We start from the raw sequence: 56,964 nt of genomic DNA, 5'->3' as shown, positions 1-56,964 counted from the left end.
CCCCGGGGTCCTTGGGGTCGCTGGTGTGCCGCACGGTGATCCGCGTCCGCTCGCCCCGGTCGAGCGGCTCCTCGGGGGTGACGACGAGGTCCTCGCCGGCCGTGGCGAAGCCGGCGGGTTCGCCGTCGACCTCGACCGACTCGACCTTCCCGTGGGCGAAGTCGAGGTTGACCCGGTCCAGGTCGGCGGTCGTCCGGGCGTCGATGGTGGTGACGGCCCGCAGGGGCTCGCTGTTGCTTCCGGCGTACGTGAAGGACAGGTCGTACGCGGTCACGTCGTACCCGGGGTTGCCCAGGTGCGGGAAGAGGCGGTCGCCGACGCCGAGCGGGGCGGGCGGGGCGCTCGCGGCGACCAGGCAGACGGAGACGGCCGAGGCAAGCAGCGCCGCGGCCCGGAGCCGGCGGCGGTTTCGCGTGCGGGTGCGGGGACGGGCAGCCCGGAAGTGAGGGGTGTGCGGCATCCCCCACGGCTATCAGCGCGCGTGTGCGCCGCGGCGACGGCGCGCGCCCGGAGCACCCGAATGGACACGCCGCTCCGGTGCGTCCGCCCGGGCCGCTCCGGCCTCAGGCGCCCGTCGGCTGCGGCTGGGCCCTGCTCACGTCGTAGACACCGGCCACGTCGCGCATCGCGCGCATCAGGGAGGGCAGCCGGGCGGCGTCGGGCAGCAGCACGGTGTAGGTGTGGCGGACGCGCTGCCGGTCGGGGGGCTCGACGGTTGCGGAGACGATCTCGGCGCCCTCGAGGGCCATGGCCTCGGTGAGGTCGGCCAGCAGGTGCGGCCGGCCGAACGATTCGGCGAGCAGCGTGACCCGGCACTCGCTGGTCTCGCCCCAGTGCACGCCGACCTCCGGGCGTCCCCCGCTCTTCATGCGCGCCACCACGGCGCACTCCGCGCGGTGCACGGTCACCACTCCCCCGCGCACGGCGAAGCCGGTGATCTCGTCGGGCGGTACGGGGGTGCAGCAGCGGGCCAGCCGTACGGTCGCGCCGGGCCGGTCGACGAGCACGTCGGCGGGCTCGGGGCGGGTCGCCGGTCCGCCGGCCGTCGGGCGGGGGGCGGGCTCGTCCGCCACCGGCGCCGGGGCGGCCGCCCGGCCGTGGGCGGCGTCCTCGGTGTCGGCGGGCGCCGGCCGGGCCGCGAGCCGGCGCTGGATGGCGATCCGGGCGGCGGGGGTGTGGGCGTGCTCCAGCCATTCCCGGGAGGGCTCGGAGGCGGGGTCCTGCCCCATCAGGAGCTGCACGGTGTCGCCGTCGCGGAGCACGGTGCTCATGGTCGCGAGGCGGCCGTTGACGTAGGCGCCCATGGCCGCGTGCGCGTCCTCGCCGTACTGGGCGTACGCAGCGTCCACGCAGGTCGCGCCCTCGGGCAGGCCGAGGGTGCCGCCGTCGGGGCGGAAGACGGTGATCTCGCGGTCCTGGGCGAGGTCCTCGCGCAGGGTGGACCAGAAGGTGTCGGGGTCGGGGGCGCCCCGCTGCCAGTCGAGCAGCCGGGACAGCCAGCCGGGCCGGGTGGGGTCGGCGCGCTCGCCGTCGCCCGCGCCCTGTTCCTCCGGCGGTGTGGCGTAGGGGTTGCCGAGCGCGACGACACCTGCCTCGGCGACCTTGTGCATCTGGTGGGTGCGGATGAGGACCTCGACGACCTGTCCGTCCTGTGCGCGGGCCACGGCGGTGTGCAGCGACTGGTACAGGTTGAACTTGGGTACGGCGATGAAGTCCTTGAACTCGGAGACGACGGGCGTCATGCACGTGTGCAGTTCGCCGAGGACGGCGTAACAGTCGGCGTCCTCCTGGACGAGGACCAGCAGGCGGCCGAAGTCGGCGCCGGAGAGCGGGCCGCGTTTGCGGGAGACGCGGTGCACGGAGACGAAGTGCCGGGGCCGGATGAGGACCTCGGCGGTGATGCCGGCGTCGCGGAGCACCTTGCGCACCTCGTCGGCGACGGCGGCGAGCGGGTCGTCCGCGCGGGCCGCGTTCTCGGCGATCAGCTCACGCGTGTGCGCGTGCTCCTCGGGGTGCAGCACCGCGAAGACGAGGTCCTCGAGCTCCGACTTGAGCGCCTGGACGCCGAGCCGTTCGGCGAGCGGGATGAGGACGTCCCGGGTGACCCTGGCGATGCGCTCCTGTTTCTCCTGGCGCATGACGCCGAGGGTGCGCATGTTGTGCAGCCGGTCGGCGAGTTTGATCGACATCACGCGGACGTCGTTGCCGGTGGCGACGAGCATCTTGCGGAAGGTCTCGGGCTCGGCGGCGGCGCCGTAGTCGACCTTCTCCAGTTTGGTGACGCCGTCGACGAGGTAGCGGACCTCGGCGCCGAACTGTGCGCCGACCTGGTCCAGTGTCACGTCCGTGTCCTCGACGGTGTCGTGGAGCAGGGAGGCGGTCAGGGTCGTGGTCTCCGCGCCGAGTTCGGCGAGGATCAGGGTCACGGCGAGCGGGTGGGTGATGTACGGCTCGCCGCTCTTGCGCATCTGGCCGCGGTGCGAGGACTCGGCCAGCAGGTAGGCGCGGCGCAGGGGGTCCAGGTCGGCGTCGGGATGGTGGGCGCGGTGGGCCTCGACGACGTGGCCGATCGCGTCGGGCAGCCGGCCGCGCGAGGCGGAGCCGAGGAGCGCGGCGCGGCCGAGGCGGCGCAGGTCGATCCGGGGCCTGGCCTTCCTGCGGGGCGCCGCCGGGGTGCCGGCGCCGGTGGCCGGCGGCGTCACAGGGCCTGGGCTCGCGGGATTCACGGCCTCCGCATTCATGGGCACCTCCGGCTGCACGGACCGGCGGACGGGGTGCCCCAGGGCGGACACGGCTCAGGGGATGGCATCGATCCCCCGTCCGGGCCGGTGCTTGATGCTATCGAGCCGATCACGTACCGCCGACCGCCTCTCGCCGAGCGTGAAACGGATCACCCATTCGAGCGAAGGCCCGAGGGTTTACGTTTTCGCACTGAGTGTCTTGGACCGGGCTGTGGTTCAGGTCAGGACCTCCTCCAGCCACGTCGCGTCGATGCCGCCCTCGGCCACGATCACCGCGGGGCCGGTCATCTCGATCTCGCCGTCGGGCCGTTCGGTGATCACCAGGGTGCCGCCGGGCACGTCGACGGTGTACGTCACCGGGGTGCCGGTGACCGCCGGGTCGGCACCGTCCCTGCGGGCGGTGGCGACGGCGACGGCACAGGCGCCGGTGCCGCAGCTACGGGTCTCCCCGGAGCCGCGCTCGTGCACGCGCATCGCCACGTGACGGGGGCCCCGGTCGACCACGAACTCGACGTTCACCCCGTCCGGGTAGGCCTCGGCCGGCCGGTACGGCGGCGGGTCGTACAGGGTGCCCGCGTGCGCCAGGTCGGCGACGAAGGCCACGGCGTGCGGATTGCCCATGTTCACGTTCCGCGCGGGCCAGCTGCGCTCCCCGACACTCACCTCGACGTCGCCCACGGGCAGCAGCGCCCGGCCCATGCCGACGGTGACGTCACCGTTCTTGGCCAGGTGCACCCGCTTCACGCCCCCTCGGGTGGCGACGGCGAGGTCGCCCTCGGTGACGTGGCCGGCGTGCTGGAGGTAGCGCGCGAAGACCCGCACGCCGTTGCCGCACATCTCGGCGACCGAACCGTCGCCGTTGCGGTAGTCCATGAACCACTCCGCCTCGGCCGCCATGTCCTTGGCCTCGGGGTGCTCCGCGGACCGCACCACGTGCAGCAGTCCGTCACCGCCGATGCCCGCGCGGCGGTCGCACAGGGCGGCGACGGCGGCGGGCGGCAGGTCGACGGCGTTCTCCGGGTCCGGGACGATCACGAAGTCGTTCTCGGTGCCGTGACCCTTGAGGAAGGCGATCCGCGTGCTCATCCCTCGATCGTACGGCTTACCCGCGGCACGACGACGGGCGCTCCGGTGTCCGGGACGGCAGCGCCCGAGCGCACGGGTCCGTACGCGCTCCGGGGGCCGTCCGCCGGCGTGCGGCGCGGGCCCTGAGGCGGGTGGTGTCAGCCGCGCAGGCGGGCGACCCGCCACACGGCCAGGACGACGACGGCGGCGACCGTCAGGACGTACCCGAGGATCACCCGCCAGTCGGCGCGGCGTCCCGAGCCGCGCTGCGGCAGGCCCGGCCAGGTGTGGCCGACCCGGCGGGCGGCCATCATGCCCCAGCCGGCCGCGCAGGAGCAGATCAGCAGCCCGAGCATGGCGATCACGGCCCCGCTGTCGCCGAAGTCGAAGGCGAGCGGGAAGGCGAACATCAGGGAGCCGAGGGCGGCCAGGCACACGATGGGGGCGAGCTGCCAGATCCGCAGCCGCCGCTGCGGACGCAGTTCGACCTCGACCTCGTCCCCGTACATCTCTTCGGGCAGGGGGCCGTCCTCGGCCACGCCGTCCGGCGCCTCGTCGGGACCGTCGGGGCTCAGGCGCGCTCCGTCCGGCTCCGCGTCGCCGTGGTCGGCGCTGCCGTGCTCGGTGCTCGGTGCGGTGTCACGAGGGCCGGCCTCCATCGCCACGCGCCCTCCCAACTAGGACTCACTCGGTCGATCGAAGCTCGATGATGGCACGGCGCCGATGGCCGCGATGACGGCCGGGGCGTCCCGATGCCATCACGTGATCAGGCTGTAACCGGTCGTTCGACCAACGACAGCGCGAGCCGCGGAAGTTCCCCGCGGTCCGCCACGGCCCCACTCAGCCAGTGCACCCGCGGGTCGCGCCTGAACCACGAATCCTGTCGGCGCGCGAAGCGCTTGGTGGCACGGACGGTCTCGGCCCGTGCCTCGTCCGTCGTGCACTCGCCGGCGAGCGCGGCGAGCACCTGCTGGTAGCCCAGGGCGCGCGACGCCGTACGCCCTTCGCGCAGCCCTCGCGCCTCCAGCGCCCGCACCTCGTCCACCAGACCGGCCTCCCACATCCGGTCGACGCGGCGCGCGATGCGCTCGTCCAGTTCGGGGCGGGCCACGTCGACGCCGATCTGCACGGTGTCGTAGACCGAGTCGTGGCCGGGGAGGTTGGCGGTGAACGGCTTGCCGGTGATCTCGATCACTTCCAGGGCCCGCACGATGCGGCGCCCGTTGCTCGGCAGGATCGCCTGCGCGGCCCCGGGGTCGGCGGCCGCGAGCCGGGCGTGCAGCGCACCGGGGCCGCGCAGCGCGAGCTCCTCCTCCAGCCGGGCCCTGACCTCGGGGTCGGTGCCGGGGAACTCGAGGTTGTCGACGGCGCCGCGGACGTACAGCCCCGAGCCGCCGACCAGGACGGGCCAGCGTCCCTCGGCCAGCAGCGCGTCGATCCGCTCCCGGGCGAGGCGCTGGTACTCGGCGACCGAGGCCGTGACGGTCACGTCCCAGATGTCGAGCAGGTGGTGCGGGACGCCGCCCCGCTCCTCGGGCGTCAGCTTGGCGGTGCCGATGTCCATCCCTCGGTAGAGCTGCATGGAGTCGGCGTTGACGACCTCGCCGCCGAGCCGCTGGGCCAGGAAGACGCCCAGATCGGACTTTCCGGCCGCGGTGGGACCGACGACGGCGATGACGCGGGGTGCGGGGGGTGCGCTGCTCACCGCCCCAGTCTCCCAAACCTCGCGGCCGGCCCTCGAACGAGTTACGTGACAGTGCGCAGCCGGGCTCGTTGCCCGTTGCGGGGTTCTCACCCCCGGTGCACCGGGGCCGTCGGTCCCGATCGCGCGAACGGACGCACCGGATGCCGCGGGATGCCGCCCGCACGAGTAACGTATGGAGTTGATATGGGCGTTTTTGAACGGATTTTTCGGAGGTCGAAGACCACGGAGGAGGCATCGGCCGCCGAGAGGCCGGCCGAGGCTCCGGCTTCCGGGAGCGCGACGGACGGGAAGCCGGACGACGCGAACGTTCCGGCCGCCACCGGGGAATCGGCGGCGGACACGGACACCGCGGAGGCCGCCGACTCCGAGAGCGTCGGCATTCCCAAGCAGCAGTCCGCGGAGGAGGCCGTCGACAACGAGGCCGACAAGGGCGCCCGCACCTGACCGCCCCGTGAGGGAAGGCGAACCATGGGTCTGCTGGACAACATGAAGGCCAAGCTGGGACCGGCGAAGGGCAAGGTCTCCGACCTCGCGCAGCAGCACGGGGGCAAGATCGACCGCGGTCTCGACAGGATGGCGAAGACCGTCGACGAGAAGACCAAGGGCAAGTACAGCGACCGGATCCAAGCGGGCACGGGCAAGGCCAAGGGCGCCATGGACCGACTCGCCCGCAAGGACGGTGACGCGGACACCGGCGGCACCCCGCCCGGGAGCACGCCTCCGGCCGGGCCACCGCCCGCGGGGCCGCCGCCGGCCTCCTGACCGTCCGCACGGGCGGACCCGGCGGCATGCCGGCCGGCACACGGACGGCCGCGGAACCGATCGGCTCCGCGGCCGTCCGCCGTCGTGTTCCCGGCCGGCCGCACCCGCCGCGCGGCCGGGGGCCTAGGACCAGGCGGCCGCCACGTATCCCACTCCGTACGGCGCGTCCTCGTACAGCAGCGCGCCGGTGAGGGCGGTGCCCTCGGCCGCGCCCGCGAGGACCTGCCAGGGCGCCCGCCCGGACACCTTCAGCTCGCGGGCCAGTGCGGCGTCCAGGGCCGCGAGTGCGGCCACGTCCGCCGTCCCCAGGGCACGCCCGGCCGCCGCGTCGAAGGGGGCCGCCCGCTCGTCCAGGTACCCGGGGGCCTTGAGGGTGCGGCAGGCGCTGGCGTCGCCGAGCACCAGCAGCGCGACCCGCGCCGCCCGCGCGGCGACGTCCCGGCCGACGGCCGCGCACCGCTCCGGGGGCAGGTGCTCGCCGACGCCGAGTCCCTCGACGGGGGCGTCGGCCCATCCGGTCCGGCGCAGCAGCCAGGCGCCCACGGCGAGGCCGTACGGCAGCTCGGGCGCGGGAGGCCGACCGGCGTCCGGAGTTTCGTCCGCGCCGAGGCACACGTCCAGGTCCACGCCGAAGCCCCGGAACGAGCCGCGTGTGCCCGCCGGGTAGGTCTCGGGCCCGGCGTCCCGCGTGGGGCCGACGACCACGAGCCGGTCGGGCCGGGCGGCGGCGAGCACGCCCAGCGCGTCCGTGCACGCGGCGCGCGCGGCGTCCAGCTCGGGTGCGGCACCCGCGGCGACCTCCGGCACGAGGAGCGGCGGGCAGGGGCAGACTGCGGCGGCGACAAGCATGATCGGCAGCGTAGCCCCGCGCCCCTGCGCGGGGCACCGCGCCCTGCGGTCAGTCGCAGCCGCAGCCGCTCGCCACGGCGGGCTGGGGCTCGGGCACGCCGATCCCGGGCAGGCCCAGCATGACGCCGACGGGCTTGGCCTGCTCGGCGGCGTTGCGCTTCTCCCAGGCGTCACCCGCACGCGTGCGGCGCACGCCGAGCACCGCGCCCTCGGCAAGGAGGTGGTGCGGGGCGGCGTAGGTGATCTCGACGGTCACCACGTCGCCGGGGCGGACTTCCTGCTCGGGCTTCGTGAAGTGCACGAGGCGGTTGTCGGGGGCACGGCCGGAGAGGCGGTGGGTGGTGCCGTCCTTGCGGCCCTCGCCCTCGGCGACCATCAGCTCCAGCGTGCGGCCGACCTGCTTCTTGTTCTCCTCCCAGGAGATCTCCTCCTGGAGGGCGACGAGGCGCTCGTACCGCTCCTGCACGACCTCCTTGGGGATCTGGTCGTCCATCTCGGCGGCCGGGGTGCCGGGGCGCTTGGAGTACTGGAAGGTGTACGCCTGGGCGAACCGGGCCTCGCGCACCACGTGCAGGGTCTGCTGGAAGTCCTCCTCGGTCTCGCCGGGGAAGCCCACGATGATGTCGGTGGTGATCGCCGCGTGCGGGATGGCGGCCCGCACCTTCTCGATGATCCCCAGGTAGCGGTCCTGCCGGTAGGAGCGGCGCATCGCCTTCAGCACCGGGTCCGAGCCGGACTGGAGCGGCATGTGCAGCTGCGGCATCGCGTTCGGCGTCTCGGCCATGGCGGCGATGACGTCGTCGGTGAAGTCACGCGGATGCGGGGAGGTGAAGCGGACGCGCTCCAGACCCTCGATGTTCCCGCAGGCGCGCAGCAGCTTGCTGAAGGCCTCGCGGTCGCCGATGTCGGAGCCGTACGCGTTCACGTTCTGGCCGAGCAGGGTGATCTCCGAGACACCCTCGGCGACCAGGGCCTCGACCTCGGCGAGGATGTCGCCGGGACGGCGGTCCTTCTCCTTGCCGCGCAGCGCCGGGACGATGCAGAAGGTGCAGGTGTTGTTGCAGCCGACGGAGATGGAGACCCAGGCCGCGTAGGCGCTCTCGCGCCGGGTGGGCAGCGTGGACGGGAACGCCTCCAGGGACTCGGCGATCTCGACCTGCGCCTCCTCCTGCACGCGGGCGCGCTCGAGCAGGACGGGCAGCTTGCCGATGTTGTGCGTGCCGAAGACGACGTCCACCCAGGGGGCGCGCTTCACGATGGTGTCGCGGTCCTTCTGCGCCAGGCAGCCGCCGACCGCGATCTGCATCCCGGGCCGGCTCGCCTTCTTCGGGGCGAGGTGTCCGAGGTTGCCGTACAGCTTGTTGTCGGCGTTCTCCCGCACGGCGCAGGTGTTGAAGACGACGACGTCCGCCTCGCCGTCGGAACCCTCGGGGGCGCGGACGTAGCCCGCGTCCTCCAGCAGCCCGGACAATCGCTCGGAGTCGTGGACGTTCATCTGGCACCCGTAGGTGCGTACTTCGTAGGTGCGCGTGCCGCCCACTGACTGGCTCCGGTCGATGCTGCTCATGGCACTAAGGGTAGGCGGTCCGCGACGGTGGCCCGGGCCGCCTGTGGACAACCGGGGTCAGGGCTGGTCAGGGCTGGTCAGGGCTCGATGAGGCCCGCGCGGATCGCGTAGCGGGTGAGTTCCAGGCGGTCGCGGACGCCCAGCTTCTGCAGCAGGTTCGCGCGGTGGCGTTCGACGGTCTTGGCGCTGATGAACAGCAGCTCGCCGATCTCCTTGGAGGTGTGGCCCTCGGCGACGAGCTTGAGGATCTCCTCCTCGCGTTCGGTGATGGGCCGCTCGGGCAGGCCTCCGCCGCTGTGCAGGCGGTCGAGGTAGGAGCGGACGAGGGCCCGCTCCGCGCCCGGGTAGATGAACGGCTCGTCGCGCACGGCCGCCCGGCATGCCTCGACCAGGTCGCGGTCGGCGACGGACTTGAGGACGTATCCGCAGGCCCCGGCCTTGAGGGCCTCGAAGAAGTACTGCTCGTTGTCGTACATGGTCAGGATGAGGATGCGCAGCCGCGGCAGGCGGCGGGAGAGTTCGCGGGCCGCCTGGAGGCCGGTCATGCGGGGCATGGCGACGTCCAGGACGGCGAGGTCGACCTCGGTGGCCCGCGCCGCCGCGACGGCCTCGGCGCCGTCCCCGGCCTCCGCGACGACCGTGAGGTCCGGTTCGCCGTCCAGGATGAGGCGCACTCCGCGGCGGACGAGGGTGTGGTCGTCGGCGAGCAGGACGCGGATGGGGGGCCGTGCGGACATCAGGTGCGGTCTCCGGTGCGGTCTTCGGCGCGGTCCGCTCCCGGGTCCGCGGTGGGGTCTTCGGCGCGGTCCGCGACCGGGTCCCCGGGCCGGCCGGCGGCCGGAGCGGGCGGGTCCCCGGCCGGAACCGGGACGCGTAGACGTACGTCGGTGCCCCCTCCGGGGGCGGGTTCGAAGTGGATCTCGGCTCCGATCAGCAGGGCCCGTTCGCGCATGCCCCGGATGCCGGCGCCCTCGGCGGTCGTGCCGAGACCGGTGCCGTTGTCACGGACGAGCAGTTCGATACCGCCGGGCAGCGGGCGCAGGGTGAGGCCGGCGCGGTCGGCGGCGGCGTGACGGGCGGTGTTGGTGAGGCCCTCCTGGGCGACCCGGTAGATCACGAGTTCCGCCTCCGGGGTGAGCGGGGGCAGGTCACCGGGGACGTGGTGGGCGACGGTGAGCCCGTGGTGGGTGAACTCGGCGGCGAGCGCGCGCAGGGCGCTGGCCAGACCGAGCTCCTCCAGGACGCCGGGGCGCAGCCGGCGCGCGATGCGGCGGATCTCGTCCAGACCGGCGCGGGTGGCCTCCTGGGCGAGAGTCACCTCCTCACGCAGCTCGCCCGGTACCCGGTCGGCGACCCGCTTGAGCTGGAGGAGGACGGCGGTGAGGGTCTGTCCGACCTCGTCGTGCAGTTCCCGGGCGATGCGGTGGCGCTCGCGTTCCTGGGCCTGCAGGGCGCGCCCGGCGCCGGCGGCGCGTTCGGCCTGGAGCCGGTCGAGCATCGTGTTGTACGTGGCGATCAGCTCGGCGGCCTCGGCCGGTCCGGCGACCTCCGGGCGGGTGCCGGGCACGAGCAGGTCGGCGGTGCTCATGGCACGGCCCAGCCGGTGCAGCGGGGTGAGTCCCAGCCGCAGGACGACGGCGTTGCCGGCCAGCAGGGCAGTGAGGCCGCCGAGCAGGATCAGGGCCTCGTGCGGCAGGACGGGCGTCGAGACGGTGACCGGTCCCAGCAGCAGCGCGGTGGCCGCGACCAGGCCCGCCGCGTTGAGAGAGAAGATCCGCCAGAACAGCGACACGGTCCGCTTTCCGCTCCTCCCGGCCCTCGCACGCAACACGGCCGGAACCAGTCTCGCCGTCCGGGACCGGCCGCGTATATCCGTCACGACACCCATACCGCCACCGTACGTGCGGGTGACAGCATGGCGAGGTCGCGAGCACGTCGGGTACGTGCGGAAAAGCGCAGCAAGACATGCAGGACGAATGAGGGGAAGACTCGTGTCCGCTCCACGCCTGAGGGCGACGCCGCTACCGGGTATCGGGGTGCAGTACGACCTGGTGACCCGTGAACACCGCCATCTGTCGGTGGTGGCGCACCGCGACGGCGCCCGCACTGTGAACGTGTACCGGGCCGACGATCCCGACTCCTGCGCCCACTCGCTCCGGCTCACCGGGCAGGAGGCGGGTGCGCTGATCGACACGCTGAAGCCGTCCCACCACAGCGCGAGCCTGCTGTACACGACCGATCTGGGGCTGGTCGCCGAGCGGATCGAGGTGTCCGCGACGTCCCGCTGGAACGGGCGGGTCCTGGGCGACACCCGGATGCGCACCGACACGGGCGCGTCGATCGTGGCCGTGCTGCGGCGGGCCGAGGCGATTCCGTCGCCGGCACCGGACTTCCGGCTGTCTGGTGGTGACATCCTGATCGTCATCGGCACCCGTGAGGGCGTCGACTCCGCCGCGGCGATACTCGGGCAGGAGTGAGCCTGTGCACTCCGCGGTTCTGCTGATCGAGTTCGGTTCCATCATCCTGGGGCTCGGGCTGCTCGGCCGGTTCGCCGGCCGCTACCGCCTGTCCCCCATCCCGCTGTACCTGCTGGCCGGCCTCGCCTTCGGGGAGGGCGGGCTGCTGCCCCTCGGCGCGAGCGAGGAGTTCGTGGCGACCGGCGCCGAGATCGGCGTCATCCTGCTGCTGCTGATGCTCGGCCTGGAGTACACGGCCGGTGACCTGGTCACCAATCTCAAGTCGCACTATCCCGCCGGTCTCGTCGACTGCGCGTTCAACGCGGTGCCCGGCGCGGTGGCCGCGCTGCTGCTGGGCTGGGGTCCGGTGGCCGCCGTTGTCCTGGCCGGCGTCACCTGGATCTCGTCGTCCGGCGTCATCGCGAAGGTCCTCGGCGACCTGGGCCGGGTCGGCAACCGAGAGACGCCGGTGATCCTGAGCGTGCTGGTCCTGGAGGACCTGGCGATGGCGGTGTACCTGCCGATCGTCACCGCGCTGGTGGCCGGCGCCGGGCTGATGACGGGCAGCATCACGCTGGCCGTCGCGCTCGCCGCCGCCGGGCTGGTCCTGTTCGTCGCTGTCCGCTACGGCCGGCTGATCTCCCGGTTCGTCTCCAGCGACGACCCGGAGAAGCTGCTGCTGGTGGTGCTGGGCCTGACGATCCTGGTCGCCGGCGTCGCCCAGCAGCTCCAGGTGTCGGCCGCGGTCGGGGCCTTCCTGGTGGGCATCGCGCTGTCCGGCGAGGTCGCGGAGGGCGCGCACACGCTGCTGAGCCCGCTGCGGGATCTGTTCGCCGCCGTCTTCTTCGTCTTCTTCGGACTGCATACCGACCCGGCCAGCATCCCGCCGGTACTGCTGCCGGCGCTGGCGCTGGCGCTGCTGACCGCCGTGACGAAGATCGCGACCGGGTACTGGGCGGCGCGGCGCGCCGGAATATCCGTCAAGGGCCGATGGCGCACGGGCGGCGCGCTGGTGGCCCGCGGCGAGTTCTCCATCGTCATCGCCGGACTGGCGGTGTCCGCCGGGATCGAGCCGTCCCTGGGCCCGCTGGCCACGGCGTACGTCCTCATCCTGGTCGTCCTCGGGCCCCTCACCGCCCGCTTCACCGAGCCGCTGGCGTCGCGCCTGTTCCGCCGCCGGAACGATCCCGACCGGCCCGCGGAGGTGACCGGGGAGACGCCGCGGGCCAGGGAGGCCGAGGCGTCGGTGGGCGACTGACCCGGCCGGCGTCAGGCGTCCGGCGTCACGTCCGGCGCCCCGGGCCGCCACCCCTGCCGGCGCAGTACGCCCGCCACGTCCGGGGCCTCGTAGTGGTCGCCCTTGAGCACCTTGCCGTCGGCTCTGCGGCTCACCCGGCCGTCGGGGCCCCGCTTGGTCATGTTGGAGCGGTGGACCTCGGCGATCACCGCGTCGAGGTCGATGCCGTGGACCAGGGCCGTGCCGTAGGCGACGTAGACCACGTCGGCCAGCTCGTGCGCGAGCCGGTCGAGCGGGCCGGTCACCGACACCTCGGCGACCTCCGCGGCCTCCTCGGCGAGCAGGGCGCCCCGCTGGGCGGCCAGGGCGGGCTCGACCTCCGTCGGCGTGCTGCGGGTGTCCAGGCCGAGGGCCAGGTGGAACGCGCGGACCAGGTCGGCGGGCGTGGAGCTGCTCATACCGACGACTGTAGCGAGCGGCGCCGGCACCGCCCCACGCCCGTGCGGCCCCGGGTGTGAGCCCGGCCCTGGTCAGCGGGGATGCGGACTGGCAGGATCGCGCGCATGTCCACGATGTTCTCCCGTGCCGGCGGCCGCCGGGCCCTCACCGGCGCGGCCGCCGGTGTCGTCGCCCTGGGGCTGCTGCTCTGGTGGCTGCTGCCCCTGGGCGAGAAGCCGCCGAGCGGGACGATCACGTTCAGCACGGGCACGCGCGCCGGGGTCTACCAGAAGTACGGCGAGCTGCTGCGCACCGAGCTGCGCAAGGACATGCCGGGTCTGAAGGTGCGGCTGATGACCAGTGCGGGCTCCCAGGAGAACGTCGAGCGGGTCGCGTCCGGGGAGGCCGACTTCACCATCGCCGCGGCCGACGCGGTGGAGACCTACAAGATCGCCGACCGGGCCGGCGCCGAGCAGCTGCGCGGTGTCACCCGGCTCTACGACGACTACGTACAGCTCGTCGTCCCGAACGGCTCGGACATCCGGTCCGTCGCCGATCTGCGGGGCAAGCGGGTGGCCGTCGGCCCGCTGAACTCGGGTGTGCGCCTGATCGCCACCCGGCTGCTGCGGGCCGTCGGCATCGATCCGGAGCGGGACATCACGCCCCGGCCGGACGGCATCGACACCGGTCCGGGCCGGCTGGGTCACGAGATCGACGCGTTCTTCTGGTCGGGCGGGCTGCCGACGGACGGCCTCAGGCAGATAGCCGAAACGTCCGCCTTCCGCTTCGTACCGATAGGCGACGATCTCGTCGCCAAGCTGCACGCGTCCGGCGGCGCGACCCGCTACTACCGCTCCACCAACATCCCGGAGTCGGCGTACCCCACGGTCCAGAACGGTGCCGTGGTGCCGACGATGGCGGTGTCCAACCTGCTGATCACGCGCGCGGACATGGATCCGCGGCTCACCGAATGGCTGACCAGGGCGGTCCTCGACAGCCGTGACGGCATCGGGGCGCACGTGCACTCCGCCCAACTGGTGGACCTGCGGACGGCGATCTACACGGACCCGCTGGAGCTGCACGAGGGCGCCCGGCGGTACTACCGGTCGGTGAAGCCCTAGGGCCGGCCTGGCCCCTTGCGCGCTCCCGACCTCGGCACCGTGACCGTCACGGTCAGTCCGTGCGGTTCGTGGGGGGCGAAGGAGATCTCGCCGTCGCCCGCCGCGAGCAGCGCCCTGCAGATGGACAGGCCGAGGCCCGAGCCCTTGATGTTCTGGTGCCGGCCGCTGCGCCAGAAGCGGTCGCCGACGCGGGCGAGCTCCTCGTCGGTCAGACCGGGCCCGTTGTCGGTGACCTCGACGGTGGTGGTGCTGCCGGTGGAGGTGACCGTGACGCCGACGGTCTCGCCGGCCGGCGTGAACTTCACCGCGTTGTCGATGACCGCGTCCAGTGCGCTGGACAGCGTCACCGGGTCGGCCCAGCCCGTGGTCGGCGGGCAGTCCCCCTCCAGCCGTACGCCCTTGGCCTCGGCTGTCGGTGACCAGGCGGCCAGCCGCTCGGCCGTCAGCGCGCCGATGTCGGTGACCTTGAGGTCGGCCTCGCTATGCTCGGCCAGCGCCAGGTCGAGCAGGTCGTCCAGGACGCGGGCGAGGCGCTTGCCCTCGGCCTGGACGGAGGCGATCTCCTCGTTGCCCTCGGGCAGTTCGAGTGCGAGCAGTTCGATGCGCAGCAGCAGCGCGGACAGGGGGTTGCGCAACTGGTGCGAGGCGTCCGCGACGAAGGCGCGCTGCTGCTCCAGCACGTCCTCGACGTGGTCGGCCATCTCGTTGAAGGACCTGGCCAGACGCCTGAGCTCGGGTGGTCCCCCGGAGGGCGCGACCCGGGACTTCAGCCGTCCGGTGGCGATGTCGTGGGTGGTGGCGTCGAGTACGCGCACCGGCCTGAGCACCCAGCCGGTCAGCCGGAGCGCGGCGCCCACGGCGAGCAGCATGGCGGCGATCTCGCCGGCCCCGATGACGAGCCAGCCGCGCAGGGTCCGGGAGCGCATCGCGTCGGTGGGCGAGTCGGTGACCACGACGGCGACGACGTCTCCGTCGCGGATGACCGGCGAGGCCACCACGAGCCGGCCGTCCTCCCAGGGCCACACCTGCTGCGGATCGTGGCTGCGGCGGCTGAGGAGCGCCTCGTCGAAGGCGTCGCGCACCTCGCCGGCCTGCGGGAGGAACCAGGTCGTCGGCGCGTTGGCCATGGGGATCTGGTTGCGGTAGAAGACGCCCGCCCGGATGTCGTAGACCTCGTAGTAGCTGGTGAGCTCGGTCTGCAGGGTCTCCTGGCGCTCGTCCGTCGTGGTCAGGCGGGAGCCGCCCGGGGCGGACTCGGTGACGAACTGGGCGAGCGCCGCGAAGCGTGCCGTGTCGTCGATGCGGTCGACGACGACGCGCTGCTGTTCGGCGCGGGCGACGCTTACGGCGAGCGGGACACCGAGGGCGAGCAGCACGGCCGCCATCAGGACGATGAGCAGCGGAAGCAGGCGTGTGCGCACCCGGCCCCGCTACGCGGTGGGGGCGACGAGGCGGTAACCGACGCCGCGCACGGTCTCGATGAGTGCCGGCATGCGCAGCTTGGACCGCAGGGAGGCGACGTGCACCTCCAGGGTGCGCCCGGTCCCCTCCCAGCTGGTGCGCCAGACCTCGCTGATGATCTGCTCCCGGCGGAAGACCACGCCGGGACGCTGCGCGAGCAGGGCGAGGAGGTCGAACTCCTTGCGGGTGAGCTGGACGGCCGCCCCGTCGACGCTGACCTGGCGGGTCGGCAGTTCGATGTGCACGGCGCCCAGGCGCACCACGGCCTCGGCGGTGCCCGGAACGTCCTCGTGGGCGGTGCGCCGGCTGACGGCGTGGATGCGGGCGAGCAGCTCGCCGGTGTCGTACGGCTTGACCACGTAGTCGTCGGCGCCGAGGTTGAGGCCGTGGATGCGGGAGCGGACGTCGGAGCGGGCGGTGACCATGATCACGGGGGTGGCGGTGCGCTTGCGGATCTTGCCGCAGACCTCGTAGCCGTCCTGGTCGGGCAGGCCGAGGTCGAGCAGGACGACGCCGAAGCAGTCGCCCTCGGGGACGAGCGCCTGGAGCGCCTCCTCGCCGTTGCGCGCATGGGTGACGTCGAAGCCGTGCCGGGCAAGGACCGCGGACAGCGCGGCCGCGACGTGGTTGTCGTCCTCGACGAGCAGCAGTCTCATCCGGGCCTCCTTCGGTTCATCGGCCGTACGATCGGGGCGGGTACAACAGGGCGGGTACGTCGGAACGGGTGGACGGCGTGTGCGCGACGTGTGCACGCGCGCGCGTGCCCAGTGCAGTGACGCCGATGGAGGGCCGCGGCGTCAAGAGGCTTCCGGCCGCAGTCGCCCGAAGTTATCCGGCCGATATGTGCCCTGGTCGCCCGAGCTACGACGGGTGTCCGATTGCTATCGGATCGTGATGCTCAGATTCCCCTCAGATGTAGAGACGCAGGTCGTTCGGCGTTACTACTGTCCTCCGAAACCGAGGAGGACGGAGCCCGAAAGCGATGACCGAAGTATCGGTGGCCAAGGAAGACGTGGCCGCGACCGGCGAACTGGTCGTGCTGAGCAATGTCAACAAGCACTTCGGCGCGCTGCACGTGCTCCAGGACATCGACCTGACGATCACCCGCGGCGAGGTCGTCGTGGTCATCGGGCCCTCCGGGTCCGGTAAGTCCACACTGTGCCGCACCATCAACCGCCTGGAGACCATCGACTCGGGCGCGATCACGATCGACGGCAAGCCGCTGCCCGCCGAGGGCAGGGAGCTGGCCCGGCTGCGCGCCGACGTCGGCATGGTCTTCCAGTCGTTCAACCTGTTCGCGCACAAGACCGTGCTCGAGAACGTCACGCTGGGCCAGGTCAAGGTCCGCAAGGTCGACGCCGAGAAGGCCGAGGAGAAGGCCCGGGCCCTGCTCGACCGGGTCGGCGTGGGCGCCCAGGCGGACAAGTACCCGGCCCAGCTCTCCGGCGGTCAGCAGCAGCGTGTCGCCATCGCGCGCGCCCTGGCCATGGACCCGAAGGTCATGCTCTTCGACGAGCCGACGTCGGCTCTCGACCCCGAGATGATCAACGAGGTCCTCGAGGTCATGCGGCAGCTCGCCCAGGACGGCATGACCATGATCGTGGTCACGCACGAGATGGGGTTCGCCCGGTCCGCCGCCAACCGCGTGGTGTTCATGGCGGACGGCCGCATCGTCGAAGAGGCCGCGCCGGAGCAGTTCTTCAGCAACCCGCGCAGCGACCGTGCCAAGGACTTCCTGTCGAAGATCCTCCATCACTGACGCTCCTGGCCCGGCGCCGGCGAACCGCGTCGCCGTTCGTCTCGCCACCCGCCCCTGATGGCCCGCATCTGATCGTTTGATCCTCTGATCGTCCGATCGCAGTTCGATCACAGCCAAAGGATGTTCACCATGAAGCTCCGCAAGGTCACCGCCGCCTCGGCCGCCGTCCTCGCCCTCGCCCTGTCCGCCACCGCGTGCGGCGGCGACGACAGCGACGACAACGGTTCCGGTGGTGGCAAGAAGATCACCATCGGCATCAAGTTCGACCAGCCGGGCCTCGGCCAGAAGACCCCGGACGGCTACGCCGGCTTCGACGTCGACGTCGCCACGTACGTCGCGAAGAAGCTCGGCTACACCGAGGACCAGATCGAGTGGAAGGAGTCGAAGAGCGCCGACCGCGAGACCATGCTGCAGCGCGGTGACGTCGACTTCATCGCCGCCACCTACTCGATCACGCCGGAGCGCCAGGAGAAGGTCGACTTCGCCGGCCCCTACCTGCTCGCCCACCAGGACGTGCTGCTCCGCGCCGACGACGACAAGATCAAGGCGCCGCAGGACCTCAACGACGCCAAGCTCTGCTCGGTCACCGGCTCGACCTCGGCCCAGAACGTCAAGAAGAAGCTGGCCCCCGATGCCCAGCTGCAGAACCTGCCGACGTACTCCGCCTGCCTGAACGGTCTCCAGACCGGCGCCCTCGACGCGCTGACCACGGACGACTCGATCCTCGCCGGCTACGCCTCCCAGTCGCAGTTCAAGGGCAAGTTCAAGCTCGGCGCCTTCAAGATGACCAACGAGAACTACGGCATCGGCGTCAAGAAGGGCAGCGACCTCAAGGACAAGATCAACAAGGCCCTCGAGGAGATGGTGGCCGACAAGTCCTGGCAGAAGGCCGTGGACACCAACCTCGGCCCGGCCAACTACAAGAACGAGCCCGCGCCGAAGATCGGCGACATCAAGAGCTGAAGCAGCGCCTGACAGGGTGCGCCGCCCTCCGGAAGGGGCGGCGCACCGGGGCGGGCTTCCCTACACGCGAAAGCGCGGGAGATCGTGTTCGACTTTCTTGAGGATTACGACCTGCTGGGAGCCTTCTGGACGACGGTGCAGCTCGCTGCGCTCTCGGCCGTCGGCTCCCTGATCTGGGGCACCGTACTGGCCGCCATGCGGGTGGGCCCGGTGCCGCTGATGCGCGGCTTCGGGACCGCGTACGTGAACATCGTGCGGAACATTCCCCTGACCGTCATCATCCTGTTCGCGTCACTGGGCCTGAACCAGACCCTGGGCATCAGCCTCGGCTCCGACGACATCGAGACGATCAACTTCCGGCTCGCGGTCCTCGGCCTGATCCTCTACACCTCGTCCTTCGTGTGCGAGGCGCTGCGCTCCGGCATCAACACGGTGCCGGTGGGGCAGGCGGAGGCGGCGCGGGCGATCGGTCTGAGCTTCGGCCAGGTGCTCCGGCTCGTGGTGCTGCCGCAGGCGTTCCGCTCGTCCGTCGTTCCCCTGGCGAACGTCCTGATCGCCCTCATCAAGAACACCACGGTGGCCGCCGCCATCGGTGTCGCCGAGGCGGCGCTTCTGATGAAGGAGATGATCGAGAACGAGGCGCAGCTGCTGCTGATCTCCGCGGTCATCGCCGTCGGGTTCGTGATTCTGACGCTGCCGACCGGCCTGATCCTGGGCTGGGTGGGCAAGAAGGTGGCGGTGAAGCGATGAGCTCCGTTCTCTACGACGCCCAGGGCCCCCGCGCCAAGCGGCGCAACATCCTGTTCAACGTCCTCTTCCTCGTCGTCTTCGGGGCGCTGATCTGGTGGGTGTTCAGCACACTCTCCGACAAGGGCCAGCTCGACGGGGAGAAGTGGAAGCCGTTCTTCTCGGGCACCGAGGCCTGGTCCACGTACATCTGGCCCGGTCTGGAGAACACGCTGAAGGCCGCCGCGCTCGCGGTGGTGATCGCGCTGCCGCTCGGTGCGGTCCTCGGCATCGCCCGGCTGTCCGACCACGCCTGGGTGCGGGTTCCGGCCGCCGTCGTGGTCGAGTTCTTCCGGTCCATCCCCGTGCTGGTCCTGATGATCTTCGGCCTCGCCCTGTTCGCCGAGTACACCAGCGTCAGCGCGGACGACCGTCCGCTGTACGCGGTCGTCACGGGTCTCGTGCTGTACAACGCCTCCGTCCTCGCCGAGATCGTCCGGTCGGGCATCCTGGCCCTGCCCAAGGGCCAGGCCGAGGGCGCGATGGCGATCGGCCTGCGCAAGGGCCAGGTGATGCGGCTGATCCTGCTGCCGCAGGCGGTCACCGCGATGCTGCCGGCCATCGTCAGCCAGCTGGTCGTGATCGTGAAGGACACCGCCCTCGGTGGCGCCGTCCTGACCTTCTCCGAGCTGCTGTCCTCCGCCAACACGATGAGTGCCTACTACGGCGCCAACACCATCGCGAGCTTCACCGTGGTGGCCCTCATCTACATCGCGCTCAACTTCGCGCTCACCAGCTTCGCGAGCTGGCTGGAGCGGCGACTGCGGCGGGCGAAGAAGTCGACCGGGGCCGTGCTCAAGGTGGACGACGCGGGCACGCCCGGAACGCCGGCGGCCGGGGGCGGCGTGGCCAAGACCTGACCCCTGGTCAGAATGTGCGACCATGACGGAGGCAGTGGCAAGATCGCCACTGCCTCCGTTCGCTTGACGCAAGCAGTGGCAATGGGTTGCATACGTTCTGTGACCGTGCACCCTGCTCCAACTTCCTGTTCACCCACGTCCCCCGGGACGCCGTCACAGGCAGGGGGCACTGCACCGTGGATCCGGTGATCATCGCCGGAGCGGGGCCCGTCGGGCTCGCGCTCGCCCTGGCGCTGGCACGTCAGGAAGTGCCCTGCGTCGTCCTCGACGAGGGTCCGGGCAAGGACGAACCGCGTCCCGCGCGCACCGTCGTCCTGAGCGAGGACGTCGTCGCCCTCGTCGAGAGGCTCACCGGGACCTTCCTGGACGAGGCCGGTTTCCGTTGGGCCGGATGGCGGGCGATGCGGCGCAAGCAGGTGACGCGCGAGGTCTCCTTCGACGACAGCGACCCGGCACCGCTGCACATCGCCCAGCACGTGCTGAGCGGGATCCTGCGCGCCGCCCTGGACCGCGAGCCCCTCGTGAAGGTCGCGGCGGACAGTCGTCTGGACGGCATCGAGCAGGAGACGTCCGGCATCACCGCACACACCCGCGGCCCCAAGGGCACCTGGTGGCGCGGCAGTTACCTGGTCGGCTGCGACGGCCCCCGCTCGACCGTGCGCAAGCTCCAGGACATCCGCTTCCCCGGCCGTACGGCGGTGGAACGATACGCCGTCGCCGCGCTGCGCACCGAACTCCCCTGGACCGACGAGGCACTTCTGCACCGCACACCGCCCTGGCGGACGTCCGGTCCGTCGGGCAGCGAGATCGTCGGCCGCCCCCTGCAGGACGGCGTGTGGCGCCTGGACTGGCTGCTGCCGCCCGGCAAGGACCTGGTCACGCCCGAGCTGCTGGTGAACCGGATCCGGGAGACCCTCACCGGCTGGCGGGCCGGGGCCACTCCGTCGTACGAACTCCTCGACACCGGCGTCCACACGGTCCACCACCGGCTGGCCCGCCGCTGGCGGGTGGGGCGCGTGTTCCTCGCCGGGGACGCGGCGCACCTGCTCGGCGCGCTGGGCACTCAGGGCCTCGACGAGGGGCTGCGGGACGCCGAGAACCTGGCCTGGAAGCTCGCCCTGGCCTGGCACCACGGACCCCAGGAGGCGCTGCTCGACAGCTACCAGAAGGAGCGGCGCACGGCCGTCGCGGCCCGGCTGCGCGCCGCCGACCAGGTACTGCCGCTGCTGCGCGGCGGCGGGGGGCTGCGGTCGTACGTCCCCGGCTCGGCCCGGGGTCACGACGCCCTGCTCGCCGACGGTCACCTGGGGCGCGGCGCGCTCGGGGCGCCGGGGACGTACGCCGGTTCGCCGCTCATGCCGGCTCCCCTCGACGGCGAGGTGGCCGTCGGCACGACGCCGGGTTCTCCCGTCACCGACGTGCGGGTCACGGCCGAGGACGGCACGTTCGTGCGGCTGCGGGACCGGCTGGGGCGCGGTGCGCTGCTGGTGGTGCTGATCGCGCCGGGCACGGGGGTCTGGGACCGCAAGCACTGGGTGACCGCCGGCGTCATGCCCCGGCTGGCGGCGGCCGTGACGGCGCTGCCGCACCATGCCGAGCTGCTGGTCGCGGAGCGTTACCCCGGGGCCGCGGCGCACACGGTGCTGCTGGTGCGTCCCGACGGAGTCCTGGTCACGGCGCTGAACGGGGTGCGTCCCGCCGACCTCTACACGGCGGCCGAGGCGGCGCTGGGCGGGGCGAGGAAGGCGGCTGCCGAGGCGGGAGCCGCGGCCGGCGCCCGCTGAGCGGGCGCCCGTGAGGTGTCGGCGGCGCGTTGCCGGCGGCCGGCCGCCGGCACGCTGACGGCCGGCCGGTCGGTTGCGGCCGGGGCGGGCGGTCGCTCGTCGGGGTTCCGTGGTCGTCGGCCGCCGTCCCTATCGTGGGGGTGAGTTGACCGGCCCACGCCGTCATGGTCTACTCCGGAGCGTGACCGACACCGATGTGCGCCTGTGGCGGAGGGTCCACATGGACCTCGTCCGCTATGCGGGCTGCGTGTGTCGCCCGTCCTGCTGACTTCGCATCACTTCCTTCGCGCGTCCCGCTTCGCCATGCCGCCGCGCGCTCCTCGCGAACCCCCAGGACGGTACCCATGTCTGTGTCCTCCCCTGCCCCTGCCTCGACGGCCCCCGGCGCGCCCGCGCCGACCCAGGCCGAACTCCTCGACTTCGTGCGGCGCGTCGCCGCCGACGCCGAACTGATCGCCTCGCTCCCCCTCGACCCCGAGGGCCGCACCTGGGTGCGGCTGGCGGGGCCCGGCGGCAGCGAGGCCTGGCTGATCGGCTGGCCGCCCGGCACGGGGACGGGCTGGCACGACCATGCGGAGTCGGTGGGTGCCTTCGTGACCGCGGCGGGCGAGCTCAAGGAGAACGCGCTGGCCGCCCGGCTGCCCACCGACGGGTGGAAGACCCTGGAACTCACCGACGGCGTGGACCGGGAGCGTCGCCTGCCCGCCGGGAAGGGGCGCGCCTTCGGACGGCACCACGTGCACGAGGTGCTCAACGAGTCTTCCGACCGGCACGCGGTCTCCGTCCACGCGTACTTCCCGCCCCTGCCGCGGATCCGTCGGTACAGTCGCAGCGGCCAGGTCCTGCGCCTGGAGGAGGTAGAGCGTCCGGAGGACTGGCAGTGAGCGAACAGATCAGGATCGACACGGTGCTGGAGCGGGTACGCCGGGGCTACACCCGCATCGAACCGCACGCGGCGTACGAGGCCGCGAAGGCGGGTGAGGCGCTGCTGGTCGACATCCGGTACGCCGCCCTGCGCGACGCGGACGGCCTGATTCCGGACGCCTTGGTGATCGAGCGCAACGAACTCGAGTGGCGCATGGACCCGCGGGGCAGCCATCGCGTTCCCGAGGCGACGGACCACGATCTGCGTGTCGTGGTGGTGTGCAACGAGGGTTACGCCTCCAGCCTCGCCGCGGAGTCCCTGCACCGGCTGGGGCTGCACCGGGCCACCGATCTCGTCGGCGGGTTCCAGGCGTGGCGGGCGGCGGGGCTTCCGGTGGCCGTGCCGTAGCCCACCTGGGGCGGTCGGGACGGTGCGCGGACGGCGGCGCGCGCGGTCAGAAGCCCTCGCCGCCGAGGAACTCCGTGTCCTCGCCCTCCTCTTCCAGCGCCTGGCGGACCACCCGCAGGGCCATGCCCTCGGGGTAGCCCTTGCGGGCCAGCATGCCGGCGAGGCGGCGCAGCCTCTTGTCGCGGTCGAGGCCGCGGGTGGAGCGCAGTTTGCGGGCGACGAGCTCCCGTGCGGTCTCCTCCTCCTGCTCGGAGTCCAGCTGGGACACCGCCGCGTCGATGAGGGTGGAGTCGACGCCCTTGGTCCGCAGCTCCCGGGCGAGAGCGCGCCGGGCCAGTCCGCGGCCGTGGTGCCGGGACTCCACCCAGGCGTCGGCGAAGGCGCTGTCGTTGATCAGGCCGACCTCCTCGAACCTGGACAGCACCTCCTCCGCGGCCTCGTCCGGGATCTCCCGTTTGCGCAGGGCGTCGGCCAGTTGCCTGCGGGTGCGCGGGGTCCCGGTGAGCAGGCGCAGGCAGATCGCCCGTGCCTGCTCCACCGGGTCCCGCGGAGGCTCCCCCTTCTCGGCCCTCGACGAGGAAGTGGCACCTCCGTCCTCGGCGAACGGCTCCGCGCCCTCGCGCCGACGGCGCCCGCGGGGGCCGCCCGCCCCACGGGTCCGGCCGGCGGCGCGTGTGTCCGCCCCGTGTCCGCCGCCGTCCGGCCCGGCGGAGTCCGCGTCACCCGGTCTCCGCCGTTCACGCTCCGGCGCGGCAGTGTCCGGGGAGGCGTACTCGGCCCAGTCGGTTCGTCGTGTCACGGTCAGCTCTTGGCTGCCGCGGCCTTGGACTTGGTGACCTTGGCCGTCGCGGGGGCGGGGACCGCCGCTGCGGCGTCGGCCGGGGCGGCGAAGACCGCGGCGTCCGTACCCGGCTCGGCGGCCGGCTCCTCGGGACGCACGCCGACGCCCAGCTTGACCTTGATCTTCTTCTCGATCTCGTTGGCCAGGTCGGGGTTGTCCTTCAGGAAGTTGCGCGCGTTCTCCTTGCCCTGGCCGAGCTGGTCGCCCTCGTACGTGTACCAGGCGCCGGCCTTGCGGACGAAGCCGTGCTCCACGCCCATGTCGATCAGGCCGCCCTCGCGGCTGATGCCCTGGCCGTAGAGGATGTCGAACTCGGCCTGCTTGAAGGGCGGCGCGACCTTGTTCTTGACGACCTTGCAGCGGGTGCGGTTGCCGACCGCCTCCGTGCCGTCCTTCAGCGTCTCGATGCGGCGGATGTCGATGCGCACGGAGGCGTAGAACTTCAGCGCCCGGCCACCGGTCGTGGTCTCCGGGGAGCCGAACATCACACCGATCTTCTCGCGGAGCTGGTTGATGAAGATCGCGGTGGTCTTGGACTGGTTGAGCGCGCTGGTGATCTTCCGCAGGGCCTGGCTCATCAGCCGGGCCTGGAGACCCACGTGGCTGTCGCCCATCTCGCCCTCGATCTCCGCACGCGGCACGAGCGCGGCGACGGAGTCGATGACGATGAGGTCGAGGGCGCCGGAGCGGACCAGCATGTCCACGATCTCCAGGGCCTGCTCGCCGTTGTCCGGCTGGGAGAGGATCAGGTTGTCGATGTCGACGCCGAGCTTCTTCGCGTACTCGGGGTCGAGGGCGTGCTCCGCGTCCACGAACGCGACCTGGCCGCCGGCCTTCTGGGCGTTCGCCACGGCGTGCAGGGTCAGGGTCGTCTTGCCGGAGGACTCCGGGCCGTAGATCTCCACCACACGGCCGCGCGGGAGACCGCCGACGCCGAGGGCCACGTCGAGCGCGGTCGACCCGGTCGGGATGACCTCGATGGGCTCCATCGACCGCTCGCCCATGCGCATGACCGCGCCCTTGCCGAATTGGCGTTCAATCTGTGCGAGCGCGGCGTCCAGGGCCTTCTCGCGGTCGGTTCCTGCCATGGGTTCCACCCGGTTTGCTTGATTCGATCGCTTCACGTCAAAGACGCTAATGCCTGCCACTGACAATGGGCCTCGATGCGGGTCCGGCCTGTGGATAACTCGGGCACCTCTCCGCCCAAACCCAGTCGAATCGCCCGTCACGAGCCTCGCCGAAGCCTCCATAAGAATGGATGTTCGATTTTCGTGTCAAGCGCACCACGCGGCACCTCCGAGCGTACGTCTCCGCGTCCGCGGTACCGGCGGCTAGAGTGCGCGCACGCCGCGCGAGGAGGGGACCCATGGCCAAGGTCAGCATCAGTCTCGACGCCGAACTGGTGGTGGAGGTGATGGTCCTGGCGGGCATCGGCTCGCCCCAGGACGCCGTCGAGGCGGTGGTCCGGGACTACATCGCCCGCGGCCACCGCACGGAGACCCGTACGGAGACCAAGGACCGGAACCTGCGCGAGGTCGACGCCAAGCCGCAGGAACCCCAGGGCTGACCCCGGGGCGGCCGCCTCCCGCCGGCCGCGGCCGGGGCTCCTGCTCCCCGGGGCGTACGGCGGGTGTCTCCGCACGGACGACGACCGGGCGGCGGGTCCCGGGCCAGGCTCGTCCCATGCGCGACGAAGGGACCACCCGAGCCCGAGCAGCCACCGGCACCGGCACCGGCACCGTCCACGGGGCCGCGGCGGACACGCCGCCCGAACAGCCCGAGCGGTCCGCCGTGACACGCGCGTGCCACGCGACCGGTCTTCTCCTGATCCTCTCCGGCCTCGTGCACCTGGTGGTGTTCGCCGTGGACGGCGGCCCCTGGAACGGGCCGGTCTCCTGGCGCAAGCCGGTGACGTTCGGGCTGTCCTTCGGAGTCACGCTGATCGCGGTCGCCTGGATCACCTCGTACCTGCGCGTCCGGCCGGGCACGCGCGACGCGCTGCTCGCCTTGTTCGGCGCCGACTGCGTCCTCGAGGTCGCCGGCATCACCCTTCAGGCGTGGCGCGGAGTGCCCTCGCACCTCGACATGGAGACGCCGTTCGACACGGCCGTGTCGATGTCCCTCGCGGTGGGCGGCGGTGTCCTGGTGGTGCTGCTGACCGTGTTCGCGGTCGTGTCGTTCCGCCACCGGCCCGCGGGGCCGGCGGGCATGGCCCTCGCCGTGCGGTCAGGGTTCGCGGTGCTGCTCGTCGGACTGGCTTCGGGAGCCGCGATGATCGCGCGCGGCGTGATCCTCACCCGGACCGGCCACCAGGAGGCGGCCTACCACTCGACGGCGCCGCTCAAGCCGCTGCACGGGGTGGGGCTGCACGCCGTCCTGGTGCTGCCGGCCCTGGCCCGGCTGCTCGCCTCGACGTCGTGGGACGCGACGGTACGGCGGCGGATCGTGACCGTGGCGGTGGGCTGCTACACGGCCGCCGTCGCCGCCGCCGGGGTGTGGGCCGGCCTGACGTACTGACCCGGGGGCTCGTCGTACGGCGCCGGTGGCGGCTCAGGCGGAGCCACTGCCTCCCGACCCGCCGTCCCCGGGGCCATCCGAGGGAGGCGCGGCGTCCGGGCGCCGGGCCCAGAGCTTGCGTATGCGCGTGAACGCCCCGGCCCCCGCCCCGCGGCGGTCGCGGTGCCCGTGGACGCGCGGATCGTCCGTGACGTCGTACCGCTTGACGTACGCCCCGAGGAACGCCTGCAGCGTGGCGACCGCCGGGATGGCGATCAGCGCGCCGACGGCACCCAGGAGGGCGGTGCCCGCGATGACCGAGCCGAAGGCGACCGCGGGGTGGATGTCCACCGTCTTCGACGTCAGCTTGGGCTGCAGCATGTAGTTCTCGAACTGCTGGTAGACCACCACGAAGCCCAGGACCCACAGCGCGTACCAGGGGTTGACCGTGAAGGCGATCAGCATGGGCAGGGCGCCCGCGAGATAGGTGCCGATGGTGGGGATGAACTGCGACACCAGGCCCACCCACACGGCGAGCGCGGGCGCGTAGGGCACCTCCAGGATCTCCAGCAGGACGTAGTGCGCGATGCCGGAGATCAGCGCCATCAGACCGCGCGAGTAGAGGTAGCCGCCGGTCTTGTCCACGGCGATCTCCCACGCGCGCAGGACCTCGGCCTGCCGGGCGGGCGGCAGGACCGAACAGAGGCCGCGCCGCAGCCGGGGGCCGTCGGCGGCGAAGTAGAACGAGAACAGCAGGATGGTCAGCAGCTGGAAGAGGCCGCCGAGGACCTGGGCGGACACGTCCAGGACGCCGCTGGCGCTGTTCTGCACGTAGTTGCGCAGCCAGTCGGAGCGGAGCAGGCCCTCCTGGACGTCCACCCGTCGCAGCTCGGTGTGGAAGTGGCCGTTGACCCAGGCGATCACGGAGTCGAGGTAGTCGGGGAAGTCCTCGACCATCTTGACGATCTGGCCGGCGAGCATGGACCCGAGCAGCGTCACGAAGCCCGCGGCGGCGATCAGTACGGCGAGGAAGACGATGAAGGTGGCCAGCCCGCGGCGCATGCCCCGCGCGGACATCCAGCTCACCGCGGGCTCCATGGCGAGCGCCAGGAAGAACGCGATGAGGATGTTGATCAGCAGGCCGGTGAGCTGGTGGAAGGCCCAGCTGCCCAGCTGGAAGACGGCGATCAGCGAAAGGGCCAGCACCATGGCCCGCGGCAGCCAGCGCGGCATACGGGCGCCCGGACCCGCGCCGCCGCCGGACGGGGGCGGGGCGGGCGGCGTCGTGCCGGACGGAGGGGTGTGCCGGGCCGTCTGCCCGGTCTCGTCAGTGGATGCCACGGACCAAGTCTCGCCCACGCCACCGACAGCGGACGCACGGTCCGCGATCTTCGTGACGGATCAGCGCTGCTCCTGTGGCACGTTCATGACGGTGCAGACGACCCGCCACACGTCCTTGGCGTCCCAGCCCGCCTCCAGCGCCCCGTGCACCGTGAGACCGCCGAGCTCCGTCATCACGTGATCGTGCGCGAAGGTGTCGGCGTAGCCCGGACCGAAGTGCTCCGTCATCCGCTCCCAGAAGACCGTCAACCGCATGACTCCAGTATCCCGCCCCTGAGAGTGGGCCCTGAGCCGGGACCGCGTACTGGGACCGCTTTCCGCCCTACGGTCTGACGCATGTCCGAGAACGGAGCTTCCCCACTCCCCCCGACGTCCGCCGCACGCTCCCCGCTCGCGCGCGCGGAGCGCTTCGTCTGGCTCACCGCGCGCGTGCTGGAGCAACGCCTGTTCGCGTACCACTTCCGCGACGGCGACGCCGGGCCGGTGGAGACCGCGCTGGACGCCTACCGCAACGCGGACGGCGGGTACGGTCACGCCCTGGAGCCCGATCTGCGCGGCCCCGTCAGCCAGCCGCTGCACACCGCGCACGCCCTGCGCGTCCTGGACGCCGTCGGGCGCTGCGGCGGGCAGCGCGTGGAACGGATGTGCCGCTACCTGACCTCCGTCTCCACCGCCGACGGGGCCCTGCCCGCGATCCATCCCAGCCAGCGCGGATACCCGGCCGCCCCCTTCGTGCCGGTGGTGGACGACCCTCCCGGGGAGCTGCTCGCCACCGGGCCGGTGGTCGGTCTGCTGCACCGCAACGAGGTCTGGCACGCCTGGCTGTTCCGGGCCACGGACTTCTGCTGGCGGGCGGTCGAGTCGGTGCGGACCTCCCACCCGTACGAGGTGGAGGCCGCCGTGGCCTTCCTGGACGCCGCCCCCGACCGTCCGCGCGCGCAGGCGGCGGCCGGGAGGCTGGGCCGCCTGGTGCGCGAGCAGCGCCTCGCGGTGCTCGACCCGGACGCCCGCGACGGCTACCCGGTCTCCCCCGGTTACGCACCGGGCGAGCACCACTTCCCCCACGACTACGCGAGGACCCCGCACTCCCTCGCGCGCGCGTGGTTCACGGACGAGGAGATGGCCCGCTCCCTCGACTTCCTCTCGGCGGAACAGGACGAGGACGGCGGCTGGCCCGTCCGCTGGCGCCACTGGGCACCCGCCCCGGCCCTGGAGGCACGCCCCCTGGTGACGCTCGACGCCCTGCGCACCCTGCGGGCGCACGGCCGCCCCATCGGCTGACCGGCCCCGTCCGGTCTCATCCGCCCAGGGCCCGCACACCCGCGGTGACGACCACCGCCGCCCCGACGACCAGCAGGAACGGCGCCCGCAGCACCAGGGCCACGGCGGCCGCGGCGACGCCCGCGGCCCGTGCGTCCAGGACGAGGGCCCGCCCGTCCGCGAAGGTCTGCTGGGCCGTGAGCGCGGCGAGGAGGGCGACGGGCAGCAGGGCGGCGAGACGCCTGACCAGCGGCCGCTCCAGGGCGCCCGCGGGCACGAGCAGCCCGGCGAGTTTGACGGCGTAGCAGCCGAGTGCGGTCACGCCGATCGCGATCCAGATGGTCAACGCTCTTCCTCCCGAACGGAACCCGGTGCGGTGTCCCGCGCACCGTCCTGTACGCCGTCCCGCGGGAGGGCCTGTGCGGCCCCGCCCCCGCGGCGTCCCCGCGCCCACAGGACGGCCGGCGCCGCCAGCGCGGCCACCAGGACGGGCACACCGGCGGGCAGGACCGGCAGCAGGCCGAGCCCCAGCAGGACGGCCAGCGCGGCGACCGTGCGCTCGGTGGTGGTCCTCAGCATCGGCGCGAGCAGTGCCAGGAAGACCGCGGGTCCGGCCGCGTCGAGGCCCCAGGCGTTCGTGTCCCCGATGGCCTCCGCGCCCAGGGCGCCGAGCAGGGTCGTGAGGTTCCACAGCACGTACAGGGTGAGACCGGTGACGGTGAACCCGATCCTGACGCTGCGTCGCGTCGGCTGCGCGAGGGCCACGGCCGTCGTCTCGTCGATGACCCACTGGGCCGCGAACGGCCGCACCGCGCGCGGGAGGGCCAGCAACTGCGACAGCCGCAGCCCGTAGAAGGCGTTGCGCACTCCCAGGAAGAAGGCCCCGGCCGCGGCCGTGAGCGGATTGCCGCCGGCCGCGAGCGCCCCCACGAGCGCGAACTGGGACGCCCCGGTGAAGACCAGGAGGCTGAGCGCGCAGGTCTGGAGCAGGGTGAGGCCGCTGCCCGCCGAGGTCACTCCGAAGGCGAACCCCGACAGGCCGACGGCGATTCCGACCCCGAGGGCGTCCCGTACGACGGCGGCGTCCGGTTTGCCGCCGGCGACGTCCGTTCGGGGAACGACTGTCTGTTCTGTCACGCCTCGAACGGTAGGAGCAGTCGCCGTCGCGCGTCTTGTACGTTCTTGCGCTCCCGCTGGTACGCGCCGGGCGGTACGCCCACGATGCGCGCGAAGTGCCGGTTCAGGTGCGGCTGGTCGGTGAAGCCCACGGCGACGGCGGCCTCGGCCGGTGCCGTACCGGCATCCAGCATCCGCCGCGCCCGGCGCACCCGGGCGTCCGTCAGCCAGGTGTGGGGCGGCATCCCGTACGTGTCCCGGAAGGCGCGCAGCAACGCGAACGGACTGCTCCCGAACTCCGCGGCCAGCGTCTCCAGGCTCGGCGGGTCGGCCATCCGCTCCTCGAGCACGGCACGCGCGCGTGCCGCGATCCGGGCCCCGGCGGTCCGCACCTCCCGCCGTGGCAGCGGGCCGCCGTTCAGCCGCAGCAGCCGGGTCACGACCACCCGCAGCAGGGTGTCGGCGGCGAGCGCGTTGCCCTCGTCGGCCGCCCGCAGCACCCGGTGCACCAGCTCGACGCTGTACGGATCGTCGAGCACCGGCCGGAGGAACCCCGGCGTACCGCGCATCGCGGTCGTCTCCGCGGCGATCCCGGCCACCAGGGCGGGCGACGGGTAGACAGCCCCGTACCGCCAGCCCTCCGGCACACCGGCCCGCCCCGTGTGCGGGGTGTCGGGATTGACCAGCGCGAGTGATCCGGCACCGGCGTACTGGTCGCTTCCGCCGTGATGGAAGACCTCCACACCGTCGGCGATGGCCGCGATGACGAAGTGCTCGTGGGTGTGCCGTACGAAGGTCTTGCGTATGTACTGGGCGCGCAGCAGGTCGACGCCGGGCAGCGCGGCGTACCGCCAGTGCCTCGCCCGTTCGCCCGATCCCGCCATGGGTCCATTCTCCGCCACCCGGGCGGCCCTGCCCGGTCGGCGTGCCCCCGACCGGGCCGGGCGGACGGGCGCCCCGTCGCCCGGCCCGGGCCGTTTGTCAGTGCCCGGGTGCAGGATGGATCCATGGTCAGCTCCGCACACCGGGCCCTGGACGGCTTCTCCCCCGCGACCCGCGGCTGGTTCACGGGTGCCTTCTCCGCGCCCACCGCCGCCCAGGCGGGTGCGTGGCAGGCCATCTCGGAGGGCTCGGACGTGCTGGTGGTCGCCCCCACCGGTTCCGGCAAGACGCTGGCCGCCTTTCTCGCCGCGCTGGACCAGCTGGCCTCCACACCTCCGCCGGCCGACCCGAAGAAGCGCTGCCGGGTCCTGTACGTGTCTCCGCTCAAGGCCCTGGCCGTCGACGTCGAGCGCAACCTGCGCAGCCCGCTGACCGGCATCCGCCAGGAGTCCGTCCGGCTCGGTCTGCCCGAGCCCGAGGTGAAGGTCGGCATCCGGTCGGGCGACACCCCGCCCGCCGAGCGCCGGGCCCTGGCCACCCGCCCGCCGGACATCCTGATCACGACGCCGGAGTCCCTGTTCCTGATGCTCACGTCGGCCACGCGCGAGGCGCTGACCGGCGTGGAGACGGTGATCCTGGACGAGGTGCACGCGGTGGCGGGCACCAAGCGCGGCGCCCATCTGGCGCTCACCCTGGAGCGGCTGGACGAGCTGCTGCCGAAGCCGGCCCGCCGCATCGGCCTGTCGGCGACGGTCCGCCCGGTGGACGAGGTCGCCCGGTTCCTCGCCCCCCGCGGCAAGGTGGAGATCGTCCAGCCCGACTCGGGCAAGGAGTTCGACCTCTCCGTCGTCGTCCCGGTCGAGGACCTGGGCGAGCTCGGCGGCTCCCCGGTCGCGGACGGCAACGAGGGCGCCGAGCGCCCGTCGATCTGGCCGCACGTCGAGGAGCGGATCACCGACCTCGTCCAGTCGCACCGGTCCACCATCGTCTTCGCCAACTCCCGCCGGCTGGCCGAGCGCCTGTGCAACAGGCTCAACGAGATCGCCTACGAGCGGGCGACCGGCGAGCCCCTCGAAGAACACCACTCACCCGCGGAGCTCATGGGCGGCTCGGGGGCCGCCCAGGGCGCCCCGGCCGTGATCGCCCGCGCCCACCACGGCTCGGTCTCCAAGGAGCAGCGCGCCCTCGTCGAGGAGGACCTCAAGGCCGGCCGCCTGCCCGCCGTGGTCGCCACCTCCAGCCTGGAGCTGGGCATCGACATGGGCGCCGTCGACCTCGTCGTCCAGGTCGAGTCACCGCCCTCCGTCGCCTCCGGCCTCCAGCGCGTCGGCCGCGCGGGCCACCAGGTCGGGGCGGTCTCCACGGGCGTGGTCTTCCCCAAGTACCGCGGTGACCTGGTGCAGGCCGCCGTGGTCACCGAGCGGATGCGCAGCGGCGCCATCGAGGCCCTGAGGATCCCCGCCAACCCGCTGGACGTCCTGGCCCAGCAGCTGGTCGCGATGACCGCGCTGGACACCTGGCAGGTCGACGACCTGCTCACGACCGTCCGCCGCGCCGCTCCCTTCGCCTCCCTGCCGGAGTCGGCCTTCACGGCCGTCCTGGACATGCTCGCGGGCCGTTACCCCTCCGACGCCTTCGCCGAGCTGCGCCCGCGCGTGGTGTGGGACCGGGTCACCGGGACCGTCACCGGCCGTCCAGGCGCACAGCGCCTCGCCGTCACCTCCGGCGGGACGATCCCCGACCGCGGGCTCTTCGGGGTGTTCCTCGCCGGCGCCGACCCCAAGAAGGGCGGCGGCCGGGTCGGCGAGCTCGACGAGGAGATGGTGTACGAGTCCCGGGTCGGGGACGTCTTCACGCTCGGCACGAGCTCCTGGCGCATCGAGGACATCACGCGCGACCGGGTGCTGGTCTCCCCCGCTCCCGGCGTACCGGGTCGGCTGCCGTTCTGGAAGGGCGACCAGCTGGGCCGTCCCCTCGAGCTGGGCCGCGCGCTGGGCGCGTTCCTGCGCGAGGTCGGTGCCCTCACGAAGGAGGACGCCCGGCTGCGCCTGCTCACGGCGGGCCTGGACGCCTGGGCGGCGGACAACGTGCTGGCGTACCTCGACGAGCAGCGCGAGGCGTGCGGCCATGTGCCCGACGACCGCACGATCGTCGTGGAGCGCTTCCGGGACGAGCTGGGCGACTGGCGCGTCGTGGTGCACTCGCCCTTCGGCGCCCAGGTGCACGCCCCGTGGGCGCTCGCGCTCGGCGCCCGCCTGTCCGAGCGGTACGGCATGGACGCCCAGGTCATGCACGCCGACGACGGCATCGTGCTGCGCCTGCCGGACGCGGATCTGATGGGCCTTGACCTGCTCGACCAGGAGCCCTCGCGGCCGGGGCGCGAGTACGACGCCGAGCAGGCCCCCGTGGGCGCGGGCGACGTCGTCTTCGACAAGGGTGACGTCGACCGGGTCGTCACCGACCAGGTGGGCGGATCGGCATTGTTCGCGTCCCGGTTCCGGGAGTGCGCCGCCCGTGCGCTGCTGCTGCCGCGCCGCAGTCCCGGCAAGCGCACCCCGCTGTGGCAGCAGCGCCAGCGCGCCGCGCAGCTGCTCGAGGTGGCGAGCGAGTACGGCTCGTTCCCGATCGTCCTGGAGGCGGTCCGCGAGTGCCTCCAGGACGTCTTCGACGTGCCCGGCCTGGTCGAGCTGATGGGCGACGTGGAGTCCCGCAAGGTGCGCCTGGTCGAGGTCACCACCCCGGAGCCCTCCCCGTTCGCCCGCTCCCTGCTCTTCGGGTACGTCGCCCAGTTCCTGTACGAGGGCGACTCGCCGCTCGCGGAGCGCCGGGCCGCCGCCCTGTCGCTGGACTCGCGGCTGCTGGCCGAGCTGCTCGGCCAGGCGGAACTGCGCGAACTGCTCGACGCGGACGTGCTGGGCGAGCTGGAGCGCGAGCTGCAGTGGCTCACCGAGGACCGGCGCATCAAGGACCCGGAGGGCGTCGCGGACCTGCTGCGCGTGCTCGGCCCGCTCACGGACACCGAGCTCGCGGAGCGGGGCGCGGAGCCGCAGTGGGCCCCCGAGCTGGCAGCCGCCCGGCGGGCGATCAAGGTGCGGATCGCGGGGGCCGACCACTGGGCGGCGATCGAGGACGCGGGCCGGCTGCGCGACGCGCTGGGCACGGCACTGCCCGTCGGTGTGCCCGAGGCGTTCACCGAGCCGGTCAAGGACCCGCTCGGCGACCTCCTCGCCCGGCACGCCCGCACCCACGGGCCGTTCACGTCGGTCACCGCCGCCGCCCGTTTCGGTCTGGGCGTGGCGGTCACCGAGGGCGCCCTTCAGCGGCTCGCCGCGGCGGGGCGGGTCGTGCAGGGCGAGTTCCATCCGGCCGGGATCGGCCAGGAGTGGTGCGACGCGACGGTGCTGCGCCGGCTGCGGCGCCGCTCCCTGGCCGCGCTGCGGCACGAGCTGGAGCCGGTGCCGCCGGCCGCGCTCGGCCAGTTCCTGCCCCAGTGGCAGCACATCGGCAAGGGACACACGCTGCGCGGCGTCGACGGGCTGGTCCGGGCGGTCGAGCAGTTGCAGGGTGCCTCCGTGCCGGCGTCCGCCCTGGAGAAGCTCGTCCTGCCGTCCCGGGTGGCGAACTACACGCCGGCGATGCTGGACGAGCTCACGGCCGCCGGCGAGGTGGTGTGGGCGGGAGCGGGCTCCCTTCCCGGCAAGGACGGCTGGGTCTCGCTCTACCTCGCGGACGCGGCACCGGTCCTCCTGCCGCCGCCGCACCCGCTGGAGACGACCGCGCTGCACCAGTCCGTCCTGGACAGCCTCTCCGGCGGCTACGGCCTGTTCTTCCGGCAGATCGCCGACCAGGTCCGTGCCACCACGCACCCGGACGTCACGGACCCGCAGCTCGCCGACGCCCTGTGGGACCTGGCCTGGTCCGGGCGGCTGACGAACGACACGCTGGCACCCCTGCGCTCCCTGCTGGGCTCGGGCCGCACCGCGGGAGCGACCGCCCACCGTGCCAAACGCGCGGTGCCGCGGGGCCGCTACGGCTCGCTGACGGCCGCCGCCCGCGCCACGTCCCGGACCGGTCCGCCGACGGTCGCGGGCCGTTGGTCGCTGCTCCCGGCCCGGGAGGCCGACACCACGGTGCGCGCCCACGCCCTGTCCCGCACGCTCCTGGACCGGCACGGCGTGGTGACCCGGGGCGCCGTCGCCGCCGAGGGCGTCGAAGGGGGTTTCTCGGCGGTGTACCGCATCCTGGCCGCCTTCGAGGAGAGCGGCCAGGCGCGGCGCGGCTATGTCGTGGAGGGGCTCGGCGCGGCACAGTTCGCCGTGGAGGGCGCCGTGGACCGGTTGCGCGCGGTCGCCAACGCCCGGGAGCGCGGTGAGGGTCCGCCCGGCCGGGCGGACTTCGGCGGCGGCCCCGGCGAGCGCACGTCACCCGACGGCCCCGCCCCCGACGACTGGGCCTTCGGCCGTGCCCCCTTCGACGACTTCGCGGCCGGCGGTGACGGCGACGCCCCGGACGGTTCCGCGGACGCCTTCTCGCCCGCCCGGTCGCTGCCCCGGGCCCGGGACGACCACGCCTCCCCGCGCGACTACGCCGAACCGGGTGCCGGGGGCCCGCGAGGCGGTGGCTCGCAGGGCGGCTACGGTCTTCCGCGCGACTCCTACGAGGCCGGTCCTCCCGGCCGTCGCCCCCGCCCGTCCCCCGCTTCCCGGGCCGTCGTCCTGGCCGCCGCCGATCCGGCGAACGCCTACGGCGCGGCCCTGAGCTGGCCCGAGCCCCCGGCCGGAGCCACGCACAAACCGGGGCGCAAGGCGGGGTCCCTGGTGGTGCTGGTGGAGGGCGAGCCGGCGCTCTACATGGAGCGCGGTGGCAAGACCCTGCTGCTCTGGCCCTCCGACCCGGACGGCCGGCCGGCCGAGGACGCCGCTCTGCACGCCGCCACGGAGGCTCTCGCCGCCGCCGCCCGCGCGGGTTCCCTCGGCACGGTCACGGTGGAACGCATCAACGGCGCCACGGCCCTGACGTCCCCCTTCGGTGCCCTCCTCGAGGAGGCGGGTTTCATCGCCACCCCGCGCGGCCTGCGCATCCGGGCGTGAGCCTGTCACCCTTGACCCATGCCCGAGGGAGACACGGTCTGGCAGGCCGCACGCAGGCTGCACGGCGCACTGGCGGGCAGGACGCTGACCCGCAGCGACTTCCGCGTGCCCCGGTACGCGACGGTCGACCTCTCCGGCCGTGCCGTTCTGGACGTCACCCCGCGCGGCAAGCACCTGCTCACCCGCATCGAGGGCGGCCTGACGCTGCACTCGCACCTCAGGATGGACGGCTCCTGGAAGGTGTTCGCCGCCGGCCAGCGCTGGAGCGGCGGCCCGGCGTACCAGATCCGTGTCGTCCTCGAGACCGCCGAGCGTACGGCCGTCGGCTACCGCCTCCCGGTGGTGGAACTGCTGCGCACCGCCGAGGAGGAGCGCGCCGTGGGTCATCTCGGCCCCGATCTGCTGGGCCCTGACTGGGACCCGGAGAGGGCCCTGGACAACCTCCGCGCGGATCCCGCCCGCTCCCTCGGTGAGGCCCTGCTCGACCAGCGCAATCTCGCCGGGATCGGCAACGTCTACAAGTGCGAGCTCTGTTTCCTGCTCGGCGTCACCCCGTGGCTGCCGGTGGGCGAGCTGCCGGCCGACCGGGCCGCGAAGCTGCCCGAGCTCGCCAAGAGGCTCCTGGAGGCCAACCGCGAGCGTCCGGTCCGTCGCACGACCGGCCTGCGCGGCCAGGACCTGTTCGTCTACGGTCGCGCGCCCCGCCCGTGCCTGCGCTGCGGTACGTCCATCCGTCTGGCCGACCAGGGCGACGGCTCCCGTGAGCGCCCGACGTACTGGTGCCCCGTCTGCCAGGCGGGCCCGGCGCCGCGGCCGGGCGGCTTCACCGGTGCCGGGAGGCGGCGCCCGGGGAGGTGACCCGCCGGCTCGCTGACCCAGCCGGCCGGCAGCACGGCCCGGGACTCCGGGCCGGCCGGGCCGACGCTGCGACGCGACGGCCACGGCAGCCCCGCACTACTCCTCGCCGGGACCCGGCGCACCACTGCGCGGCTCCCGCGCGGGACGCGAGGAGTCGGGGGCCCGCATCATCATCCGCAGGGCCCGGCGCCAGCGTCCCGCGCCGACGGCCCCCACCGCCCGACCGTGCGGCACACAGTGCACGGGCAGGACGCTCAGCCCCCATCCGCCGGCCGCGACCGCTCCCTCGACCACCCCGGCGCCGGGCACCAGCACCAGACGCAGCACGGCCCACCACCACAGCACGCCGAGCCCGAGCGCGACCGCCCGGCGCACGGCCGCCGATGTCATCCGTTTTCGGCTTGGAACATCCAATGCTGCTTCTCGAGGTCGCCCGTGATCCGGATGAAGATGTCCTGGCTCACGGGGTCCGGGTCCCCGGTGCTGGTGATCCGTTCCCGCATCCGGGTGATCGCCGCGCCCAGCGCGTCGACCATCGCCCCCACCGCGGCGGTGTCGTCCACCCAACCCTCCGGCGTCACGCCGATGCCGCTGCCGACCGCGACGGTCGCGGCCCGTCCGTCCGGTGACACGCCGAGTGCCGAGGCGCGTTCGGCCACGGTGTCGGAGTGCGTGCGCGCGGTGTCGACGACCTCGTCCAGCTGGAGATGCACGGAGCGGAAACGCGGTCCGACGACGTTCCAGTGGATCTGCTTGGCGACGAGCGCCAGGTCCACCAGGTCGACGAGGGCGCCCTGCAGCGCGTCGGACACGATCTTGAGATTCGCGTCGGACAAGGGGCTCTTGACGATGTACATCCGCACCTCCGTCGGTTCTCCCCCGGGCATGTCCTTCCACGATGACCGCAAGCCCACGGACCGGCAACCGGCGGACGCGCGCTTGCGGCCGGCTCGCGCCCGGACACGCAAAAACCCCGACCGCACCCCTCCGGTCTCCCGGAGAAGCCCTGGCCGGGGCCTCGTACGCCGACGTGCGAACGCTCAGGCGGCGACGACGTCCACCGCTTCCGCAGGCGCCTTGATCGTCACTCGTTCCGGTGGCACACCGGCCACCGACACGGAACCCAGCATCGGACGAACCGGCGCGGGCACGGACTCGCTCGACGTGGCCGCGGCGGACTGGGCCAGCTCCGCGAGGGCGAGCTCGTCGCTCACTTCCCGCATGAGTTCGGACATCCGTACGTCCAGCGCGTCGCAGATGGCGGACAGCAGCTCGGAGGACGCCTCCTTCTGCCCCCGCTCCACCTCGGAGAGATAGCCGAGTGAGACTCGGGCGGACGAGGAGACTTCGCGCAGAGTACGGCCCTGGCGCTGGCGCTGCCGACGCAGCACGTCACCCAGCAGGCGACGGAGCAGAATCATCGGTGGCTCCCTCCTCGGACCGCGTAGCCGCATCCTTCACGCCCCACCGTACCGCCTCGCGCCGCGGCCGTGCGGGGAGCGATGTCGTGTTCACTCAGGGCTGCAAACATCAAAACCCCCCGTTCCGTTCCGTATCCTGTGCCCGCTCATTCCCGGTCTGTTCGCCCGCAAGCTCCCTCAGAAGGAGTGCGAGCACGCTCCGTACACTCTCCATACGAATTTCCGCGCGGTCGCCGTTCAACCGCAGCGCCTCCACATTTCCGCCAGGGGCGGAACCCTCACACGATGCGACAGGTCCGTGCACGGCCACGTAGACCGTGCCCACCGGCTGTCCGTCCTGGGGATCGGGGCCCGCGACGCCGGTCGTCGCGATGCCCCAGTCGGCTCCCAGTGCCTTGCGCACTCCGGCCGCCATCTCCACGGCGACCTGTGGATCCACCGCTCCTCGAGCCGCCAGCAAGCCGGCCTCGACTCCGAGCAGATCCCGCTTCAGTTCCGTGGCGTACGCGGTCACCGAACCCCGGAAGACCTTCGACGCCCCCGGGACCTCCGTGATCCCGGCCGCCACCAGACCACCGGTCAGCGACTCGGCGATCGCGAGGGTCTCGCCCCTCACCGTGAGTAGTCGCACGACGTCGGCAGCCGTGGAGCTCAACCTTCCGTCCCCTTCAACGCCGCTCTGCGCTCGGCGATTCCCTGCCGGCGCAGGACGATGGCCTGCTTCACATAGTCCAGTCCGGTCACCACGGTCAGCACGACCGCCGCGGCCATCACCCAGAACCTCAGGGTGGCCAGGGGCCCCGTCAGGGCCAGGACGTACATGCCGACGGCCACCCCCTGGGTGAGGGTCTTCAGCTTTCCGCCGCGGCTCGCGGGGATGACGCCGTACCGGATGACCAGGAAACGCAGCAGGGTGATCCCGAGTTCCCGGCCCAGGATGACGGCCGTGACCCACCACGGCAGGTCGCCCAGCGCCGACAGACAGATCAGCGCCGCCCCCATGATCGCCTTGTCGGCGATGGGGTCGGCGATCTTCCCGAAGTCCGTGACGAGGTTGTAGGTGCGGGCGAGGTGACCGTCGAAGAGGTCGGTGATCATGGCGATGGCGAAGGACGCCCAGGCGAACGAGCGCCAGGCCGGGTCGTATCCGCCGTTGCCCAGCATCAGTGCGACGAACGCCGGCACCAGGAACAGCCGGAGCATCGTCAGGAGATTCGCGACGTTCCAGACGCTCGCCTGGTTGACGGCGGCGGCCGCGATCTTGCCACCGCGCCCGGCGGCACCGCCCTCGGTCGCACCCCGCTCCACGGCACCCCCCGAAGTCGTCCGCCCGGCCGGTTCCTGCGCCCCGCCCGGGGCGCCGCGCGGCCCGGTCGCGCGCGCGCTCGAGGAGCCGCCCGCCGCGGACGCCGGGACTCCGGTCATCTGGCCGCCTCCTCGCTCCACGCGGGCGAGCCCGGCAGCGGCTCGGCCACCAGGTCGACACCCTCCGTACCGACCACCTTCGCGTCGACCATACGACCGGCACTCAGACCTTCGCCGCCCGTGAGCAGCACCTGGCCGTCCGTCTCCGGCGCCTGGTGGGCCGCCCGCCCGTACACGCCGTCCTCGTCCACCGTCTCCACGAGTACCCGCACGGTCGAGCCGACCCGCTCCTCGGCCCGCTGCGAGACGAGTTCCTCGGCCAGCCGGGACACGCGTGCCAGCCGCTCGGCGACGACGTCCTCGTCGACCTTGTCCTCGTACGTGGCCGCCTCGGTGCCCTCCTCGTCGGAGTAGCCGAAGACGCCGATGGCGTCCAGCCGCGCGTGGTTCAGGAAGCGCTCCAGCTCGGCGAGGTCGGCCTCGGTCTCGCCGGGGAAGCCGACGATGAAGTTGGAGCGCACGCCCGCCTCGGGGGCCTTGGTCCGGATGGTGTCCAGCAGCTCCAGGAAGCGGTCGGTGTCACCGAAGCGGCGCATCGCCCGCAGCACGTTCGGCGCGGAGTGCTGGAAGGACAGGTCGAAGTAGGGCATGACCTTCGGCGTCGAGGTCAGCACGTCGATCAGGCCCGGGCGCATCTCGGCCGGCTGGAGGTAGCTGACGCGCACCCGCTCGAGGCCGTCGACCTCGGCGAGCTCGGGCAGCAGGGACTCCAGCAGGCGGATGTCACCGAGGTCCTTGCCGTAGGAGGTGTTGTTCTCGGAGACCAGCATGACCTCCTTCACGCCCTGCTCGGCCAGCCACCGCGTCTCGTTCAGCACGTCGCTCGGGCGGCGCGAGATGAAGGAGCCCCGGAAGGAGGGGATGGCGCAGAAGGAGCAGCGCCGGTCGCAGCCGGAGGCCAGCTTCACCGAGGCGACCGGGGAGCCGTCCAGGCGGCGGCGCAGGGGCGCGCGCGGGCCGGAGGCGGGGGCGACGCCCTCGGGCAGGTCGGCGGGGCCGTGCCCCGGCAGGGCGACGGCCGCGCCGGCCTCCTGGCGCTCGGCGGGGCTGATCGGCAGCAGCTTGCGCCGGTCGCGCGGGGTGTGGGCGGCGTGCACGCCGCCGCTGAGAATGGTCTGGAGCCGGTCGGAGATGTCGGCGTAGTCGTCGAAGCCCAGGACGCCGTCGGCCTCGGGAAGGGCCTCGGCGAGCTCCTTGCCGTACCGCTCGGCCATGCAGCCCACGGCCACCACGGCCTGGGTTCTGCCGTGGCCCTTGAGGTCGTTGGCCTCCAGGAGGGCGTCCACGGAGTCCTTCTTGGCGGCCTCGACGAAGCCGCACGTGTTCACGACGGCGACGTCCGCTTCCTCGGCGTCCTCGACGAGCTTCCAGCCGTCCGCCTCCAGACGGCCTGCGAGCTCCTCCGAGTCCACCTCGTTACGGGCGCAGCCAAGGGTGACCAGTGCGACGGTACGGCTTTCAGGCATGGGCTCAAGACTACTTCGTCCCGCCGACGGCCCATGTCGAAGGGGTTGGCCGATCCCGGCCAACCCCTTGACGACGCGTACCCCGGGTCCGCTCAGCCGACCTGCGGGTCGCCCTTCGTGTACGTCAGCCGCTCCACGGCTCCCGGCTGGAAGTCGTCCTCGATCTTCTTGCCGTTGACGTAGAGCTGGATGGCGCCGGCGTCGCCGAGGACGAGGTTGACCTTCTCGTTGTCCTGGAAGGTCTTGGACTCGCCCTGCTTGAGCAGGCCGTCGAAGAGCAGCCGGCCGCTGTGGTCCTTGGCCGAGATCCAGCTGCGGCCGTCGGTGGCGCTGACCTTGACGGTCACCTTGTCCCGCGGCGCGGCGGCGATGGCGCTGTCGCTGGGGTCCGGCCTGGGGTCGGCCGGCTTCCTGGGCGAGGCGGTCGCCGAGGCGGACTGCCCGGCCGTCGGCTGGGCGCCCTCGGCGACGCTCGCCTCGGAGCCGCCGTCGTCGCCGCCCTTGACGAACGTGAAGCCGACGAAGCCGATGACGGCGACGATCGCGGCGACCATCGCCGCGGTCCAGTTGGGTCCGCGCCGCTCCGGACGGATGCGCTCCGCCTCGAACAGGGGCGCGGCGGGGGTCGGGGCCGGGCGTCCGCCGTGATCGGCCTCGTACCGGGCGAGCAGCTCGGCGGGGTCGAGGCGGACGGCCTTGGCCAGGGTCCTGATGTGGCCGCGGGCGTAGACGTCGCCGCCGCACGGACCGAAGTCGTCGGCCTCGATGGCGTGCACGATGGCGATGCGGACACGGGTGGCGCTGCTGATGTCGTCGACGGTCAACCCGGCGGCGATGCGCGCCTGTTGCAGGGCACGGCCGACGGAGGGGCGGGCTTCCTCAGAAACGTCTTCGGACACGCCTTCGATCGGACGCTCGTCTTCAGGGGAGTTGCCGATGGACACGGGGGCGCCTTTCGAGCGTTTTAGCCGCCTGTGCTGGACGTTCAGTCTATGGGGGGTACAAACGGGTGGGGCAACCGGACGGCGGGACTTGTACGCCATCGGTATGGCTTCGTGTCCCGACGGTGGTGCACCTCTTTGTCGCTTCCCTCAACTTGACGTGCACCATGGGGGAACGGTTGCCCGATGATCCCTAACGGGTGAGTCACGATCGGCCGGCCGGCCGTCCCGATCCGCCACGCGAGGGGATTCGCGCGTACCGTTCCCTACCCCTCGGACTCCCCCCGGATCACCGCGAGCACGCCGTCCAGCTCGTCGGCCTTCACAAGAACGTCACGTGCCTTGGAGCCCTCGCTCGGTCCGACGATGTTGCGCGACTCCATCAGGTCCATCAGGCGTCCGGCCTTGGCGAAGCCGACGCGCAGCTTGCGCTGGAGCATCGAGGTCGACCCGAACTGCGTGGAGACGACCAGCTCGGCCGCCTGGCACAGCAGGTCGAGGTCGTCGCCGATGTCCTCGTCGATCTCCTTCTTCTGCTTGGTGCCGACGGTGACGTCGTCCCGGAAGACGGGCGCCATCTGGTCCTTGCAGTGCTGGACGACGGCCGCGACCTCCTCCTCGGTCACGAACGCGCCCTGCATGCGGGTCGGCTTGTTCGCGCCCATCGGCAGGAAGAGGCCGTCGCCCTTGCCGATCAGCTTCTCCGCGCCGGGCTGGTCGAGGATGACCCGCGAGTCGGCGAGCGAGGAGGTGGCGAAGGCCAGCCGGGAGGGCACGTTCGCCTTGATCAGGCCGGTGACGACGTCGACCGACGGCCGCTGCGTGGCGAGCACCAGGTGGATGCCGGCCGCGCGCGCGAGCTGCGTGATCCGCACGATCGCGTCCTCGACGTCCCGCGGCGCGACCATCATGAGGTCGGCCAGCTCGTCCACGATCACCAGCAGGTACGGGTAGGGCTGGAGCTCGCGCTCGCTGCCCTCGGGCGGCTTGACCTTGCCCTCGCGCACCGCGCGGTTGAAGTCGTCGATGTGCCGGTAGCCGTAGGCCGCGAGGTCGTCGTAGCGCAGGTCCATCTCGCGCACGACCCACTGGAGTGCCTCGGCGGCCCGCTTGGGGTTGGTGATGATCGGCGTGATCAGGTGCGGGATGCCCTCGTAGGCCGTCAGCTCGACGCGCTTGGGGTCGACCAGGATCATCCGGACGTCCTCCGGGGTCGCCCGCATCATGATCGAGGTGATCAGGCAGTTGATGCAGGACGACTTGCCGGACCCGGTGGCGCCGGCGACCAGCATGTGCGGCATCTTCGCCAGCGAGTGCATAACGTAGCCGCCCTCGACGTCCTTGCCGAAGGCGACCAGCATCGGGTCGTCGTCCTCGGCGGACTCCGCGAGCCGCAGCACGTCGCCGAGGTTGACCATCTCGCGGTCGGTGTTGGGGATCTCGATGCCGACCGCGGACTTGCCGGGGATCGGGCTGATGATCCGCACGTCGGGGCTGGCGACGGCGTAGGCGATGTTCTTGGTCAGCGCGGTGATCCGCTCCACCTTCACGGCGGGCCCGAGCTCGACCTCGTACCGCGTGACCGTCGGACCGCGGGTGAAGCCGGTGACGGCCGCGTCGACCTTGAACTCGGTGAAGACCGTGGTGAGCGAGGCCACGACGGCGTCGTTGGCGGCGCTGCGGGACTTGCCGGGGCCGCCACGCGTGAGCAGGTCGAGGGCCGGCAGGGAGTAGGTGATGTCGCCGGAGAGCTGGAGCTGCTCGGCACGCGGCGGCAGTTCCCGCTCCTGGGGCAGCGGGGTCTTGGTGAGGTCGGGCACCTCCACCTTGGCCGGTCCCTGCCCGGACGGCTCCTTCCTGAGCTTGCCGGGCTGCGGGCGCGCGGCCGGTACGGGCGTGGGGGTCGGTGTCGTCGACTCGCGCTCCCCCGTGCTGACGCCCTGGGTGAGGTCGGCGACGAGCGGGGACGGCGGCATCCCGTGCAGGACGGCGCCGTCGAGCGCGGCGGCGGCCGCGGCGGCGACGTCCACGGCGTCCATCGGACGGTTCGCGTCGGGCTGCGGCACGGCGGACCGGCGGGGCCGGCCGCGGCGGCGGCCGGGCGCCTCCTGCTCGTCGCCGTCGGTGTCGTACGGCTCCCCGGCGGGCGGTCCCCCGCGCCTTCGGGGGCGGGCGGGCAGCGACTCGCGCCACTGCTCGTCGTACCGCTCGTCGTCGTCGGTGAACTCCTCCGCCTCCGGGTCGCTGACGAGTCCGAGGCGCACGCCGAGCAGCCGCAGGCGCTGCGGGATGGCGTTGACCGGGGTGGCCGTGACGACCAGCAGCCCGAAGACCGTGAGCAGCACGAGCAGCGGCACGGCGAGTACGTCGGTCATCGTGTACGACAGCGGGGTCGCCGCCCCCCAGCCGATCAGGCCGCCGGCGTCCCTTATGGCCTGCATGCCGGCGCTGCGCGCGGGCGAGCCGCAGGCGATGTGCACCTGGCCGAGGACACCCACGACGAGGGCGGACAGGCCGATCACGATCCGGCCGTTGGCCTCGGGTTTCTCCGGATGCCGGATCAGGCGCACGGCGACGGCGCCGAGCAGGATCGGCGCGAGGAGGTCGAGCCGGCCGAAGGCTCCGGTCACCAGGATCTCGACGAGTTCGCCGACCGGGCCCTTGAGGTCGGCCCAGGTGCCGGCCGCGACGATCAGCGACATGCCGAGCAGCAGCAGCGCGACGCCGTCCTTGCGGTGCGCCGGGTCGAGGTTCTTCGCGCCCTGGCCTATGCCGCGGAAGACGGCGCCGACGGCGTGCGCGATGCCCAGCCAGAGGGCGCGCACGAGCCGGTAGACGCCGCCGGTCGGGCTCGACACCGGTACGGGCGCGGGCTTCCTCGCCGCGGCCTTCTTGGCGGGCGCCCTCTTCGCGGGTGCCTTTTTCGCGGCGGCCTTCCTCGCCGGAGCCTTCGCGGGAGCCGCCGCCTTCTTGGCGGGCTGCTTCTTGGCTGCGGAGGGACGTGAGGCCATGGGTGTGAGGTTACCGGTGGAGACGGCGGTCGACACGTGTGCCTACCGCTTCACCCGTTCGTGTCGTCCGCGGGCGTGTCCGGAACTGACGTGGTGGACGCGGACGCTGACGTGTTTTCACGGACCGCCCCACCGACAGCCTCAGTTCACCGCGGGCTGGCCTCCGGACGAGCCCGGTTCGAGGGCGTCCAGCGCGCGGCGCAGGCCAGTGAGCTTGCGCTCCAAGTGGGCCGCGGTCGCCACCGCCGCCGCGTCGGTCGACTCGTCGCCCAACTGCTTGGAGAGCGCTTCGGCCTGCTCCTCGACGGCCGCCAGCCGCGCCGACAGCTCGGCGAGCAGTCCCGCCGACTCCTTGGTCTCCACGCCCGCGGCCTTGCCGCCGCCCTCCAACTGCAGGCGCAGCAGGGCCGCCTGCTCGCGCAGCTGGCAGTTCTTCATGTACAGCTCGACGAAGACGGAGACCTTGGCGCGCAGCACCCACGGGTCGAACGGCTTCGAGATGTAGTCCACCGCGCCGGCCGCGTACCCGCGGAAGGTGTGATGCGGGCCGTGGTTGATCGCGGTGAGGAAGATGATCGGGATGTCCCGGGTCCGCTCCCGCCGCTTGATGTGGGCGGCTGTCTCGAAACCGTCCATGCCCGGCATCTGGACGTCCAGCAGAATGACCGCGAAGTCGTCCGTGAGCAGTGCTTTGAGTGCTTCCTCCCCGGACGATGCCCGCACCAGCGTCTGATCGAGCGCCGAGAGGATCGCCTCCAGCGCCAGCAGATTCTCCGGCCGGTCATCGACCAGGAGGATCTTGGCCTTCTGCACCATGGCCCGCCCTCCTCGCCCCGGCGTGGGGCCTCCCCTGTCCGCAGGACTTGGGGCAGCACCGGCGGGTGCCGCCCCAGGGGGCGACTCCCTTGCGTCGCCCGTCCTTGTGCCGGTCATCGTAGCCGCACCCCGCCTGTCGCCACACCCTGTCACCGCGATGTCACTGTGTACGTAGCAGGAACGCGACGGGAGACCAGAAGGTTCCCCGAATCCCGTACTTCTACACGAGGTCGGCCACACCGAGTCAGCGGCCCGGCGCGTTCACCGGGGCCCCGCCGCGCTCACATCCACCACGTTCGCACATCGCCGCCGGGACGTGCCGCTCACTCCTCCCGCATCCACTGCTCCATCACCGTCAGCAGGTGGTCGGGGTCGACCGGCTTGGTGACGTAGTCGGAGGCACCCGACTCGATCGCCTTCTCCCGGTCGCCCTTCATCGCCTTGGCGGTCAGCGCGATGATCGGGAGCCCGGCGAACTGCGGCATCCGGCGGATCGCCGTCGTCGTCGCGTACCCGTCCATCTCGGGCATCATGATGTCCATCAGGACGACCGCGACGTCCTCGTGCTGCTCCAGGACCTCGATGCCCTCCCGGCCGTTCTCGGCGTACAGCACGGACAGGCCGTGCTGCTCCAGGACGCTGGTGAGGGCGAAGACGTTGCGGATGTCGTCGTCGACGATCAGCACCTTCTGGCCGCCGAACCGGATGCCCCGGTGCGACTGCGGCGCCGCGTCCTGGTCACCGGCCGGCCGCTGCTCCCGCGGAGCGGCCTGCTCCCCGGGCTCCGGCACCGCCCTGCGGCGGCGCCGGAACAGCGCGGCGGCACCGTTCTGCGAGTCCTGGTACGACTTCACCTCGGCCGGCGTCTCGGCCTGCGGCTCCGGCGTCTCCGCCGGGGCGCTCGCGGAGGCCAGCAGCTCGCCCGCCTCGAGGGCCGGCACCGCCTGCTGGTAGCCGTGCGCCGGCAGCTCGCTCGGGTGCAGCGGCAGGTAGAGGGTGAACGTCGAGCCCCGGCCCGGCTCGCTCTGGGCGTGGATCTCGCCGCCCAGCAGCTGCGCGATCTCCCGGGAGATGGACAGCCCGAGGCCCGTACCGCCGTACTTGCGGCTGGTGGTGCCGTCGGCCTGCTTGAACGCCTCGAAGATCACCCGCATCTTGCTGGCCGCGATCCCGATGCCCGTGTCGCTCACGGAGAACGCGATCAGCTGCCCGTCCGGGTCGGTCATCGAGCCGGCCTCCAGCAGCTGCTCCCGGATGGCCTGCGGCACGTCGTCCCGGGCGGGCCGGATGACCAGCTCGACCGCTCCCGAGTCGGTGAACTTCACCGCGTTGGACAGCAGGTTGCGCAGCACCTGGAGCAGCCGCTGCTCGTCGGTGTGCAGGGTGGCGGGCAGCTCGGGCGACACCCGCACCGACAGGTCGAGGCCCTTCTCCGCGGTCAGCGGCCGGAACGTGGCCTCCACGTAGTCCACGAGCTGGACGAGCGCGATGCGCGTCGGGGAGACGTCCATCTTGCCCGCCTCGACCTTCGACAGGTCGAGGATGTCGTTGATGAGCTGGAGCAGGTCGGAGCCGGCGCCGTGGATGGTCTCGGCGAACTCGACCTGCTTCGGGGACAGGTTCGCGTCGGCGTTGTCGGCGAGCAGCTTGGCCAGGATCAGCAGGGAGTTGAGCGGCGTACGCAGCTCGTGCGACATGTTGGCCAGGAACTCGCTCTTGTAGCGCATGGAGACCGCGAGCTGCTCGGCCCGCTCCTCCAGGACCTGCCGGGCCTCCTCGATCTCGGTGTTCTTCACCTCGATGTCGCGGTTCTGCTGGGCCAGCAGCTCGGCCTTCTCCTCCAGTTCGGCGTTGGACGACTGCAGCGCCTTCTGCCGCTGCTCCAACTCCGCGGAACGCTCGCGCAGCTGCTCGGTCAGCTCCTGCGACTGCTTCAGCAGCACCTCCGTCTTGGTGTTGACGGAGATGGTGTTGACGCTCGTCGCGATCATCTCGGCGATCTGGTTGAGGAAGTCCTTCTGGATCTGCGTGAACGGCGTGAAGGACGCCAGCTCGATGACGCCGAGCACCTTCCCCTCGAACAGCACCGGCAGGACGATCACCTGGGCCGGCGGGGCCTCCCCGAGCCCGGAGGAGATCTTCAGATAACCGGTCGGCGCGTTCTCCACGAGGATGGTGCGCTTCTCCTGGGCGGCCGTACCGACCAGGGCCTCCCCCGGCCGGAAGGACGTCGGCATGGAGCCCATCGAGTAGCCGTACGAGCCGAGCATCCGCAGCTCGTACTGGTCGTCGTGGGCGGCGGCGAGCTCCTGGCCGTCGACCAGCGGCATGGCCAGGAAGAACGCGCCGTGCTGCGCCGACACCACCGGGGTCAGCTCGCTCATGATCAGCGAGGCCACGTCCTGGAGGTCCCGGCGCCCCTGCATCAGCGCGGAGATGCGGGCGAGATTGCCCTTGAGCCAGTCCTGCTCCTTGTTGGCGATCGTGGTGTCGCGCAGGTTGGCGATCATCTTGTTGATGTAGTCCTGGAGCTCGGAGATCTCCCCGGAGGCGTCCACGTCGATCTTCAGGTTCAGGTCGCCGCGGGTCACCGCGGTCGCCACCCGCGCGATGGCGCGCACCTGCCGGGTCAGGTTCCCGGCCATCTCGTTCACGGATTCGGTCAGGTCCCGCCAGGTGCCGTCCACGTCCCGCACCCGCGCCTGTCCGCCGAGCTGGCCCTCCGTGCCCACCTCGCGGGCCACGCGGGTCACCTCCTCGGCGAAGGAGGACAGCTGGTCGACCATGGTGTTGATCGTGGTCTTCAGCTCGAGGATCTCGCCCCGCGCGTCGATGTCGATCTTCTTGGTCAGGTCGCCCTTGGCGATGGCGGTCGTGACCATGGCGATGTTGCGCACCTGACCGGTCAGGTTGGACGCCATCTGGTTCACCGACTCGGTGAGGTCCTTCCACGTGCCGGACACGCCCGGCACGTGCGCCTGCCCGCCGAGGATGCCGTCCGTACCCACCTCGCGGGCCACCTTGGTGACCTGGTCCGCGAACGAACTCAGCGTCTTCACCATGGTGTTGAAGGTCTCGGCGAGCTGCGCGACCTCGCCGCGCGCCTCGATGGTCACCGTCCGCGTCAGGTCGCCGTTGGCGACGGCGGCGGCCACCTGGGAGATGTTCCGCACCTGCACGGTGAGGTTCTTCGCCATCAGGTTGACGTTGTCGCTGAGGTCCTTCCAGATGCCCACCACACCGGGCACGTGGGCCTGCCCGCCGAGGATGCCCTCGGTACCCACCTCGCGCGCCACCCGCGTGACCTGCTCGGCGAACGACGACAGCTGGTCGACCATGGTGTTGACGGTGGTGACGAGCTCGAGGATCTCGCCCTTGGCGTCGACGGTGATCTTCTTCGACAGGTCGCCCTTGGCCACGGCGGTGGTGACCTCGGCGATGTTGCGGACCTGCATGGTCAGGTTGTTGGCCATGCCGTTCACGGACTGCGTGAGGTCCTTCCAGGTGCCGGAGACGCCCTGCACCTCGGCCTGGCCGCCCAGGATGCCCTCGGTACCGACCTCCCGCGCGACGCGCGTGACCTCCTGCGCGAACGACGACAGCTGGTCCACCATCGTGTTCAGCGTGTTCTTGAGCTCCAGGATCTCCCCGCGCGCGTCCACGGTGATCTTCTGGGACAGGTCACCGCGGGCCACCGCCGTCGCGACCTGCGCGATGTTGCGGACCTGCGCGGTGAGGTTGCCAGCCATGCCGTTCACCGAGTCGGTCAGGTCGCGCCACACCCCGGCGACCCCGGGCACCTGCGCCTGACCGCCGAGACGGCCCTCCGTGCCCACCTCGCGGGCCACCCGCGTGACCTGCTCGGCGAACGACGACAGCTGGTCCACCATCGTGTTGATGGTGTTCTTCAGCTCCAGGATCTCCCCGCGCGCGTCGACGTCGATCTTCTGGGAGAGGTCGCCGCGGGCCACGGCCGTCGTCACCTGCGCGATGTTGCGCACCTGGGAGGTCAGGTTCCCCGCCATCGAGTTGACGGAGTCCGTGAGCTCCTTCCAGGTGCCCGACACCCCGTCGACGCGGGCCTGACCGCCGAGGCGGCCCTCGGTGCCCACGTCCCGCGCCATCCGGGTCACCTGGTCGGCGAAGCTGGAGAGCTGGTCCACCATCGTGTTGACGGTGTTCTTCAGCTGGAGCATCTCGCCGGAGACGTCCACGGTGACCTTCTGCGACAGGTCGCCGTTGGCCACGGCCGTCGTCACCTGCGCGATGTTCCTGACCTGACCGGTGAGGTTGCGGAACGCCGTGTTGACCGAGTCCGTGAGGTCCTTCCACGTGCCCGCCGCGCCCGGCACCTGCGCCTGGCCGCCCAGCTCACCCTCGACACCGACCTCCCGGGCCACCCGGGTGACCTCGGCACCGAAGGCGGACAGCTGGTCCACCATCGTGTTGACGGTGTTCTTCAGCTCCAGCATCTCGCCGGCCACGTCGACGGTGACCTTCTGCGACAGGTCGCCGTTGGCCACCGCCGTCGTCACCGCGGCGATGTCACGCACCTGAGTGGTCAGGTTCCGGAAGACGGTGTTGACGGAGTCGGTCAGGTCCTTCCAGATCCCCGCCGCCCCCGGCACGTTCGCCTGGCCGCCGAGCTGTCCCTCGCCGCCGACCTCGTTGGCCACCCTCGTGACCTCGTCCGCGAAGATCCGCAGCGTCTCGGTCATCTGGTTGACCGTCTCGGCGAGCTGCGCCACCTCGCCGCGGGCCGGCACGGTGACCTTCAGCGACAGGTCACCGTTGGCGACCGCGGTCGTCACCTCGGAGATCCCGCGCACCTGGGCCGTCAGGTTCCCGGCCATGGTGTTGACGGAGTCGGTCAGCTCCTTCCACACGCCCGCCACCCCGGGCACCTGGGCCTGGCCGCCCAGCGCACCCTCGGTGCCCACCTCGCGGGCGACGCGTGTCACCTCGGAGGAGAACGCGGAGAGCTGGTCCACCATCGTGTTGACGGTGTTCTTCAGCTCCAGCATCTCGCCGGCCACGTGCACCGTGACCTTCCGGGACAGATCTCCCTTGGCCACGGCCGTCGTCACCAGCGCGATGTCCCGCACCTGCGCGGTCAGCCGGTACGCCATGGTGTTGACGGAGTCCGTGAGGTCCTTCCAGGAACCGGACATGCCGCGCACCTGGGCCTGCCCGCCCAGCTTGCCCTCGGTTCCGACCTCACTGGCCACCCGCGTGACCTCGTCCGTGAACGTCGACAACTGGTCGACCAGGTTGTTCACGGTCCGTCCGACCTTCAGGAACTCCCCGCGCAGCGGATGCCCGGTACCCTCCGCCGTCTGCGTCCGCAGTTCCATGCGGGGCGACAGGTCACCGTCCGCCACCGCCGACAACACCCGGCTGACCTCGGAGACGGGCCGCACGAGGTCGTCGACGAGCGCGTTGGAGTTGTCGATCGCGGTGGCCCAGGACCCTTCGCAGGCCCCCGTCTCCAGCCGCTCCGTGAGCTTGCCCTCCCGCCCGACCATGCGCCGCACCCGCGCCAGCTCGCCGGTGAGGTGCAGATTGCGGTCGGCCACCTCGTTGAAGACGGCCGCGATCTCCGACATCACGCCGTCGCCCGACACCGTGAGCCGTTTGCGGAAGTTTCCCTGCCGCATGGCCACGAGGGCCGCGAGCAGCCGGTTCAGCGCGGCCGTGTCGACCGTCGTCGTCCCGCCTCGTGCCGTGCCCTGCTTACTCAGGGACTGTCCGCCTTTCGCGCGCGTCTTCGTGGCCCGCGTCGCTGCGCCAGACTCCACTGTGTCCCTCCCGCAGGGGTCGACCGTTACTGCTGTGCCCGGTGCGCCTCACGGTGACCGGTTACTGCCAGGTGCTTCTGTGCCGCCATGTGCCCGGGCCGGCCCACCGGGCCGCTGCCAGGGCTGCTGCCCAATGAGCCCGCTCGGCATTCGGCCTGCGCGGACGCACACAGGAAGCCTGCCCAGTGTTTCACCCCTGCCGAACCAGGCCATAACAGTTCGGCAGCTTCGCACATCGTCCGCACACCCTCTGGGCGGAAACACTGCAGACCGGCATCCGCGGGGGCGGCGAAGGTAAGTAACCTTGCATGCGGCTGTCCAGCCGTGCCGGTTCCGTCCGGCCTGGGCGGTGGCACGAGACGGAGCGGGCATCGGAGGGGCGGCCGGACACATGACCACCGGACTGATCCCGGGGGAGCAGCCCCCGGATCCCGGGCCGACGGACGGCCTGCGGCAGCAGCGGCACGACCGGGGCGGTCGTGAGGCCGTGCAGGTGCATGTGGACGTGGAGAGAGGGTCGAGGAGTTCTGTGATCACCGCGCGCGCGGCCGCCAGTTTCGAGCCCGTCGGACGATCGGTGGCGAGCGCACGTTCCTTCGTCCGCGACACCCTCCAGGGCTGGGGCCACGCCGACATCGTCGACGATGCCGTGGTGCTCACCAGCGAGCTGGTGACCAATGCCGTCGTGCACGCCGGTACCGCGGCCGACGTGGTGTGTCTGCGCAGTGACGACGGCGTGCGGATCGAGGTGGCCGACCGCTACCCCGAGCGCGAGGTCCCCATCCAGGGCGCGGCCGTCAACATGGGCAGCCCCGACCGCGAGGGCGGGCGCGGCCTCCAGCTCTGCGCGGCCCTGGCCGGCCACTGGGGCGTCGAGTACACGCCCACGCACAAGAACGTCTGGTTCCAGCTGGACCTGCCCGCGCGCGCGGTCGGCACCCGCAGCGCCGGCCCGGCCCTTCCGGCCGAGCTGCTGCCCGTCGCCGACGGCCGCGTGCGTGTCGCGGTCGTCCAGATCGACCGCACCGGCGCCATCACCGCCTGGAACGAGGACGCCGAGGAACTCTTCGGCTACCCGGCCGAGCAGGTCACCGGCAAGCCGCTGGCCGACCTCGCCGCCTGGCCGCACACCCCGGGCACCAGTACGGGCATCGTCGAGGCGCTCCAGCTCTCCCGCTGGGAGGGGAGCTACGGCATAAGGGGCGCCGACGGACGCGTCGCGCCGGTCTACGCCTCCCACCTGCGTGTCCGTGACGCTAGCGGGGAGCCTTCCACGGTCTGCCTCCTCGTGCGCGATCACGAGCGTGCCGTGCTGCAGACCCCGCTGCGGGTGCCCGCCTCCGACTCCGGCGGCTCCTCCGAGGGCACGAGCACCGACCCCTTCGAGGTGTTCATCGGCTCTCCCGCCCCGGACGACCTCGACGGCCTCCTCCAGCGCACCGTCGAACGCGCCCGCGACATGCTGGACGCCGACGCCGCCTTCCTGCTGCTCGCCACCGACGACGAAACGGAGTTGGAGGTCCGCGCCTCCACCGGTCTGCCCTCCGCCCGCCAGCGCTTCGCCCGTGTCCCCGTCGAGGCGGGCCCCGGCCGCTACGGTTCCGCGCGCATGCCCGCCGTCCACGACGACCTCGCCGCGGTCCCCGGTGCCGTCCCCCTGCTGAACGGCACGGGGATGCGCTCCGTCGTCACCGTCCCCCTCAAGGTCGAGGGCCGCCTCACCGGTTCCCTCGGCGTCGCGGCCGAGGCCGCCGGCCGGTACTCCAACGAGGAGGCGCTGCGCCTCCAGTTCGCCGCGGACCGCATCGCCCTGGCCGTGGAGTCGGCCCGGCTGGGCGAGCTGGAGCGGCTGCGCCGCGGTTCGCTCAGCTTCCTCGTCGAGGCCTCCGACCTTCTCGCCGGCACCCTGGACCGGGACCAGACCCTGGCGCTCATGGCGCAGATGACGGTCCCGACGCTGGCCACCTGGTGCGCCGTCTACACCATCGCCGACCAGGCCTCGGACCCGTATCTGTCGTACGTCCTGCACGAGGACGAGGAACTGATCGACGGCATCAAGTCGCTCCTCTCGAAGATCGACCCGCCCGACCCGGTGCCGACACCGGGCGCCCGCGTCTGGACGGCCCCCGCCGAGGTCGCCCACCAGGCGGCGCTGCGCAGTTCCATGCGCAGCCTCGGTCTGAGCGCCGGCTCCACCCAGCAGGTCGGCTCCGGCATCGGCCCGACGCTGGCCACGGCCTCCGCCGTCGGCGGCGAGACGGTGGTCCTGCCCCTGGTCGCCCGCAACCGCGTCATCGGCATGCTGACCCTGGGCAAGCCCACCGACGAGCACTTCCGCCAGGAGATCCTGGAGCTCGCCGAGGACCTGTCCCGCCGAGCCGCCCTGGCCCTGGACAACGCCCGTCTGTACTCGGAGCGCACGGCCATCAGCCAGTCCCTCCAGCGCAGCCTCCTGCCGCCCGAGCTTCCCCTGATCGACGGCGTCGAGGTCGAGGTCATCTACCGCGCGGCCGGCGAGGGCAACGAGGTCGGCGGCGACTTCTACGACCTCTTCCCGATCAGCGACGGCGCCTACGGTTTCGCCATCGGCGACGTCTGCGGTACGGGCCCGAACGCGGCGGCCGTCACGGGCCTGGCCCGGCATGCGCTGCGTCTGCTGGCCCGGGAGGGTCTGAGCGGGCCCGCGGTCCTGGAGCGCCTCAACTCCGCGATCCTGGACGAGGGCGCCCGCAGCCGCTTCCTCACGCTCCTGTACGGCGAGATGCGTCCGCAGGAGGACGGCAGCGCGGAGCTGAGGGTCGTGTGCGCCGGCCATCCCCTGCCTCTGCGCCTGCGCCAGGACGGCACGGTGGAACCGGCGGCCGAACCGCAGCCGCTCCTCGGCGTCATCGAGGACCTGGAACTCTACGAGGAGACGGTCACCCTGGACCCGGGCGACGTCCTGCTCTGTGTCACGGACGGCGTCACGGAGCGCCGCGAGGGCACCCGCATGCTGGGGGACGACGGCCTCGCCGATGTGCTGACCACGTGCACGGGACTTACGGCGGGCGCTGTGGCGGCTCGCATCATGCGTGCGGTGGAGCGTTTCGCGTCGGACGCGCCGTCCGACGACATGGCGATCCTGGCGATGCGCGTGCCGGAGCCGCACACCGACTGACACCCCGGTTCAGGGCATGCGAAAGGCCCCGCCCGATGGGCGGGGCCTTTCGTGGTGGAGCCCCCAAACGGAATCGAACCGTTGACCTTCTCCTTACCATGGAGACGCTCTACCGACTGAGCTATAGGGGCCTGTCGCCTTTTCGAGGTTTCCCTCGCGGCAACGGAATAGATCATACCCCGAACATGCGGGTGCTCCCAACACGGCTTTACCGGGCGGGTTGCAGCAGCCCTCCGAGCGCGTTGCACGCGGACACGATGCGCTGCATGTCGCGTTTCGTCAGCGAGGCGTCCACCGGCAACGCGAGCGTCTCGTCGGCGGCCCGCTCCGTCACCGGCAAGGACACACAACTCCGGAACGTGGCCATGCGGTGTACCGGTGTCTTCACCGGCACCCGGCAGTCGACTCCCCTGCCGCGTACGGCTCTTGCGAAGGCGTCCCGGTCGGGGCGGCCGTTGCCCGGCACGCGGACCACGTACTGCTGATAGGTGTGCCCGTCGCCCCCGTCGGGGATGTGCACGCCCCTCAACTTCGCGTCGAGGTAAGCCGCACGCTCCCTGCGCTGCGCTGTCTCGTCGTACGGGCTGTCGGACTCCCCGTGCGCCAGGACGAGCAGTCCGCGCCGCTCCCCGATCCCGTGCAGCCGGGCCATGTCCGCCGGCCGCCCGAACCGGTGCACGGCGACGACGGCCGCGGTGCGGGGGGTCAGCGCCGCCTCCACGGCGGACGGGTCGAGGCAGTACGTCGCCGGATCTATGTCGGCGAACACCGGCAACGCACCGATCTGGACCACACTTTCGGCGACCTCTGCGTTCCCGAAGGCGGGCACGACGACCTCGTCGCTGATGCCTACGCCGGCGGCGCTGAGCATGGCAGCAGTACTCATGCCGACGATGCTGGTTGCATCACGTGAACGTCAAGTGACGGCAATCAAAAAAGGGTTGGACCCGGAACCGAAGTTCGGGGTCCAACCCTTTTGAATGATTGTTCGGCGGCGTCCTACTCTCCCACAGGGTCCCCCCTGCAGTACCATCGGCGCTGAAAGGCTTAGCTTCCGGGTTCGGAATGTAACCGGGCGTTTCCCTAACGCTATGACCACCGAAACACTATGAAACAGACAACCAGCCGCCCCTGTGACCGGGGACGGGTTGTTCGTGGTTTCAGAACCAACACAGTGGACGCGAGCAACTGAGGACAAGCCCTCGGCCTATTAGTACCGGTCACCTCCACACCTCACGGTGCTTCCAGATCCGGCCTATCAACCCAGTCGTCTACTGGGAGCCTTACCCCATCAAGTGGGTGGGAGTCCTCATCTCGAAGCAGGCTTCCCGCTTAGATGCTTTCAGCGGTTATCCCTCCCGAACGTAGCCAACCAGCCATGCCCTTGGCAGGACAACTGGCACACCAGAGGTTCGTCCGTCCCGGTCCTCTCGTACTAGGGACAGCCCTTCTCAAGACTCCTACGCGCACAGCGGATAGGGACCGAACTGTCTCACGACGTTCTAAACCCAGCTCGCGTACCGCTTTAATGGGCGAACAGCCCAACCCTTGGGACCGACTCCAGCCCCAGGATGCGACGAGCCGACATCGAGGTGCCAAACCATCCCGTCGATATGGACTCTTGGGGAAGATCAGCCTGTTATCCCCGGGGTACCTTTTATCCGTTGAGCGACGGCGCTTCCACAAGCCACCGCCGGATCACTAGTCCCGACTTTCGTCCCTGCTCGACCCGTCGGTCTCACAGTCAAGCTCCCTTGTGCACTTACACTCAACACCTGATTGCCAACCAGGCTGAGGGAACCTTTGGGCGCCTCCGTTACTCTTTAGGAGGCAACCGCCCCAGTTAAACTACCCATCAGACACTGTCCCTGATCCGGATCACGGACCCAGGTTAGACATCCAGCACGACCAGACTGGTATTTCAACGACGACTCCACCCATACTGGCGTATGGACTTCAAAGTCTCCCAGCTATCCTACACAAGCCGAACCGAACACCAATATCAAACTGTAGTAAAGGTCCCGGGGTCTTTCCGTCCTGCTGCGCGAAACGAGCATCTTTACTCGTAGTGCAATTTCACCGGGCCTATGGTTGAGACAGTCGAGAAGTCGTTACGCCATTCGTGCAGGTCGGAACTTACCCGACAAGGAATTTCGCTACCTTAGGATGGTTATAGTTACCACCGCCGTTTACTGGCGCTTAAGTTCTCAGCTTCGCC

Annotated in this window: 49 protein-coding genes, 1 tRNA gene and 2 rRNA genes (1 of these 52 only partly in view); 19 read left to right on the top strand and 33 right to left on the bottom strand. The window is 71.9% G+C overall.

Annotated elements, in window-relative coordinates:
- From ACFWJB_RS17485 to miaA, 5 genes are all read right to left on the bottom strand, one after another.
- A protein-coding gene (locus ACFWJB_RS17485) for a M1 family metallopeptidase (RefSeq protein ID WP_385471330.1) crosses the window boundary here: on the bottom strand, positions 1-460 show its 5' portion. Its footprint begins 1,073 nt before the window's first position; 460 of the gene's 1,533 nt are visible here — the first part of the coding sequence; the start codon lies at positions 458-460; the stop codon falls past the left edge of the window.
- 103 nt (positions 461-563) lie between these two features.
- Positions 564-2,741 (bottom strand): RelA/SpoT family protein, encoded by a 2,178-nt coding sequence (locus tag ACFWJB_RS17480; protein ID WP_385471327.1) that lies wholly within the window; start codon positions 2,739-2,741, stop codon positions 564-566.
- A gap of 216 nt (positions 2,742-2,957) precedes the next feature.
- Positions 2,958-3,827 carry a diaminopimelate epimerase gene (gene dapF / locus ACFWJB_RS17475; RefSeq protein WP_385471325.1) on the bottom strand — a complete coding sequence of 290 codons (870 nt, stop codon included), beginning with the start codon at positions 3,825-3,827 and terminating at the stop codon, positions 2,958-2,960.
- A gap of 137 nt (positions 3,828-3,964) precedes the next feature.
- Positions 3,965-4,465 (bottom strand): hypothetical protein, encoded by a 501-nt coding sequence (locus ACFWJB_RS17470; protein WP_385471343.1) that lies wholly within the window; start codon positions 4,463-4,465, stop codon positions 3,965-3,967.
- A 107-nt stretch (positions 4,466-4,572) separates the two neighbouring features.
- Positions 4,573-5,511 (bottom strand): tRNA (adenosine(37)-N6)-dimethylallyltransferase MiaA, encoded by a 939-nt coding sequence (gene miaA / locus ACFWJB_RS17465; RefSeq protein ID WP_385471322.1) that lies wholly within the window; start codon positions 5,509-5,511, stop codon positions 4,573-4,575.
- 183 nt (positions 5,512-5,694) lie between these two features.
- On the opposite strand from miaA, the gene ACFWJB_RS17460 reads away from it, so the two are divergent.
- The gene (locus tag ACFWJB_RS17460; RefSeq protein WP_386923113.1) at positions 5,695-5,955 is read left to right on the top strand and encodes a hypothetical protein; all 261 of its coding nucleotides are present in this window, start codon (positions 5,695-5,697) and stop codon (positions 5,953-5,955) included.
- A gap of 24 nt (positions 5,956-5,979) precedes the next feature.
- Positions 5,980-6,273, top strand: a complete 294-nt coding sequence (locus tag ACFWJB_RS17455) for an antitoxin (protein ID WP_386923111.1) — start codon at positions 5,980-5,982, stop codon at positions 6,271-6,273.
- 123 nt (positions 6,274-6,396) lie between these two features.
- Here the strand turns inward: ACFWJB_RS17455 and ACFWJB_RS17450 are convergent, their stop codons facing one another.
- The 4 genes from ACFWJB_RS17450 to ACFWJB_RS17435 form a co-directional block, all read right to left on the bottom strand.
- Positions 6,397-7,122, bottom strand: coding sequence for a class III extradiol dioxygenase subunit B-like domain-containing protein (locus tag ACFWJB_RS17450; RefSeq protein WP_385461772.1), 726 nt, complete (start codon positions 7,120-7,122; stop codon positions 6,397-6,399).
- A gap of 49 nt (positions 7,123-7,171) precedes the next feature.
- Positions 7,172-8,689 (bottom strand): tRNA (N6-isopentenyl adenosine(37)-C2)-methylthiotransferase MiaB, encoded by a 1,518-nt coding sequence (gene miaB / locus ACFWJB_RS17445; protein ID WP_385461775.1) that lies wholly within the window; start codon positions 8,687-8,689, stop codon positions 7,172-7,174.
- 77 nt (positions 8,690-8,766) lie between these two features.
- Complete coding sequence (locus tag ACFWJB_RS17440) at positions 8,767-9,426, bottom strand: response regulator transcription factor (RefSeq protein ID WP_239763629.1); 660 nt, start codon at positions 9,424-9,426, stop codon at positions 8,767-8,769.
- The gene (locus ACFWJB_RS17435; RefSeq protein ID WP_385461779.1) at positions 9,426-10,577 is read right to left on the bottom strand and encodes a HAMP domain-containing sensor histidine kinase; all 1,152 of its coding nucleotides are present in this window, start codon (positions 10,575-10,577) and stop codon (positions 9,426-9,428) included. Before ACFWJB_RS17435 ends, ACFWJB_RS17440 begins: the two co-directional genes overlap by 1 nt.
- 103 nt (positions 10,578-10,680) lie before the next feature.
- On the opposite strand from ACFWJB_RS17435, the gene ACFWJB_RS17430 reads away from it, so the two are divergent.
- Positions 10,681-11,166, top strand: a complete 486-nt coding sequence (locus ACFWJB_RS17430) for a cation:proton antiporter regulatory subunit (RefSeq protein ID WP_189231791.1) — start codon at positions 10,681-10,683, stop codon at positions 11,164-11,166.
- Positions 11,167-11,170: 4 nt separating this feature from the next.
- Entirely contained in the window at positions 11,171-12,403 is a 1,233-nt protein-coding gene (locus ACFWJB_RS17425) for a cation:proton antiporter (RefSeq protein ID WP_385461782.1), read from the top strand.
- Positions 12,404-12,414: 11 nt separating this feature from the next.
- Here the strand turns inward: ACFWJB_RS17425 and ACFWJB_RS17420 are convergent, their stop codons facing one another.
- Positions 12,415-12,840: a MazG nucleotide pyrophosphohydrolase domain-containing protein gene (locus ACFWJB_RS17420; RefSeq protein WP_385461785.1), complete on the bottom strand. Its 426-nt coding sequence runs from the start codon at positions 12,838-12,840 to the stop codon at positions 12,415-12,417.
- Between the two features lie 105 nt (positions 12,841-12,945).
- Here ACFWJB_RS17420 and ACFWJB_RS17415 point away from each other — a divergent pair, with 105 nt between their 5' ends.
- Positions 12,946-13,941: a TAXI family TRAP transporter solute-binding subunit gene (locus ACFWJB_RS17415; RefSeq protein ID WP_385461788.1), complete on the top strand. Its 996-nt coding sequence runs from the start codon at positions 12,946-12,948 to the stop codon at positions 13,939-13,941.
- Here the strand turns inward: ACFWJB_RS17415 and ACFWJB_RS17410 are convergent.
- On the bottom strand, positions 13,938-15,362 hold the full coding sequence (locus tag ACFWJB_RS17410) for an ATP-binding protein (protein ID WP_386923106.1): 1,425 nt from the start codon (positions 15,360-15,362) through the stop codon (positions 13,938-13,940). The genes ACFWJB_RS17415 and ACFWJB_RS17410 overlap by 4 nt on opposite strands.
- Positions 15,363-15,371: 9 nt before the next feature.
- Entirely contained in the window at positions 15,372-16,058 is a 687-nt protein-coding gene (locus tag ACFWJB_RS17405) for a response regulator transcription factor (RefSeq protein WP_385461794.1), read from the bottom strand.
- Positions 16,059-16,384: 326 nt separating this feature from the next.
- Between ACFWJB_RS17405 and ACFWJB_RS17400 the strand changes: the two genes are divergently transcribed.
- The 8 genes from ACFWJB_RS17400 (at position 16,385) to ACFWJB_RS17365 (ending at position 22,827) form a co-directional block, all read left to right on the top strand.
- Entirely contained in the window at positions 16,385-17,161 is a 777-nt protein-coding gene (locus ACFWJB_RS17400; protein ID WP_386923104.1) for an amino acid ABC transporter ATP-binding protein, read from the top strand.
- Positions 17,162-17,290: 129 nt separating this feature from the next.
- On the top strand, positions 17,291-18,124 hold the full coding sequence (locus ACFWJB_RS17395) for a glutamate ABC transporter substrate-binding protein (protein ID WP_385461800.1): 834 nt from the start codon (positions 17,291-17,293) through the stop codon (positions 18,122-18,124).
- 84 nt (positions 18,125-18,208) lie between these two features.
- Entirely contained in the window at positions 18,209-18,874 is a 666-nt protein-coding gene (locus ACFWJB_RS17390) for an amino acid ABC transporter permease (protein ID WP_385461803.1), read from the top strand.
- Positions 18,871-19,770 carry an amino acid ABC transporter permease gene (locus ACFWJB_RS17385; RefSeq protein ID WP_385461806.1) on the top strand — a complete coding sequence of 300 codons (900 nt, stop codon included), beginning with the start codon at positions 18,871-18,873 and terminating at the stop codon, positions 19,768-19,770. The genes ACFWJB_RS17390 and ACFWJB_RS17385 overlap by 4 nt, the downstream gene beginning before the upstream one ends.
- Positions 19,771-19,946: 176 nt before the next feature.
- Positions 19,947-21,554, top strand: coding sequence for an FAD-dependent monooxygenase (locus ACFWJB_RS17380; RefSeq protein WP_386923101.1), 1,608 nt, complete (start codon positions 19,947-19,949; stop codon positions 21,552-21,554).
- A 109-nt stretch (positions 21,555-21,663) separates the two neighbouring features.
- The gene (locus ACFWJB_RS17375) at positions 21,664-21,822 is read left to right on the top strand and encodes a putative leader peptide (protein WP_386923099.1); all 159 of its coding nucleotides are present in this window, start codon (positions 21,664-21,666) and stop codon (positions 21,820-21,822) included.
- A 76-nt stretch (positions 21,823-21,898) separates the two neighbouring features.
- On the top strand, positions 21,899-22,438 hold the full coding sequence (locus tag ACFWJB_RS17370) for a cysteine dioxygenase (protein ID WP_386923097.1): 540 nt from the start codon (positions 21,899-21,901) through the stop codon (positions 22,436-22,438).
- The gene (locus ACFWJB_RS17365) at positions 22,435-22,827 is read left to right on the top strand and encodes a rhodanese-like domain-containing protein (protein WP_386923095.1); all 393 of its coding nucleotides are present in this window, start codon (positions 22,435-22,437) and stop codon (positions 22,825-22,827) included. The genes ACFWJB_RS17370 and ACFWJB_RS17365 overlap by 4 nt, the downstream gene beginning before the upstream one ends.
- A 46-nt stretch (positions 22,828-22,873) precedes the next feature.
- Here ACFWJB_RS17365 and recX read toward each other — a convergent pair whose 3' ends face one another.
- A complete protein-coding gene (gene recX / locus ACFWJB_RS17360; protein WP_385461816.1) occupies positions 22,874-23,626 on the bottom strand; it encodes a recombination regulator RecX in 753 nt (250 codons plus the stop codon).
- 2 nt (positions 23,627-23,628) lie between these two features.
- Positions 23,629-24,756, bottom strand: a complete 1,128-nt coding sequence (gene recA / locus ACFWJB_RS17355; RefSeq protein WP_386923093.1) for a recombinase RecA — start codon at positions 24,754-24,756, stop codon at positions 23,629-23,631.
- A gap of 278 nt (positions 24,757-25,034) precedes the next feature.
- Here recA and ACFWJB_RS17350 point away from each other — a divergent pair, with 278 nt between their 5' ends.
- Both ACFWJB_RS17350 and ACFWJB_RS17345 read left to right on the top strand, forming a co-directional pair.
- Entirely contained in the window at positions 25,035-25,235 is a 201-nt protein-coding gene (locus ACFWJB_RS17350; RefSeq protein ID WP_385461822.1) for a DUF2191 domain-containing protein, read from the top strand.
- 116 nt (positions 25,236-25,351) lie between these two features.
- Positions 25,352-26,185, top strand: coding sequence for a hypothetical protein (locus tag ACFWJB_RS17345; RefSeq protein ID WP_386923091.1), 834 nt, complete (start codon positions 25,352-25,354; stop codon positions 26,183-26,185).
- Positions 26,186-26,218: 33 nt separating this feature from the next.
- Here ACFWJB_RS17345 and ACFWJB_RS17340 read toward each other — a convergent pair whose 3' ends face one another.
- Positions 26,219-27,505, bottom strand: coding sequence for an AI-2E family transporter (locus ACFWJB_RS17340; RefSeq protein WP_386923089.1), 1,287 nt, complete (start codon positions 27,503-27,505; stop codon positions 26,219-26,221).
- Between the two features lie 60 nt (positions 27,506-27,565).
- Positions 27,566-27,760: a DUF3046 domain-containing protein gene (locus ACFWJB_RS17335; protein ID WP_385461831.1), complete on the bottom strand. Its 195-nt coding sequence runs from the start codon at positions 27,758-27,760 to the stop codon at positions 27,566-27,568.
- 81 nt (positions 27,761-27,841) lie between these two features.
- Here ACFWJB_RS17335 and ACFWJB_RS17330 point away from each other — a divergent pair, with 81 nt between their 5' ends.
- Positions 27,842-28,786 (top strand): hypothetical protein, encoded by a 945-nt coding sequence (locus ACFWJB_RS17330; protein ID WP_385461834.1) that lies wholly within the window; start codon positions 27,842-27,844, stop codon positions 28,784-28,786.
- A 16-nt stretch (positions 28,787-28,802) separates the two neighbouring features.
- On the opposite strand, the gene ACFWJB_RS17325 is transcribed toward ACFWJB_RS17330, so the two are convergent.
- Genes ACFWJB_RS17325 through ACFWJB_RS17315 form a run of 3 tightly spaced genes read right to left on the bottom strand, consistent with a single transcriptional unit; the run spans position 28,803 to position 30,765 of the window.
- Positions 28,803-29,111: an AzlD domain-containing protein gene (locus tag ACFWJB_RS17325; protein WP_385461837.1), complete on the bottom strand. Its 309-nt coding sequence runs from the start codon at positions 29,109-29,111 to the stop codon at positions 28,803-28,805.
- Positions 29,108-29,902 carry an AzlC family ABC transporter permease gene (locus ACFWJB_RS17320; protein WP_385461840.1) on the bottom strand — a complete coding sequence of 265 codons (795 nt, stop codon included), beginning with the start codon at positions 29,900-29,902 and terminating at the stop codon, positions 29,108-29,110. Before ACFWJB_RS17320 ends, ACFWJB_RS17325 begins: the two co-directional genes overlap by 4 nt.
- Positions 29,899-30,765: an AraC family transcriptional regulator gene (locus ACFWJB_RS17315; protein WP_385461844.1), complete on the bottom strand. Its 867-nt coding sequence runs from the start codon at positions 30,763-30,765 to the stop codon at positions 29,899-29,901. Before ACFWJB_RS17315 ends, ACFWJB_RS17320 begins: the two co-directional genes overlap by 4 nt.
- A gap of 123 nt (positions 30,766-30,888) precedes the next feature.
- On the opposite strand from ACFWJB_RS17315, the gene ACFWJB_RS17310 reads away from it, so the two are divergent.
- On the top strand, positions 30,889-35,853 hold the full coding sequence (locus tag ACFWJB_RS17310) for an ATP-dependent helicase (RefSeq protein ID WP_386923085.1): 4,965 nt from the start codon (positions 30,889-30,891) through the stop codon (positions 35,851-35,853).
- Between the two features lie 18 nt (positions 35,854-35,871).
- Positions 35,872-36,711 carry an Fpg/Nei family DNA glycosylase gene (locus ACFWJB_RS17305; protein ID WP_385461850.1) on the top strand — a complete coding sequence of 280 codons (840 nt, stop codon included), beginning with the start codon at positions 35,872-35,874 and terminating at the stop codon, positions 36,709-36,711.
- Positions 36,712-36,807: 96 nt separating this feature from the next.
- On the opposite strand, the gene ACFWJB_RS17300 is transcribed toward ACFWJB_RS17305, so the two are convergent.
- The 10 genes from ACFWJB_RS17300 to ACFWJB_RS17255 all read right to left on the bottom strand — a co-directional run bounded on the left by ACFWJB_RS17300 (position 36,808) and on the right by ACFWJB_RS17255 (position 51,589).
- Positions 36,808-37,101 (bottom strand): hypothetical protein, encoded by a 294-nt coding sequence (locus ACFWJB_RS17300; RefSeq protein ID WP_386923083.1) that lies wholly within the window; start codon positions 37,099-37,101, stop codon positions 36,808-36,810.
- Positions 37,098-37,568, bottom strand: a complete 471-nt coding sequence (locus ACFWJB_RS17295) for a Dps family protein (RefSeq protein WP_386923081.1) — start codon at positions 37,566-37,568, stop codon at positions 37,098-37,100. Before ACFWJB_RS17295 ends, ACFWJB_RS17300 begins: the two co-directional genes overlap by 4 nt.
- Before the next feature lie 183 nt (positions 37,569-37,751).
- Entirely contained in the window at positions 37,752-38,132 is a 381-nt protein-coding gene (locus ACFWJB_RS17290) for a helix-turn-helix domain-containing protein (RefSeq protein ID WP_161164858.1), read from the bottom strand.
- 109 nt (positions 38,133-38,241) lie between these two features.
- Complete coding sequence (locus ACFWJB_RS17285) at positions 38,242-38,787, bottom strand: CinA family protein (RefSeq protein WP_386923079.1); 546 nt, start codon at positions 38,785-38,787, stop codon at positions 38,242-38,244.
- Positions 38,784-39,557 carry a CDP-diacylglycerol--glycerol-3-phosphate 3-phosphatidyltransferase gene (pgsA, locus tag ACFWJB_RS17280; protein WP_385461864.1) on the bottom strand — a complete coding sequence of 258 codons (774 nt, stop codon included), beginning with the start codon at positions 39,555-39,557 and terminating at the stop codon, positions 38,784-38,786. The genes ACFWJB_RS17285 and pgsA overlap by 4 nt, the downstream gene beginning before the upstream one ends.
- The gene (rimO, locus tag ACFWJB_RS17275) at positions 39,554-41,023 is read right to left on the bottom strand and encodes a 30S ribosomal protein S12 methylthiotransferase RimO (RefSeq protein WP_386923077.1); all 1,470 of its coding nucleotides are present in this window, start codon (positions 41,021-41,023) and stop codon (positions 39,554-39,556) included. The genes pgsA and rimO overlap by 4 nt, the downstream gene beginning before the upstream one ends.
- Before the next feature lie 92 nt (positions 41,024-41,115).
- Positions 41,116-41,967, bottom strand: a complete 852-nt coding sequence (locus ACFWJB_RS17270; RefSeq protein WP_385461870.1) for a helix-turn-helix domain-containing protein — start codon at positions 41,965-41,967, stop codon at positions 41,116-41,118.
- Between the two features lie 263 nt (positions 41,968-42,230).
- Positions 42,231-44,975, bottom strand: a complete 2,745-nt coding sequence (locus tag ACFWJB_RS17265; protein ID WP_385461873.1) for a DNA translocase FtsK — start codon at positions 44,973-44,975, stop codon at positions 42,231-42,233.
- Between the two features lie 141 nt (positions 44,976-45,116).
- Positions 45,117-45,791: a two-component system response regulator gene (locus ACFWJB_RS17260; RefSeq protein WP_385461876.1), complete on the bottom strand. Its 675-nt coding sequence runs from the start codon at positions 45,789-45,791 to the stop codon at positions 45,117-45,119.
- Positions 45,792-46,114: 323 nt separating this feature from the next.
- Positions 46,115-51,589, bottom strand: coding sequence for a HAMP domain-containing protein (locus ACFWJB_RS17255; RefSeq protein ID WP_385461879.1), 5,475 nt, complete (start codon positions 51,587-51,589; stop codon positions 46,115-46,117).
- 391 nt (positions 51,590-51,980) lie between these two features.
- On the opposite strand from ACFWJB_RS17255, the gene ACFWJB_RS17250 reads away from it, so the two are divergent.
- The gene (locus tag ACFWJB_RS17250; RefSeq protein ID WP_385461882.1) at positions 51,981-54,746 is read left to right on the top strand and encodes a SpoIIE family protein phosphatase; all 2,766 of its coding nucleotides are present in this window, start codon (positions 51,981-51,983) and stop codon (positions 54,744-54,746) included.
- Positions 54,747-54,801: 55 nt separating this feature from the next.
- On the opposite strand, the gene ACFWJB_RS17245 is transcribed toward ACFWJB_RS17250, so the two are convergent.
- The 4 genes from ACFWJB_RS17245 to ACFWJB_RS17230 all read right to left on the bottom strand — a co-directional run.
- Positions 54,802-54,877 (bottom strand) — tRNA-Thr (locus tag ACFWJB_RS17245).
- A 77-nt stretch (positions 54,878-54,954) separates the two neighbouring features.
- On the bottom strand, positions 54,955-55,617 hold the full coding sequence (locus tag ACFWJB_RS17240; protein WP_385461885.1) for a DegT/DnrJ/EryC1/StrS family aminotransferase: 663 nt from the start codon (positions 55,615-55,617) through the stop codon (positions 54,955-54,957).
- Positions 55,618-55,732: 115 nt separating this feature from the next.
- A 5S ribosomal RNA gene (gene rrf, locus ACFWJB_RS17235) occupies positions 55,733-55,849 on the bottom strand.
- An 87-nt stretch (positions 55,850-55,936) separates the two neighbouring features.
- Positions 55,937-56,964 (bottom strand): 23S ribosomal RNA (locus tag ACFWJB_RS17230); the annotation flags it as partial.

The sequence above is a fragment of the Streptomyces sp. NPDC127100 genome, from assembly GCF_042724095.1.
GTDB lineage: Bacteria > Actinomycetota > Actinomycetes > Streptomycetales > Streptomycetaceae > Streptomyces.
The sequence above is the reverse complement of the archived record's forward strand: the minus strand, read 5'-3'. Positions and strand labels throughout refer to the sequence as shown.

Bases quoted from the DNA above. Each gene is read 5' to 3' on its own strand.
- ACFWJB_RS17480 (WP_385471327.1), bottom strand. From the start codon at position 2,741: ATGAATGCGGAGGCCGTGAATCCCGCGAGCCCAGGCCCTGTGACGCCG.
- dapF (WP_385471325.1), bottom strand. From the start codon at position 3,827: ATGAGCACGCGGATCGCCTTCCTCAAGGGTCACGGCACCGAGAACGAC.
- ACFWJB_RS17470 (WP_385471343.1), bottom strand. From the start codon at position 4,465: ATGGAGGCCGGCCCTCGTGACACCGCACCGAGCACCGAGCACGGCAGC.
- ACFWJB_RS17460 (WP_386923113.1), top strand. From the start codon at position 5,695: ATGGGCGTTTTTGAACGGATTTTTCGGAGGTCGAAGACCACGGAGGAG.
- ACFWJB_RS17455 (WP_386923111.1), top strand. From the start codon at position 5,980: ATGGGTCTGCTGGACAACATGAAGGCCAAGCTGGGACCGGCGAAGGGC.
- ACFWJB_RS17450 (WP_385461772.1), bottom strand. From the start codon at position 7,122: ATGCTTGTCGCCGCCGCAGTCTGCCCCTGCCCGCCGCTCCTCGTGCCG.
- miaB (WP_385461775.1), bottom strand. From the start codon at position 8,689: ATGAGCAGCATCGACCGGAGCCAGTCAGTGGGCGGCACGCGCACCTAC.
- ACFWJB_RS17440 (WP_239763629.1), bottom strand. From the start codon at position 9,426: ATGTCCGCACGGCCCCCCATCCGCGTCCTGCTCGCCGACGACCACACC.
- ACFWJB_RS17435 (WP_385461779.1), bottom strand. From the start codon at position 10,577: ATGGGTGTCGTGACGGATATACGCGGCCGGTCCCGGACGGCGAGACTG.
- ACFWJB_RS17420 (WP_385461785.1), bottom strand. From the start codon at position 12,840: ATGAGCAGCTCCACGCCCGCCGACCTGGTCCGCGCGTTCCACCTGGCC.
- ACFWJB_RS17415 (WP_385461788.1), top strand. From the start codon at position 12,946: ATGTCCACGATGTTCTCCCGTGCCGGCGGCCGCCGGGCCCTCACCGGC.
- ACFWJB_RS17405 (WP_385461794.1), bottom strand. From the start codon at position 16,058: ATGAGACTGCTGCTCGTCGAGGACGACAACCACGTCGCGGCCGCGCTG.
- ACFWJB_RS17400 (WP_386923104.1), top strand. From the start codon at position 16,385: ATGACCGAAGTATCGGTGGCCAAGGAAGACGTGGCCGCGACCGGCGAA.
- ACFWJB_RS17395 (WP_385461800.1), top strand. From the start codon at position 17,291: ATGAAGCTCCGCAAGGTCACCGCCGCCTCGGCCGCCGTCCTCGCCCTC.
- ACFWJB_RS17385 (WP_385461806.1), top strand. From the start codon at position 18,871: ATGAGCTCCGTTCTCTACGACGCCCAGGGCCCCCGCGCCAAGCGGCGC.
- ACFWJB_RS17370 (WP_386923097.1), top strand. From the start codon at position 21,899: ATGTCTGTGTCCTCCCCTGCCCCTGCCTCGACGGCCCCCGGCGCGCCC.
- recA (WP_386923093.1), bottom strand. From the start codon at position 24,756: ATGGCAGGAACCGACCGCGAGAAGGCCCTGGACGCCGCGCTCGCACAG.
- ACFWJB_RS17350 (WP_385461822.1), top strand. From the start codon at position 25,035: ATGGCCAAGGTCAGCATCAGTCTCGACGCCGAACTGGTGGTGGAGGTG.
- ACFWJB_RS17345 (WP_386923091.1), top strand. From the start codon at position 25,352: ATGCGCGACGAAGGGACCACCCGAGCCCGAGCAGCCACCGGCACCGGC.
- ACFWJB_RS17335 (WP_385461831.1), bottom strand. From the start codon at position 27,760: ATGCGGTTGACGGTCTTCTGGGAGCGGATGACGGAGCACTTCGGTCCG.
- ACFWJB_RS17330 (WP_385461834.1), top strand. From the start codon at position 27,842: ATGTCCGAGAACGGAGCTTCCCCACTCCCCCCGACGTCCGCCGCACGC.
- ACFWJB_RS17315 (WP_385461844.1), bottom strand. From the start codon at position 30,765: ATGGCGGGATCGGGCGAACGGGCGAGGCACTGGCGGTACGCCGCGCTG.
- ACFWJB_RS17310 (WP_386923085.1), top strand. From the start codon at position 30,889: ATGGTCAGCTCCGCACACCGGGCCCTGGACGGCTTCTCCCCCGCGACC.
- ACFWJB_RS17305 (WP_385461850.1), top strand. From the start codon at position 35,872: ATGCCCGAGGGAGACACGGTCTGGCAGGCCGCACGCAGGCTGCACGGC.
- ACFWJB_RS17300 (WP_386923083.1), bottom strand. From the start codon at position 37,101: ATGACATCGGCGGCCGTGCGCCGGGCGGTCGCGCTCGGGCTCGGCGTG.
- ACFWJB_RS17295 (WP_386923081.1), bottom strand. From the start codon at position 37,568: ATGTACATCGTCAAGAGCCCCTTGTCCGACGCGAATCTCAAGATCGTG.
- ACFWJB_RS17290 (WP_161164858.1), bottom strand. From the start codon at position 38,132: ATGATTCTGCTCCGTCGCCTGCTGGGTGACGTGCTGCGTCGGCAGCGC.
- pgsA (WP_385461864.1), bottom strand. From the start codon at position 39,557: ATGACCGGAGTCCCGGCGTCCGCGGCGGGCGGCTCCTCGAGCGCGCGC.
- rimO (WP_386923077.1), bottom strand. From the start codon at position 41,023: ATGCCTGAAAGCCGTACCGTCGCACTGGTCACCCTTGGCTGCGCCCGT.
- ACFWJB_RS17265 (WP_385461873.1), bottom strand. From the start codon at position 44,975: ATGGCCTCACGTCCCTCCGCAGCCAAGAAGCAGCCCGCCAAGAAGGCG.
- ACFWJB_RS17260 (WP_385461876.1), bottom strand. From the start codon at position 45,791: ATGGTGCAGAAGGCCAAGATCCTCCTGGTCGATGACCGGCCGGAGAAT.
- ACFWJB_RS17250 (WP_385461882.1), top strand. From the start codon at position 51,981: ATGACCACCGGACTGATCCCGGGGGAGCAGCCCCCGGATCCCGGGCCG.
- ACFWJB_RS17240 (WP_385461885.1), bottom strand. From the start codon at position 55,617: ATGCTCAGCGCCGCCGGCGTAGGCATCAGCGACGAGGTCGTCGTGCCC.